This window comes from Variovorax sp. SRS16 (assembly GCF_901827165.1).
GTDB lineage: Bacteria > Pseudomonadota > Gammaproteobacteria > Burkholderiales > Burkholderiaceae_C > Variovorax.
Map to the genome: position 1 here is coordinate 1 of NZ_LR594667.1, position 56,697 is coordinate 56,697.

Below are 56,697 nucleotides of genomic sequence, written 5' to 3' on the forward strand. Positions count from 1 at the left end.
ATGGATAGCGCGATTGAGGATGGACTTGCCGACAAGTTGCCGGTGAGCCTGGTCAGTTCTCGAGTGACCATGGAGGACATAACGGCGCTGGGCGAGCGCTTGGAAATCCAGACAGCTCGGCTCAAAGAATATCTCTTTAGCGGAACCGCCAAGAAGGCGCCGGAGTTCAATGCGACGAAGCTGGCGGAACTATGCGGAAGGTCTCGCGACCAGATGTTGCGTCTACTCGACCGCGGGCTCGAACCTGGATTGAGCGATGGCATCAAGGGCAAAGCCGACGGCGGCAGTGAGCGCAATCGCCGCTTCACCCTGTCTGAGGCCCGCGCCTGGGTCAAGGCGACCCGCAAGCCAGGCCGTCCCCCCGGCTTGCCGGGCGCCACCATAACGGTGGCCAATTTCAAGGGCGGGGTCAGTAAAACTGTGACCGCCATGAGCACGGCTCAGGCCTTGAGCTTGAAGGGCTATGACGTCCTGTGCATTGACTACGACCCGCAAGGGTCAATGTCTGCCCTCTTCGGCCTGACGCCGGGGTTCATACCCGAGAGCGAAACAGTGCTGCCCTTAATGATGCACGCGACCTCCGAGATTGCACGGGACACACTGCAGGAGTCGATTCAAGCGACGTACTGGGACGGGATTGACTTGGTGCCGGCCTCACATGCGATTGCTCAGGGTGAGTTCTATTTGCCCTTGCGGCAGTTGGAAGCAAACAACCGGGGCGAGGAGTTCAAGTTCTGGGACGTGCTGAACAAGGCGCTTGATGCCGGGATTCGTGAACAGTACGACTACATCATCATCGACACCCCGCCGGCGCTGTCGTACATGAACATGACAACCATTTGGGCAGCCGACGCGCTGCTCCTGCCGCTTCCGCCCGAAGGCATCGACTTCGTCAGCTCTGCGCAATTCTGGACGATGCTGTCGGAGCTAAGCACTGGATTGGCGTTGGGCCAGAAGGATTTCGCGTGGGTGGCTGCAGTGCCGAGCAAGGTGAACCACCAACGCATGTATACGAAGGAGATTCTCAAGTGGATGCAAGGTTCCTACGGAGACATGTTGACGCAAACGGAAATTCCCGACACGGCCGCCGTGGGAATGGAAGGGGCCAAGTACTCCACTGTCTACGACGTCGAACGGTACGCGGGTTCTGCTAAGACGCTCTCGCGCGCACGCGACGCTTACGACAAGCTGGTCGATGAGATTGATTTCATGACTCGCCGGAAGGTGTGGCAGATTCCGGCGACCGAACAGGAGTAACAAGATGGCAACAAAAGGCAGAGAACAACTGAGCGCAATCAGCGATGCAGTCCTGTCAGGTCCGACGTCGCCGGCTATGGTGCGGCAACGGCCATTGCCTGCGCCGACTCAGCTGATGAACCTGACGGGCGGGCACCTTGAGAGCAAGGCGGAGATTGAACGGCTCAAGAAAGAACAAGGCAAGGCTCTGGTAATCAGGCTAGACCTGTGCGATGACGGGCCATTTCATTCAAGCCCTCTCGACCCCGTTCGCGTCGCGAACCTGAAAGCGAACCTAAAGGAGAACCCGCAAACGACACCGGCGCAGCTACGCCCGGCCGCCGCCGGACGGTTCCAGATTCTGGCCGGGCGTCATCGTAAGGCAGCTCTGCTTGAGCTGGGTCGGGAAGAGTGGCTTGTCACCATCCGTGAAGCGTCGGATGATGAGGCCGAACGAGTCACGTTTTATGACAATCTTCTTGCGCCTCAACTGACGGACTACGCGAAATACTTGGGCCTCGCGCAGCGGAAGGCTAGTCGCAGTTTTACAGTTCGGGAGCTCGAGACAGAGTCAGGGCTCAGCAAGTCGCAGGTCGCCAGGTTGCTTTCGTTCGAACGCTTGCCTGCCGCAGCCCGCCAGCTGGTTGCTTCTAAGCCGTCTGCCATAGGGGCAAACGTGGTCGAACTGCTCGCGGCGCTTGCAAAGGACCATGGCGACCGCGTTGTTCAGGCCGTCGAGTTGGTCGTGGAGGGTAAGCTGAAGGCAAGCAAGGCGCCTGCGTGGGTGACAGCCCCCCCAAAAGAGAAGAACGCGGAACGCCGGAGGCAGCCAAGTACGGACCTAGCGGTTGACGGTACGCGCTACGTCCGAATTAGACGCCGGGACGGCTTGTTGTCGATGGCTTTCACATCAGCGCAGGAAGCTGATGAACTTGAGAGAATCATTACTGAGCTCATCAAGGACCGCATCGCAAAACTAAAATCGCTCAGCTGAAGTAAGGGGCCCTCGGGCCCCTTTGCTTTTCTGGCGCCCCTCTGACCCACACGAGAACAATGAGCTGCATGCGCCGGCGAGGCTAACAAGGTCTGCTTCGCACGTTGTCCCTAGTAGGGACAAACTAGATTCCCTGGGACAGAGTTACCCCGCAGCGACGCATTTTCGACTTCCAGCAGCGGCGTGACGGCGTCTTGTCCCTAGTAGGGACAAACTAAATTCCCTGGGACAGAGTCACCCCGCAGCGGCGCATTTTCGAATTCCAGCAGCGGCGTGGAGGCGTTTTGTCCCTAGTAGGGACAAACTAAATTCCCCGGGACAGATTGCCACCACGCCTTCGACGTCCGCGAGCAGCGTGCAAGCGTCGAGCGACCGGCGAGTAGGACAGGTGAATTGAGTCCCTACCTGGACGGGGCGGGTTCGGCAGCAAGTCGTGTTGTCCCTACTAGGGACAACCAAAATACTTGGGGACAGCGGTGCCGCAGGCGGCCAGTCTAGGTGGTCCGCCCAGTGGGCTCATAACTGGATAAACGTACAGGACGCTTTTGGTCAAAGTCGAGTCGCGGAGGCACAACAACGTCGTCACTGCGCTTACCTTGCTCAGCTAGGCGACCCTGAAGCTGATGCACGAGGACCCGGAGGTCTTCAGCCTGCTGACGATAAGCCGATTCGCGGGCACCAGTCTTATCCCCCGTTTGGGCGAGTTGCTCCTGGAGCATTCGACTCTCGGCGCGGGCCGCCTCAATAGCGGTCATGGCGTACTTCTGGACGCCTTCGTAGCGCGCATTCGCCTTTGCGAGTTCGTCCCTCATCGCCTTCCGGTCGTCCTCGACGACTTGCGTGAGCGCTCTCACCTGCTCTGTAAGGGTGGCAACCAGGGCAGGGAAACTTGCAATCTCTGACGCTGCCAAGCGGACGCTGGCAACCGCAGCAGTCAGTGACTTCGAGGCGTCCGCAGCCTGAGCAATCAACTCTGCGGCTTGCTGAGCTCCCACCCTATCGAGGGCCTCAGCAGTGGGGTCTCGCTTGTTCGGCAGGGGGCGCTGGCGGTCAGCTTCCCACAGCTTCAACTCGCCGACGATTGTCTCGAAACTGCCCTTACCAAGCAGCTTCCGCACCAGAGTGGAGGTCGGGGCTGTACCGGCGGCGAGGAGCTGGTCGGCAATTTCCCGAACGCGCTTGCGGGTATCAGAGGGGGTTGCTGCCATTGTTGTGGTGGTGGTGGCTTAAGACTTGGCGTAAAGATTTACGGCCTGATTATCCCAGCTAAGCCGCAAACTGGTGCATTTCGTGAAACATCCACACACGTCAACTCGCCGTTCGACCGGTCCCAAGCCGCTAAGTCGTTGCCACACATCGATTATTCACAACTGCAAGCCACCTTGTGAAAATGCCGTGAAACATTGAATTTGCCATCGCCTGCGTAACAGGTGGCAAGCGTAACGGGTGTAAATAGCTGCGCCTGGGTCCAGGCGCAAGCAGCCGAGGGTAGGGCGGCTAGCACCTGAACCGCTTTCTCGGACCGGTGCGGCGAAGGCGTTTAAAGCCTCTTTCTACTCTGTCGCAAGGTTGGGCCTTCTCGGGCCCTGGTAACTATTGGACAGTATGGGACAGGTCATTCCAATCGCAAACGCAAGCCGCCTCGAATCATCCGACGCGGCTTTTACCTTCATCGACGAGTGCTACGAGCGGCTTGGCCAGCTCCCCGGCTTCATCGTCCGCGACGGTCAGGTTGAGTTGTCTCGGCAGGTTTGCCGTGCAATGGTGGCCGACGAGCCCATCGCTGCCGAGGCACCCACCGGCACCGGAAAGACCATCGCCTACTTGGTCGGCGCAATCGCTGCCTCGGAAAAGCTGCGGACCACAAAGGAGGTCCCGGTCGTCATCGCGACAGCGACGGTTGGCCTCCAAACCCAAATCATGCAGGGCGACCTTCCAACGCTGGTCAAGGCGCGCATTGTTCAAAGCGAGCGGGACGCGGTCGTGGCCAAAGGCCGCGGTCGCTATTTCTGCGTCAACTCGGCCGAGCGCATTTCCAACCAGGGCGACGCGGAAAACCAATTCGACTTCTTCGACCAGGGCTCCAACGAGAACGTCGATGTGTCCGTCGACGTGAAGTCAATGCTCGACCACTGGCGCGGCGGCGCCTGGAACGGGGACGTCGACAGCTACCCGGACAAGACACCGGGCAGTTGGAAGGAAGTGGCAGCCAAGTCCGAGACCTGTCTCGGTCATAAGTGCGAGTTCCACAGCGAGTGCCCCTTCCTGGCGTCGCGCCGGGTCCTGTCGGAAGCCAAAATCATCGTGGCCAACCACGACCTTGTCTTGGCTGACCTGGCCATGGCCAAGGAAAGCCCCACCGATGCTCTGTTCCCCGGCGGCCGCTATCTCCTCGTTTTTGACGAGGCCCATCATCTGCCTGACAAGGCAATCGACGTAGGCTCGGCAAACCTCGTGCTCGACGACTGCGTTGCCAACCTCGGTCGGATGGCCGGCTTCTCGAAGGGGTGGCAGCGCAAGGGGGAGCTGGTGCGCCTGTTCGAGAAGGCCAAGCTCAGCGCGCACGATTTCGACACCGGTGGCCTGGTGAACGGGCTCGCTGGCTTGAAGGACTCCCTGTCGACCATCACGGTGGAGCCGGAGACCAATCAGTATCGCTTCCCGGCCGGAAAGCTCGACACCTCCGTGCTGAAGGCCGCGACCCATGCGCTGGACCATGCGCGGCTCTTGCAAGAGAGCATCAAGGAGGCCAGCGCGGCCCTCAAGAAAACGAATCTTCCGGAGAAGAGCCCGGAATTGAAGGGGCCGATAGGCGAGCTCCTGTACCAGTGCGCCTTCTTCGGCTCGCAGCTGTCATCCATCGTCAAGGGGCTCGAGCTGTTCTCTGCGCCGGACCGGGCAGTTCGCTGGGTGTTCAAAGGCGGCACGCCGGAGGTGGCGAGCATTCACGTGTCGCCGCTCGAAGGCGCAGACGTCCTGCGTCGCCTGCTGTGGGACAGCGAGCGGGCCATCGTCGCGATGGTGTCGGCAACGCTTCAGGATTTCGACGGGTTTGACCGCTTCCGGGCACGCGTCGGTGTCGGTGACGTGCTGCGCACGATGAAGCTCGACCCCATCTTCCCTTACCGCAACAACACCATCGAGCTCATCGACATGAAGTACAGCCCGCGCCAAGATGAACGGGAGAAGTACATCGAGGAGCTGCAGCTGAACATGCCGGCAAATATCGATGCGTCCGAGGGAACTCTCATCCTGTTTCCATCGCGCTCGTTGATGAACGCGCTGCTGCCGACATTGAACAAGCACTTCGGAAACGCGGTTCTTGCTCAGGGCGACCTTGGCATCAAGGAACTGATTCATGAGCACAAGGACCGCATCGACCGGGGACGGGGCAGCATCCTGTGCGGCCTGGCAACAATGGCGGAGGGCCTCGACCTTCCCGGCGCCTACTGTGTGAACGTCATCATCTGCGCGATTCCTTTCGCAGTCCCGACCTCGCCTGTCGAGCAGGAGCTCGCCGAGGTCTTGGGCAAGGAGTACTTCGCCCAACGTGCGATGCCCGACGCACTGACCAAGCTCATCCAGATGGTGGGCCGCCTGATGCGCCGTGAATCGGACAGGGGCCGAATCGTGGTCTTCGACAAGCGGCTCATCTACACCCAGTGGGGCCGAAAGATGCTGGAGGCCCTGCCAGGCTTTCGCAAACGGTCGATGCCTGCTTTGCGGCTGCCGCGGCCTGTCGCCGTCAAGTAGCAAAGGAGCCGCGGCGAGCCGCCGCATAAAAGGGGCGCTCTATACGGGGCACTGTCTTGACTTGCCCGCAAGGGCTGCCCCTCATGCTTCACAAAGAATTCTTTGGCCTCATCTTCCTGGCGTTCGTCGCCTGGATTTTCTTGGCCGCATCGCCGGAGAAGCGCATCGAACGGGGCTGCGCTCCGATTGCCTGGGTCGGGAACGCAACCACGTCGTTGTCTTCGCTGGTGGTCCCCTCACAGCAGACGAAGGTTCAAGGGTGGTTCAACAACCTCGGCTACGGCTGCCGCTACGTGACCTGGCGCCTCATCTACCAGGACGCCTACAACGAGTGGCTCGCTACCCAGGGCCTCAGCCCTGACGCGAAGAAGCCGGCCGACGACGCTGCTGCTAACCCGGCGCAAAAGGCCGCCTCCGCGCCCGCTTCATCCACCCCCGCAGCGCCGGCCGCGCCCGCCGCCCCGGAGAAAAAATGACCAAGAAACGCCGCCATTTCCTTCAAGCCGTCGGGCTGGCCTGGGCTTGCGCACTCATGCTGCCCTCACTCGCCAGCGCCGCGCCTACGGTCGACGTCGTGAAAATCATGTCGTTCTCGTGCCCGGTCTGCCGCGCCGCAGAGGCCCAGGACGTTGCTATCGAAAGTGCGGTGAAGGCCGTCGGCGGGAGCTTCGTGCGCGGCCCGGTTCCGGTTGACCCGGCCGAGAGCGGCGCCAAAGAGCGCGTCTACTACGCCGCTCGAGGCGTTTCGCCGGCGGTGGCTGACACCATCAAAAACGCGATTTACCGTGGCGCGCAGGACCTCAGCATCCCGTTGGGCGAGGAAAACCAGGTGCTGGTTTGGCTCCAGCAGCAGCTGGGGGACATGCCGGAGAAGGACCTCACCGCTCTCTTCGAGGCCTCACGGGGCCCGCGCGGAAAGGGCGCACTTTCTCGTGCGGCAACCCTTGCCGTGTCAGTCGGTGTTGAGAGCCTTCCTGCCTACGTCATCGTCGTTGACGGAAGGCCCGTCTCCAGCGTCGACCCCACCTCCGTGCCTGGAGGCTCGCTGACGCGCCTTCGGGATGAAGTCATCTCCAAAGTGAAAACTCTCGCGAAGTAACAGCATGCCCATGATTGAAGTCCCCGCCCACGTCCAGCACGAGAACGTTCGGCAAAACCACATCGACGTCGTCGGCGGTACCAACTGGGACTTGTCCCGTTCTGCGGTCGAAACGCCCATCACGCCGCTGCCGGACCCGGTGCCGCTCCCACCCCTTGAGCCTACCAATGGGTACCAGGCCGCACACGCCATGCCGGTGGAGGGCGCCACAGTCATCGTCGACTTCGCCAAGAACTCTGTGCTCATCAGCAAACAGACTGCTGCGGAGCTGCGCGGCCTTCACAAGAAATCAACCGTCCTGGTCGCCGGCCACGCGGGCGCGGGCGAAAAGAATCCCGCCAAGCTGGCGCAGCGGCGTGCCCAGGCTGTCGCCGCGAACTTAAAGCGTCGCGGCCACAGGGTCGAGGCGGTGCGGTCGTTCTCGAGTGAGGTGCCCCGCAGCCACACGTCCGAGGGCGCCTCGCTGAACCAGCGGGTGGAAGTATTTGAGCGCTGAGTGCAAGGAAGACGCGCTCATATAAACGCATCTTCTATAGAAGGGGTGCCTTAAAAAGCCCCAGTAACCCCCGCTGAAAGCAGCGGACTCAGTACCCCCAGGAGACTCAATTGATTCACGACCTTTTCATCGTTGGTGAAATCCGCAAGATTACGGTGTCCACCCCCAAGGACCCCAAGAAGGGCGCCAGCGCTGTGCTTATGGTGCAGTGGGGCCCGGTGCGCGAACAAAGCGGCGGTGTCGTCGACTTCATCAACGCCGGCCAAGTTCGCATCCCCAACTACCGCTTCCCGAAGCTGCAGGACCGCCTCAAGGTCGGCCAGACCGTCAAAATCAACGGCCACATCCAAGGTGTCGTGAAGACCCTGGACGCCGACCAGTTCCTCTCGAACGAGCTGGTCGCCGACCGCGTGTTCATCCTGGACGAACCGAGCACGCCGGCGGAGGCCGCCGCAGCCGCCGCCGAGTAAACCCCGACCTGGGCCATGGACGCGATTCCGTCGCTGCCTCCGTACGCCCATGTCACGCGAGAGGCCGTGCAGTGCGCTGCACAGGCCTCTTTGCGTTACGACGTACCGGAGCTACTCCTGCACGCGATTCTTCGAAAGGAGAACGGGCGGGTCGGCGCGAGCAGCAAGAATCGCGACGGAAGCTTCGACCTCGGCCCCGCACAGGTCAACACGAAGTGGGTCGAGTACTTCGCCAAGTTCGGCCTGAGGAAGGAGCATCTGCGCGACGACTTCTGCACGAACATCAACGCGAGCGCCTACATCATTCGCGACAACTTCAACAAGAAGCGCGACTGGTTCAACGCCATCGTGGCCTACAACATCGGGCCCAACAACTGGACGCCGAACCGCTATCGCATCGGCCACAAGTACGCCAGCGACGTCATCGGCTTCTGGTGGGGCTTCCAGAACTATGTCGATGCGCAGCGCGGTATTCGCCGCACCGCGGATGGAACCCCCACCGCCGCCGCCACTTCGCCTATTCGTCAAGCGCAGGCCTCTCCGGCCAAGCCGAAACAACTCGTCTTTTCCCTATCGTCGGACGAGACGGGAAGCGAATAGCGCTAGCTCAGAAAAAACTTCCGGGTTGTATAAACCCATCGCTATACGGTAGGCACTCGCTGCCTGAACCAACGGCTCCGGCTCTCGAGCGCGTGTTTGCAAACACATCACCTCAACGAAGCAAGGAGCTTTAAATGACTTTTCTCCGTACCCTGAAGGGCAAGGCCCTCGCTGCGCTGGCTGTGGCCGGTGCCTCCCCGGCGGTGTTCGCTGGCCAGTTGGACCAGAACGACGCGTTCTACAGCTTCTGGAAGACCGTGGACGGTTGGACCACAGGCGCCCTGGGCGTTGGCCTGGCCACCACCATGCTGCTCATGGGCGGCGCCATCGGCGTTGCCAAGAACAGCCCCATGCCCGCGCTGACGGGTATCGCTGGCGGTGCTTTCCTGCACTGGGGCCCCAGCATCATCCAGCAAATCATGGTGGGTGGCGGCCTCATCTAAGCGCGGCCTGACGAGTAGGGGCGGGAGACCGCCCCTATCTCTCTTCTCTCTTTCCTTCCCCCGGAAGTAGCGCATGGACCAAGAGTCGCACGTCTTTCCCTTCGACCTCGAGTCGCCCATCCCAATCATGTTTTGGGACCCCTTGGAGTTCACGCTTTCACTGATTCTGATGGGTTTCGGAATCATCGCGCACATGTGGATTCTCGGTGTCTTGATGGGCGGCGGCGTACTCATTGGCGCCCGGTATCTCAAGCGTGGCTCCAAGCGCGGAGCGATGCAGCACTTTTTGTGGGCGCACGGGCTACAGCTGGACGCGCCGCTGAAGACCAGGTTTAAACCCGCGTGGCTTAACGACTTTACCGAGTAAGCCACCAGGCCTAACACATGTCAGACCCGAAACAAAACAACTACCTGGACAGCGTCGCAAACGCGTTCAAAACCGCGCAGGCCTGGAAGAGCGCCACCTACACCCTTGGTGTGGCTGTCATCTTCCTGGTCAGCGCGCTCATCTATCAGCAGCGCAACACGCCTGTGGTTCTCGTGCCGCACGACTTGGCCGCCTCCGGCACCCGTGTCACCGTGACCACCAACGGCGAGATTCGCGGCACGAGCTCCGAGTACATGGCGAACGCGGCCATGTCCGATGCCTCACTCATCCTGAATTTCATTCCGGACAACGTCGTTACGCAAACGACCCGGTTCCTGAACCGGCTCACGGAGGACCTGTATGGCGAACAACGCGAGCCACTGCTCGCGCAGGCCGAGGACTTCAAGCGTCGGGGGGTGACCCAGTCGTTCTATCCGTCCGAAGTCAAGGTCTCTCCGGACGGCAAGCGCGTCCAAATCGATGGCACCCAGTTGCGCTGGGTCGGCGGCAAGGAAACGCTGCGCGCCAAGCTGACTTACGTCATCACCTACAAGGTTTACAAGGGGTACTTGCATGTCGCCGACCTGCGTCAACAACAAGACAAATAAGCAGCCACTCGCCGTGGCTCTGGCACTCGTCGCTGGGCTTGCGCTCTCGGCTACGGCATTCGCTGCCCCCGCGAAGAAGCAAGTCGAGCCCGTCAAGGGTGCCACCATCGAACTGCCCGAGCCGGGCGTCGTGACGGTGTCCGACTACGAATTCAATACCTTCGTCTTCAGCGAACCTGCAAAGCGCTTCATCTTCCCGGCGGGCTCGCCTGTCTCCGGCGACCCAATCACGCTCTCGGGCGGTACCCAGGTACTGCTGCAGTTCACGCGTGGTGCCGACCGCCCGGTACAGATGGTGGTGGAGCTGCAAAGCGGCAAGGTAGAGAAGTTGCGCGTGGTGCCCAAGGCTGTGCCAGGCATCACTTACCCAGTGAATGGTGCTCGACTCAAGCCCCCGTCTGCCGCGCGCACCCAAGGCCCTCTCGTGAGCGACGGACAAAAGGGGTCCTCGCCGCGCGGCGCGGATATCGAGCTGCTGAAGACGCTGACGACTGGCGGCGAACCGCCGAGCGGCTTCGAGCCCGTGAGCCTCCCCCGGCCGACCCGTTTCGACAAGTTCACGGTCGTACCAATGGCGGGCTGGAGCGACGGCGCCAAGCGAATCTTGGTTTTCTCGCTGGTTGCTGCACAGGACCAGACCGCCGTGGTCAGCCCGAATCAGTTCTACCGTGAAGGCATCAACGCTGTGCTGCTGGACGGCGACACCGTGGACGCAAACAGCAGCCCGCAACTGTTCGTAGTGGAGGAGCTCGGCGATGAGTGACGACAAAAAGCCAGGACTGTTCATCAACAACAAGTCGAAGGCGGCACCCGCGTCCGCATCGGCCATCAAGGTCGGCGGCAAGCAAAAGAACGTCCAACGTCGCTGGCTCTATGTCGCCGTCGGCCTGGCGGGCGTCGCCGTCATCAGCACGGCCGCCTTCTCCGACAAGAAGTCGAACTTGCCCGATGGCCCGAAGAAAGAGGCGGCCATGATTAACGTGACCCCGCCCAACGCGGACAAGGTGGCGTTCGAGGCCAAGTTCGGCAAGGACTTGGAGGGCTTCAAGCAAATGCTGGAGCAGCTCAAGTCCGACAACCTCTCGCTGAAGGAGCGCGTCGCGCAGCAAGACCTTGCTGCCCGGAATGCGGCTGCCAACGGCGGCACCGGTGCAAGGTCGAATACGCCCCTGCCTGCCGGCGTCGTGCCCCCACCCAGCCAAGGCAACAGTGGCGGCATCGGCTCGCTCGCAGCACCAGAGGCTCCCCCGCCGCCTCCGGCTGCGCCCGCGCGGCCGGCAGGGGGGATTCCCATTCCCGCAGGCCCCGGTGCGTCTGGCGCTTCGCTGCCTCCCATTACGCCAACGATGCAATCCGCCCCGGTCGCACCGATGGTCTTCGAGGTGAAGGACACCAGCGCTGCAGTCGCACCCGCAGGAGGCCCCTCCGTCAACTCGAAGATTTCGTACAAGAAGAACGAGTCTGCCGGGCTCCTGCCGGCAGGCGGCTTCGCACCCGTCGTGCTGCTCAACGGCCTGGACGCGGGTACGTCGGTGACGACGCAATCGAATCCGATGCCTGTTCTGATGAACGTGACGGAGCAGGCCACGCTGCCTGGTGCCGCCAAGTACCGCCTCAAGAACTGCTTCGTGCTGGGCAACGGCTACGGCGACCTGTCTGCCGAGCGGGTGTACGTGCGGTTCAATCGCCTCTCGTGCGTGGATAAGGGCGACCGCCTGATTCTGTCGCAGGAAGTCGCAGGCTACGTGGTGGACAGTGACGGGAAGCTAGGGCTTCGCGGCAAAGTGATGGACCGTCAAGGCGCACGCCTTGGCAAGGCGCTCCTCGCTGGTTTTGCACAGGGTCTCTCCGGTGCACTGGGTCAGGCCCAGGGCACCGTGACGTCCAACCTGTCGACAGGCTCCACTATGAGCTCGTTGGGCGGTGCGGCGGCGTTGCGGGCGTCCGGCCTCTCTGGCGCTCAAACGGCAGCGCAGCAAATCGCGGAGTTCTACCTGAAAGAGGCGCAAGCCATCTTCCCGGTGGTGTCCATCGACACCGGACGAACCGGGACCATCGTCTTCACCAACAGCGTCTCGCTGAACTGGGGAACGGGTGAGTCGCAGTTCGTTCAAGAAGTCAAGCCGAACAACTGATGGCCACGGCGGCGCCACCACCCGCTGCAGCCGTGATGCCCGCCGCCGAAGTTGGCGGGCGTCTGACTCAGCTTGAAGCGGACGAGGTTCTCTCGCGCTTGCGCGGCACCCTGCGCGGCACCCGCTTCCTGAAGGCGTGGCCCGCCGCAGTGCCAGGGCTCGTCACGCTGCAACTAGAAAACGGAGAGGTTGCCTATGCGGATAAGTCCGCTCGCTACTTCTTGATGGGGGTGGTGTTCGACACCGCTACTGGCAAGGGCTTGGACCGCCAGATGGACCCCACCGACACGAATGAATGAAAGACCCGGAGTTCCTATGAAACGCCTCCTTATTGCTGCCTCCGTGACCGCCTTGCTGTCGGCCTGTGCTGGCTTGGGCCACGTCGAATACGAATGCGCGCTCGCCGATGTGCCCGCCGCGAAATGCGCCTCGATGGAGGATGCGTACAAGCTTTCGACTAAAGGGAAGGGCGCAGGCAATCACAAACAATCCGTCTTTGAAAGCCAGCCTCGCACCGCCAAGACGGGCGAGCAGTCGCCTGAGGCTGCGCAGCCATTCTTCCGCGGGGAAGCGTCGAACATGCCCGACGCGGCGCAGCAGGGGCTGCCGGTGTTCAAACAACCGAAAGTAATGCGCGTCTGGGTTGCGCCGTACGTCGATGCCGACGGAAACCTGCGGTCTGGCGAGTACACGTACTTCGCCACACCTGGCGCCTGGAACTACGGCAGCCTGACCAAGCCTGGCGCAGCGGCCGCAGGCGGGATGTTTGAGCCCACCAAGCCCAATCAGCTGGGATTCACCCCCAAGGAAGTGAACTCCACCAACCGTGCCACGACGCCGAGCGGTCCGTCAAAACCGCCCGAGTCAAAGGCGGCTACCGGAACGACAACTTCGTCAGCACCTGCACCTTCGACATCGAACGGCATTACGCAACCGTACCAGCGACTCAACTGAACGTCGGCAGCGCCACCACAGCCCACGTAGGAGATATCTTTGAAACAAGCAGGCAAGTTGCTCAAGCGCCTCACTGCGTTCGTAAAGCCGGACGCCCCCATGGCGGTCCCCGCCACGATGTCGGCGGCGGCAGCCATGACCGACCGGGAATCGTTCTCGTCGCTATTCACGTATCGGTTCTTCGATGACGAGACGAATTTCATGTACCTCGATGACGGGCACGGGCCGGCCATCGGCTTCCTGCTCGCCATCTCACCGCTCAATGTCGCCGGCGTGAACGCCGAAGGTGCTATCGAGGCCGCCATGGTGGGTCTCCCGCCCGAGTCGGTCTTGCAATTCGGCAAACTCGTGACCCCGCAGGTCGAGGGCTTCGTGAACACCTGGGCGAACGCGCGCCTCGCCAAAACGAACAACCCGCTACTGCGACAAATCGTTGAGCGCCGCCGCGACTTCCTGCTCACCACCGCCCTGGGCCCATCGATGCTGCCCCGCACGCGCATGCATCCGCGCATGATGCAGTGGTACGTCGCCGCGCGCGTTCCATTCACGGGTGACGTGAAAAGCGAAGTCGAAATGCGTGCCTTTCGCCAGACGATGCGTGATTGCCGCAACACGGTCGCCAGCGCGTTGTCGGCCGTGGGCATGCAATCGATGGAAATGGCTGAGGTCGACATCAAGTTCCTGCTCTGGGAGCTTCTGAATCCGCACCTCGAGCCCTCCGAACGTATTTTCGAGGCGACGCCTGGCCAACCGGTCTCGGCGGACCTCATGTCCCGCAATACCCGTGTCAGCGTTTTGCGCGACGGCCGCATCGGCTTCAGCAAGCACGCAGGGGATACGAACGCGGACGGCGAGCACGTGCCTGACGTTGTCGTGAGTTGCCTCACGGTCGATGCGGCGCCCCATACGCACTACCTGCCGAGCATGGCGCGCACCCTCGGGGACCCGATGTCCTGGGACGACCGTATCACGTGTCCATACTGGGCATACACGACGGTCCACATTCTCCATCCCGATGACTCGAAGGATGACCTGCTGGGCAAGTTCGGCATGCTGAACAAGCAGACGATGTCTGAGAGCCAGTGGTTCCGTTCGATGATGGGCCACCTCTACGAGCGTCGGGACCGCGCAGAAGCGTTGCTCAAGGAAACGAGCAAGGGGCACCGCTTGGTGCGCGCCTACACGGGCATCAACCTGTACACGCCGCCCGATGAGGCCCGACAGCAGACCGAGCGCGTGAAGGGCTTTTTCCGAGGCGCCGGATTCCGAATTTCTGACGAGCCCTACATCTCCCTGCCGGTGTTCATCGCGTCGCTGCCGTTGCAGTATGTCCCGGCGATGGACCCTCCGAACCGCGGGATGCAGCGGGCTTGGCTGATGAGTTCCATCAACGCGGCCTCCATGATGCAAGTCCAGGGTGACTGGCGCGGTACGGGTCCGGAGCACGCGGGCCTACTGCTGACTTCCCGTTCGGGCCAACTTGCAACTTTCGACCTGCTGTGGAAGGACTCCACGAACTACAACTTCGTCGTGGTAGCCGCCTCTGGCTCGGGCAAGTCATTCCTGACCAACGAGCTGGTCTGCGACTTCCTTTCCCGCGGCGGTATCGCGCGCATTATCGACGTGGGGCGGTCGTACCACCGCTTCTGTACCGTCATGGGCGGTGAGAACCTGGTCTTCGACGCGGAGAAGCCGCGGTCGATGAACCCCTTCACCGGCATCAACACCGTCGATGACCTGAACGAGCTCATGCCGATGCTCAAGGAGCTGCTGCGCCTGATGGCATTCCCCCTGACCAAGTCGGAGGATGTGCCTCAGTTCCAGTATCAGCTGCTCGAAATCGTGGTCGAAAAGGCATGGCGAAAGTTTGCTGCAGCTACCGAACTCAAGCACGTCGTCGAAGAGCTGGAAGTCTGGGACGGCGCGTCGCCGGAGCTGGCCCACCAGCTCGCGATGCAGCTCATGGCGTATTCCCATGGCCGCTACAGCGCGTGGTTCACCGGCCCGCGTGAGGTTTCCTTCAACAAGCCTCTGGTCGTGATTGAACTCGAAGAGCTCAAACAGGACCCACAGCTCCAGTCGGTCGTGCTGCAGCTGGTGATGTTCCAGTGCACGAAGGAGATGTACCTCTCCGACCGGGCCCTCCCGAAGCTGCTGGCAATCGACGAAGCCTGGGACTTGATGGGCGGCCTCAGCACCGGCAAGTTCATCGAAACCGCCTTCCGCCGGATGCGTAAGTACAACGGCGTCGCCGGGGTCATCACGCAGTCCTTCCAGGATTTTACGAAGTCCGAGGCAGCAATGGCTGCGGTGGAAAACGCCGCGTGGCAGTTCATTCTTCACCAGAAGAAGGAGTCCATCGACTACGCGGTCGACCACAAGCGAATTTCGGCGGACGAGGCCACCATCGAGCTCATCAAGTCCGTGAAATCCGGCGAGGGGTTTTCCGAGGTCTTCGTGCGCAATGACGCCGGCGCGGGCGTGTACCGCTTCGTGACGGATAAACACTCCTACTACACGTTCTCGTCGAGGGCGACCGACATCATCAGGCTGAACAAGCTCACCGAGTCAGGCATGACGCTGGAGGACGCCATCGACAAGCTGGCAATGGAGGATTACGCGCGAATGTGGGGTGGCCAAGACGCCGCCTGACGCGCGAGAGTCCATCAGAACGCCCGGCGATGCCGGGCGTTTGCTTTCAAGACGTGAACATGAACGACGACACCACTTCACAAGGCGAAATTTTCAAGCTGCTCGCTCCCTATCTCGGGGGTACGCTTTTGCTTGCCGTGATGGTCGTAGTGCTCCTGCTGCGCTTCTCTCCGTTGGGACAAGGCGGCGGCGGGACATCCACGGTGAACGCGGTGACCTTCGATGTGGTGAAGTTTGCCAATGCGCAGCGCGCAGTCGCCTCCGCGTTCCTCAAGCCCGGCAGCGCGGACGTCGCCGAGGCGAACGAAATCCTCCTGGGACTTACCGAACGCACCCGCAAGACCATTGAGGAGGTGGCAGGGGAGGGCACGCTGGTGCTCGTGAAGCAATCGGTGGCCCACGGCGTGTCGCGCGACATCACCGACGACGTGCTGAAGAAACTCGGCATGCCGACCAATGCCCCGACGCGAGACGCCGTGGCATACACGCTGGACGTTGCACCGACCATGCTGATGGGGCCGCTGACCAGCCGTCGCCCGCAGACGACGGTGGCCCCCAGCGGTGAAAGCGTTATCCCGTGATTTCGCGCGACGCCTTCGAGCGCTTCTTCATCATCCTCGCATGCTCTGTGCTGGCGATTCATGTGTACGTGAAGGTCGTCCCGTACTCGCTGTCCTGGAACGTCACCGCATCGATTCCACGGGGACTCTATTTGTCCACCGAGGCGACAACGACGCCCCTGGTGCGCGGTCAGATTGGCTGCTTCGCCTATTCGGCACCGACTTGGGCGGAGGCGCGCCACTACTTCCCCGATGGGTTTCAGCTGTGCAAGTACGCGCTGGGCTTGCCTGGTGACGTGGTCGAGGTCGATGCGTCCCTTCGCGTGTCCTCCGCTGCGGGGAAGCACGCCGACGTCGCCTTTGCATCGGCCGACAGCCGCGGACGCCCGATGCCGCGTGCAGAGGGCCTGGCCGGAGCGATTCCCCGCGGGGAGTACCTGCTGCTGGCACCCGCCCACACGAACAGCCTCGACTCGCGCTACCTGGGACGTATTGCCCACGAGCGCCTCACCCGCACCCTTGTTCCCCTCTTGACCTGGTAACCACATGGCCACCGCGAAAGCTGACGCAGCAGACGTCGAAAAAGATGAAAAGGCGCAGCGCCTGCCCTTCCTCGAGGACGGCGAGCTGGCGACCGTCGTTCGCGTTGAACTGAAGACCCGCAAAACGCGAGCCCCCAAGCCCTATACGGAGGGAACGCTGCTCGACGACATGAAGGGCGCCGCGAAGTTCGTGGAAGACGCGACTCTTCGCAAGGCCATCAGGACCAAGGAAGCCTCTGGCATCGGCACTGCCGCGACCCGTGCGGAAACCATCGAGAAGCTCAAGGCCGTCAAGTACATCAAGGCCTCGGGAAAGACCATCACCGCGACCCCGAAGGGTCTCGACTTCATCACCTGGCTTGAATCCATCATGCCCGAGCTCACGGACGTTGCGCTCACGGCACGCTGGCAAGCAGAACTTGATGGCGTTGCCGTTTCAGGTGGCGGCAAAGCCTTTGAAGCCGGCGTCGCAGACAACGTGCGACAGCTGGTTTCTATATTTCAAGTGGCGCCTTCAATGCGCCTCGCATCCACCTCCTCAACTGAAGGCTCATCAAGCATGACTGACACCCCCAAACGTGCGAACAAACCCAGCGACAAGATGCTGGAGTTCGCGAAGCGCATCGCCGACAAGGTCGGCAAGAAGGTCCCTGACGACGTCATGGCCGACTGGGACGCCTGCAAGGCGTTCATCGACGAGAACAAGGACGCGGCCATGCGTCCGAGCGAAAAGCAGATTGCGTTCGCCGGCCGCATCGCCAAGGAGAAGGGCCTGACTGTGCCTGATGACGCGCTGAAGGACGGCCGCGAACTGTCGCGCTGGATTGACGAGAACATCAGCAAGTAACTCGCCTGCCTCCGCATGCAAAGCCGGCCCCGTGCCGGCTTTCGCTTTTGGGTCGCTACACCGGGAGGACATCAACGCCCTGTGCAAGGGGGCAATCATCACAAGGACAAACATGACAACCGCGACCGAATCTCGACTGGAAGAGTTGCTCGACCTGAAAGACGTCGAACTAGAGGAAGCCGAAGAGCGCATCCGCACACTCGAGAGAGAAATCGACTTTGGCGTCGACTGGATGCGGCACGAACCGCTTCCGCGTGACGAGTCGGGGCTTCCGCTCCCCCGCATCGAACTCCGGGTGATACCGAACACCCACTACTGCTTCGAAGCCGAGGTCACCTTGGCGTTGGCGCAGCGCGATGGCAGCGTCAGGTTCGTTCCGCTCTCATACAGCAAGGTGTCAGGCAGAGCGGTCGACCTCGAGCAATTTCCGACCTCCGGAGTGCTTTCCGACCGGCAAATCTCTGACCTGCCCGGGCTGGTGAACGACGCCTGTTTTCACATGGACAAGACCGGCATCGGCGCTTTCGTAGTGCTGGACGACAGGCGGCGCTATCGAATAACGAGCTTGCGCCCCCTGGCGATGGAGGCCGTGGCCTAACCCCGTCATTCCTCGAAAGCCCCGCATCGCGGGGCTTTCTCTTGCTGGCAGCAGTTCACTCGTTGGGCCGGGCGCGCCTTAAACCGCACCGGATAAAGCCGTCGCTATACGACCCGCAACCTTTTGGAGGTCATATATGCGCCAAATCATCGGAATGCTGGGAGCACGGGGCTCCGGCAAAGATACATGCGCGGCGGTGCTGGTGAATGAGCTTGGCTTCATTCGCATTGGCTTCGCCGACACCCTCTACCAGGAGGCGGCTGATGCGTTCCGCACGACCGTCGAGTACCTGGGCAATCGCAAGTCCAAGGAGCTGCCGCAAACGCCGCTCGCGCTCAGCCGCTGCGTGAGCGTCCACTTTGTGGAAATTGCGCTCAAGTCTGCGACCCGCGACCGAAGCCTGCGCGACGCTGCATTGCACTACTTCAAGACCGGTGAGCTGACACCCCACGTTTCGGCACGCCGCACGAGGGGTGTCCTGAAAGCGGCTAGAAGCCCACGATGGACGCTGCAACTCTGGGGAACCGAGTTCCGCCGGAAGAGCAAGTATGGGTACGACTCGTACTGGCTCGACCAGGTGCGTGCGGCCGTCAACGCGCAGCCCGGAAAGTGCTTCGTCATCACGGACGTCCGCTTCAAGAACGAGGCGTTCTTCGTGGTGTCAATCGGTGGCGTGCTGCACCGCGTGCGCCGGCCCGCCCTGGAAGCCCGAGATGCGGCTGAGCGGAAGGTCACCGGCCTGGCCGCTCACCCGAGCGAGACGGAACTCCTGGACCACCCGGTGGACTTCGAATTCCTGAATGAGGAGGGCCAGCTCGCGCAGTTGCGCCTGGACGTGCTGCAGCAGGCTGGGTTCCTGGAGAAGAAGGCGGCCTGACGCCTCAACGCCTGATTTTGGGCCTGCCACTCTGGTGGCAGGCCTTTTCTTTTGTTTAAACGGCAGAGCTACACGGCTCAAGCTCACCCACCTCAGCCTAATGAAGCCTCTCCACGTCCTATTGCTGTCCGTCGCCCTTGCGCTGCCCGGGTTGACGCATGCCCAGTCCAGCTCGACCTTCAAGGAAAACGCGGCCGCGGACGCTCGCGCCAAGGCCGAGAAGGGCTGGTGGTACTTCGAGAAGAAGAAGGAGCCACCGAAGCTCGAGGAACCGGCTCCTCAACCCCAGCCTGAGCCCGTGGCGCAACCTTCAAAGGCTGAGAAGAGCAAGGAAGAGAAGTGCAAGGAGAAAGCGACCTGGTCGGCCGACTGTGGGTTCGTCCACCCAGGCCAAGATTTCGAGTTCCAGGCGAAGCAGCGCGACGCCCTGATGGAGCGTATGGTGGTCTCCAACAATGACCCGCAGGCTGTCGAAGCCTTCCAGTACTACATGCGCTGGGTGCTCGAGCGCACCAGTGAGGTGACGAACCTCTGGTGGTACAACATGGTCCAAAACCCCGAACTGGACCCGACGGCAGCGCAGCCCATCTCGGCGATGGGCTTGCGACTCATGACCGAGGTGCGCAAAGGCTCAGAGGCCGAAATCTTCGACGTGGCACGCGACGAAGGCGGAATGTTCGTCTTCTTCTCGCGCAGCGACTGCATCTTCTGCCATCAGATGGCCGAGCCGCTGCGGATTATGCAAGAGCGTACGAAGCTGCCCATCCGTAACGCCAGCCTCGACGGCCAATGCATCGCGCCATTTGTCGAGGGTTGCCTGACCGGCGAAGTCGCCATCCAGGCCGCGCAGGCCCTTCAGGTCGCTACCGTTCCCACCGTTTTCCTCTACATCAAGCCCAATACCTGGATTCGTATTGCCACCGGCATCACCGACGCTGACTCCATGGCAACCCGCGCAATGCAGTTTTTCACCGCATACCGCACGGCTTTGCTCAAGGGCGTGGAAAACGGGCAGGACGGCCGGCCCTCCGTGGATTTCGGGAAAGACGAAGGGCCGACGGGGAACCTCTCGACGGGCGTAGGCGCAGGCAAACGCCAGGAGGTGTCCGAGGAACTTATCCATGACCTGCTCGGGCGTAAAAACTGAACGCGTACCTATAAGACCAAATCACGGGGAATCTCCAATGCTGCGCAAACTCGTCATCCTCTTCCTGGCAGCCTCGATGCTGCTGCAGGCGCCGTTCGCATCCGCTCGCGACCTCACAGCCGCTTTTGGCAATCTGCTGTCCAAGGGCGGAGTTGCCGCCGTCAACAAAGGCGGCCGTTACGAATCCTCCGCTCGAAACACATTCATCGCGGGCGGTCTAGAAATGCGGATGCCCAAGCAGGACGTGTCGGCGCAGCTGTTTTCGTTCACGCCACCCAAGGTCACCGTCGGGTGCAACGGCGTATCGGCCTTCTTCGGCGGCTTTTCCTTCATCTCGAGCCAAGAGTTCGAACAGTTGGTCAAGAGCATCGCGTCGGGCGCTGCGCTAGGGTTCGTGACGATGTTGACCCTGAAATCCCTGTGCCCGCAGTGCGCCGATGTCGTGCAGCAGCTGAAGAATGCCGCCCAGGTCGCGGCACGACTCTCCATCGACGCGTGCAAGCTCGGCATGGAAGCCGCCAAGAAGTTCCAGGGGGAGCCGAACGATTTTGCCTCGGAGCTCTGTGGAGCAACAACGACCTCTGGCAGCGGTACCAGCGCTGACTTCCTGTCCTCCATCAGCAAGCAATGCAACACCATCGTGGGCTCGACCCAGGCGGTGAAGCAGGCCAACCCGGGCACGGCGGGGGGGTCCAAGGAGTCTAAAAGCCAAGAGTCCGAGCTTGAGTGCAAGCTCGGGGTGGGCAACGTTACCTGGGCAATGCTCGGCGGCGCCAAGTACAAGTTCAAGGGTACTGACGACGAAATCTACGCACGCAAGACCGTCATCATGAACATGATGGGAGTCGTCCTGCGCGTAGGGGACAAGGAGGCATCCTGCGAAACTCCGAACGGCACGTTGAAGCCAAGCGAGGCCGATGGCCAGATGATGGTTTTCTGCCCGCCTCAAGTTGAGGCTAAGGACATCACCGGCGCCTTCATGTGTGGTACCGACAAGAGCGCCTTCTCAAAGGTGGTCAACGGCTCGGCCGTCATCTCCTACTGCAAGGCCTTCTTCGATGGACTTGCGGGAGCCAAGCAGGACTCCGGAGCGTCGCTGGATAACCTGAAGCTGAAGCGGCTGATGGTGTGCGAGGAATCGGAATCCTGCAAGAAGCTGGTGCTGAAGGACTTCGCTGAAGCCAACGTTGTTAGTGGCGTGGGCTTCCTGCCCCAGGTCGCGAAGCAGTTGGCCACCGCCGTGGACAACGTACGGAATAACAAGCCGATGGACCAGGAAATCATCGACCTCATGGAAGCAGCCCCCTACCCGTTGTACCAGGCCGTCAACGCGGCCGCTGTGTACCCCGTCGCCGCAGCCGACTTGCTCGACTCGCTGAGCATCCTGGTGGCAGAAAGCGCAGCAGGCACGATGCTGGAAGAGTTCCTGCGTGTCGACGGCACCATGGGTGGCGGAAGCTGTACGAACGAGCAACAGGTTCGCCGTGTCATTGAAACACTGGCTTTTGCCAAGACCGAAGCGAAGGCCCGCAAGAACCTCATCGCATCGAACATGGCCGCGCAGCAAGGCATGCGCGAGCAAATTCGCCAAATCAACCTGGCAATCCAGCAGCAAGTCATGAGTGGCGAACTGCTGCAACAAAACAAGATGGCTGCCGGCCTCGCCAGCTCCCTCAGCCCGACCGGCGCCGGCAATCAGCCGACCGGCAACTAAAAGACGAGGCACCAATGCCCTTCCTCTACCTCATTCTCGCTGTGGCCGCGCTTCTTGCTCCGGGACTCGCGTTGGCCGCCCCGTCGACGCTGAACCCCATCGACGGCAACTCGTGGGACCTCATCGTCTTCGGAAATGGCCGGGTCATCTACGACATCATGATGGGCGTGAAAATGCTCATGGTGCCGGATGCCGGCGACTCTGGCTTCACACTCCTGCTGCTCCTGATGGCCACCCTTGGCTTCCTGGTGCTGGCGGTGAAGGCCGGATTCGACCCAGGCAAGAACCTGATGAAGATGTTTGGCTACATCTTCCTGGTTTGGATGGTGACACTGTTCACGACGAAGATTGTCGTGAACGTGCAGGTGCACGACATGGTCGTAAATCAAGCCGGCCAGCAGGATTCCTGGGTGGTCACCGGCGTCCCCGCACTGGTGGCGCTTCCCTCCGCGCTGACCTCACAGGTCGGGCAGTACTTCACCAAGTCTCTCGAGACTTACTTTTCGGTTCCGGCTGAGTTCAAGCTCACGGGCGGAGCTGCGGGTCAGTTCAACCTTTTTGCGAAGATGGTTGAGGAGTCGAACGAGTACGGCTTCAGCTACCCGGCCCTCAAGCAATCCTTGTCCGCGTATACGGCCGATTGCGTCGTGCCTGCAATGGCCCTGTTGAAGCTGAAGGGCCCCGGAAAGGATGGCGAGCTGACTGGCGTCGACGCGCTGCTGCGCACCAACGACCTCATGAAGACCTACAAGTCCGCCCAGCACAAGTCCATCATGACAACGTACTTCCCTATCCCCGACCAGGGCGGAGCGGCTACGCCCGGCGGAACGCTGGGCGGCATGGGCACCGTAGAGACTTGCGAGAAGGCGTACGACAATATCGAAAAGGACATGAACGCCCACGCTGCCGCAATGCTTGGACGCGGTGCAGAAGCCTGGAAAAAGGCAGGCATCATGGTTCCGTTTGAGACGGCGTTCCGTTCCATGCTGGCCCAAGCGGCCGCACCCGGCTCGGTGGCCTCCGGCTTCAGCAGCCCGAGCGGCTACATCCTGCAGCAGGGCTTTCTGAACTCCATGACTGGCTCGTTCCGTACTGCAGCCGCCCAAACCGGCAACAGCGAGTTGATGCAGGCAGCGAGCGCCTCGCAGGCTGAAGCGTCGCAGAAGTCCGCGTGGGTCGCATCATTTTCGACCTTCAACAACATGATGGGCTACGTCTTCACCGTGTTGCAGGCATTCATCTTTGCCATCACTCCCCTCATCATCGTCGCACTTCTAGTGCCCGGTCTTGGAGCGGGCATCTTCAAGAACTACGCCCAGATTCTCATTTGGCTCACGCTGTGGATGCCGTGCTTCGCCATCATCAACTTCGTCATCACATCTTTCGCGGCCGAGTCCTTCACCGGCGTGTTGAATGTCGACGGCGGCCTGTCCATGAACAGCAAGGGCGCGTTCAATGAGAAGACCAAGAACATGGTGATTGCCGCTCAGTTCCTCGGAACGATGGTGCCCATGATTACCTGGGGCATCGTGAAGGGCGCCATGGCGTTTACCGAATTCATCTCGAGCGGCGTGGGGTCCCAGTTCGCTAGCCAGGCGGGTGCGGCTGCAGCGTCAGGCAATCTCTCGATGAACAACATGTCGATGGACAACTATAGTGCCAACAAATTCAACACCGCGATGTCCTCGGCGGTCGGGTTCCAGGCCACGAACGCATTTGCCAACGCGGGTGCGTTGGACGTCGTGCAGGCAGCGGGCGGCTCTAGTGCCTCGATGCACGGAGCGACGGTGGACGCGAAGCAGCAGCTGAGCGAGTCAATTGGCCAGAAGCTGGCGGAGCAGCGGTCCGTCTCGCACAACCTCTCATCGATGAAGGAGAACACGGCTTCGACTGTCGACGCGATGAGCCGCTACCAAAAGGGCGACCATAGCGTGATGACGGCGGACGCATACAACCAGGCGATGCAAATGGCTCGACAGGTTACCAAGAGCAACTCAGCCGGAGAAAACACTTCGGCCAGCAGCAGCAGCACGAACAGTTCAAGCGGGCAGCGGGGACAGGGCATGGGCACGACGGCGAGCACTGAATTCGGAGTTGGCATGCCTGGAGGCATCTCGCCTATCAAGGCCGGCGCCTCGGCCGGCATGAACGGGAATACGAAAACGGAGCAGCAAGAGGCCTATAACAAGGCGGACCAAGCAGCCCACGGCACGAGCACGGCGAGCAGTGTTTCGAAGCAGGAATCCGGGACGGCGTCTTCGGGGAATACCCATACGGTGACTCGCAGCGACGCAGAAGTCATCGGGATGATGCGCAGCCATGACAACCAGGTTGCCTTCCGTCAGGCCGCCAGCGAAGCGCTACAGCGCAGCGAGAGCGTCACCGCCGGGCTTGAGCACATGCAGTCCCTGACCAGTACCGCTTCGTTCAGCAGCGGCATGACCCTCGACGGCGTAAATCAGTTGATGTCGCAAGTCGAAGCCGCGCGGGGCATGGGCTCTGCAGCAGAGATTAGGGAGAGGTTCAACGAGCTCAGTTCACGAAGCGCTGAGCACTTCAATACGACCTCTGCGGCCGTAGGCGGCAGTGGCGGCGCATTCGGTGGCAGTGGCGGCAGCGCCTTTGGTACCGGCGGAGGGACCGGCCTCGATTTCGGTGTCGGAGGCGGAGGTGCTCCCGCTGGTGGCGGTGGCGCTGGTGGCGGCGGCGGCGGCGGCGGCGGCGGCGGTGGTGGCGGTGGCGGCGGTGGCGGCGGTGGCGGCGGTGGCGGCGGTGGCGGCGGTGCATTTGGCCCCGGCTCGAGCAGCGCTGCTGGCGACATGCCGAACGTCGCACCGACCTATAACCAGTTCGTAAACGACACCGGTGCGGAACTCGATAACCGGACCCAGGAGACGAACCGCACAGCCCAGCGAACGGCCGAGGCCAATCAGACGGGTCGGGACGAAACGAAGGTTTCCAACACTGCGGTAGGCGCACTTGCACAGAACGCCGGCAGGAACATGAGAATGGAAAAAATCGACAAGGGATTCTTGGACTGACCGAACAACGGCCCCAGGTTTGGCGGGCACGAAGAAAAGGGGTACCTGCAGGGTGCCCCATTTTTTGCTTTAGGCCGACGCGCGGCGAATATAAACCGGCGCTCCCTATACGGGGTCTACTGCAAACTCTTGAGACCCTGCATGACCCGTCCTGTGCACGCCTTCGTGCTAGGGGCCGCCCTTACCCTGTTTGGCCAAACAGGGGTTGCTTCAAGCTTGGAGCAATCGGGGCAGCCCGAGCAAAGCGTATCCGTGATGAAGACCTATGGCGTTGGCGTTGCCACGTCCAAGGGGCTCCGTACGGTCGTTCCCGCCGGCTGGCGGACCTATGTCCAGCCACCCGCCGCCTTGCCTGAGTCGATGTCGTGGAAGGTGGGCCAGGAATGGACCTCCGTCCTGGCCGACCTGGCCAAAGATTCCAACATCAACGTGCTCGTCGACTGGTCGTCGAAGTCTGTCTACCTCCGTACCACCGAAGCGGCACTGGATGACGGCGCAAAGCGTGCGGAAGTCCTGCAAGCAGCCACCACGCCACTGCCGCGCTTTGAACCCAAGCCGCTCGCCGTCGGCGTCATTGAAAAGGTGGCAAGCACCGCCGCTTCGTCCCAAAACCACCTGAAGACGGAACCTCTCGCGGCAGGGGCACCCGCCGCTACGGCCGCAGATGCTGCTTCGAAGGCCAGCTTTGCGTCCTCCGCTGCCTTGGCGACTCCTCTTGCGGGAGAGCCAGCCGGTGGCAAATTCGCAGTGCGCAAGAAAACTTCCAATACCACGTTCGACGCGCCGCTTGCAACGGTGACGTTGGGGCCGTCTGACGTGACCGGCAGGGCTGTCGAAACGCGTGGCACGGCTTCCCTGGGAGCCGCACCGGTCGCTCAGGGCCCTTCCACCTCGAGCGCCGTGAGCGATGCGCCCGAGCCCGCGGAAAAAGTCCTTGCCAAGGCCGAGCCCGCTCAGGTCGTCGGCGCGTCCCCAACGACAGGCACCGGGACCGCCCCGGTCGGGGCCGTGACGTCCGGCCCTTTGTCCGTGCTGGAAGACAAGCTCGTCCTCAAGCCCGCTCTCGGCCTTGACCTGGTTGCGGCGCCCTCCGCTGGGCCGTCACAGCAGCATGACCTGCTGACTGCGCCTATTGAGCGGCCCTCCGCTGAGAAGCGAATGGCCACTTCGGCGGCGGTTCGTGCCGCTCTTGCGCCTGTGACTGCGGAGCCTGGTCCGTTCAACGCTACCGTGCCAGCCCCGGTACTCGCGGCTCCAACCTCCGTTGTCGGGCATTTGGCCGCGCCTGCCGTTGTTGCGGCTGCCCGCTCCCCCGAGGCGCCGGTCGCCGTCGCCCAAGCAGAGCCCCCCGTGAACATCGCGCTTGCCGCCCAGATGACCGAAGCATTGAATGCCGCTCCGACCACACTTCTGCCGTCTCCCGGAGCCCGCATCGGTGACACGGAAGATTTCGTCTACACGCAGGCCGTCGCGCTGAACAAGCCTTCGGCGCGCTCCGTCGCGCAAAGCATCGCGAACCGCTTCCACCTTCGCCTGGTCTGGGCAGCGCCGGAGATGACCCTACGCGGTCCTGTCACGTTGCTCGGCAACTCGGCCGAAGAAGACATGACGCTCCTCAAGAAGGCCATGGGCGTCTATTCGCCTGTGTCGCTTGACATCCCGACAGGACAAGGCGTCCTGATGGCAGTCGCCCAATCGGGTAGCGATTATCCGAACCTCGCAGCCAAGGCTATCTTGCCTGCGGCGCCCGGGAATACAGACCCCGCCGGGACTCACGTCGTTGCTGGCGGCAGCGTGGTCGGTCAGGTCCTCGGAGGTACAGGCGCGCAGCCGGTTGCAGCTGGCGCGCCGAGCGCCACGGATGCACCGGTTGCCGCAGTCGCCGCACTTGAACTCGTGGTCAACGAAGGTGAACCGCTGGAGGTCGCCATCGTCCGGTTCGCCCGTACCAACGGCTACACCATGGAATGGAAGGTCGACGGCGGCTTTGAGGCCAAGCGGTCGCTTACCTACAAGGGTGCCTCGGTTCGCGAGGTCCTCGCCAACATCCTGCCGCCGCTTGGCGTGTCGGCAGACATCTACAAACAAGAGTCACACATCGTCGTTCGGCCTGCTGACGCGGCACTCGACTTCTAAGGAGCACCATTCATGTCGAAACGACTTCTCATCGCTGCTGCAGTTGCCACCCTCATCTCGGGCTGCGCAACGCCCTTCGCTACGCAGCAGCAGGCCAAGGACATCACGGACGCACGCGCTGCCGCCGCCGTGAAGGACTTCGTGAAGCAGGGGGCCAGCGGAAGCGTGCGCGAAATCACCGAGCCGCTGAACGATTTCCGTCGCACGGAAGCCCCTGCCAAGCGTGGCGACGTCTACGTGAAGGCGGCCAGCACGCCGTTCGCGCCTCTGGTGAGCGAGCTGTCGAAGAAGCTCGGCTACTCCGTCGCCTACGGCGAGGGCGTCGACCCCATGCGCAAGGTGACCGTGGACTTCAACGGCTCCTTCAGCGAAGACGCCATCCGCACCACCGCGTTCCTTGCGGGTTACGCCGCAGTCTTCGACCGCGACAACCGTACGCTGTACATCGCGGAGAACGCCACCTACAACTTCCGCCTTCCTTCGGCCGTCTTCAAGAGCCTGCAGGCCCAGTACAACGTGGGCGGTGACCCCGCGAATTCCTCCGCCTCGACGAGCGGTGGCTCGGGCGGCAGCGGCGGTGGCGGCAGCGCCGGCGGAACTTCGCTGAAGGCCGAATTCACCATCGCCGGCAAGGAAGGAACCGACGGCAAGGCGCTGATTAAGTTCATGTCCGACATGGCCGGCAAGAATGCCGAGGTGCTGGTGACGGACCAGGGCGTGGTGTCCGTGAAGGGCAACGCCCAGGCGCTACGCCGCATGAGCGACTTCATCAAGAACTTCGCGCGCGACGCCATGACCCAGGTGGAAATCGAAGCCTCGGTCATCGAGGTCTCACTCACCAAGGACTTCAGCCTCGGCATCCAGTGGGGCCGCGTGCTGAACGGCGCCAGCCGCGGCATGTTTGCCGGGGGCAGCTCCGACCTCGCCTCCGCTGCGGTCAAGGCCGCCGGCGGCGACATGAGCTCGCTCATTGGCTCCGCCGCGTCGGCCGCAGCCCAGGGAAGCCTCGGCGGCTACCGCACGACCGCCAGCTCGGCTGCCATCATCAATTCGCTGATGCAGTTCACCGATGTCAACATCGTGTCGCAGCCGAAGCTCGTGTCGCTGAACAACAACCCGGCGACGTACTTCGACGGTACGCAGATTCCTTACTTGGGCAGCGTCCAGCAGACGAACAACACCACGACGGGCGGCTCCGCCGGCGCGCCGACGGTGTCTGGCTCCGTCTCGTTCGCCATCGACGGCGTGAGCTTCTCGGCGGTGCCTTCGGTCGTGAACAAGAGCTCGGTGCAAATCACCTTGCTGCCGGTGCTGTCGTCGGTCGGTTCGTTTTCGAACTTCCTGAACGGCACGCTGACGGCCCCGACGCAGTCAAACAAGCAGACCTACATGCGCGTTGTGGCCGAAAGCGGCAAGACGCTGATTCTGGGCGGTATTCGCTACAACAAGGACGTGAAGGACACGAGCATCGCGTCTACGACCGGCCAGAAGAGCACCTCGAAGGAGGTCGTCATCCTGCTGCGCGCCAACGTGATTCCTCCGACCGACAACGACATCATCATGAGCGAATCGCTCTAACAGGGGCGCCGCATGCTTCTTAACATCAGGAAGAAAACGCCGGAGGGGCTGAAGGCGGTCCGTCCGCCGGACAAGGACTTCTCGCTCTTCGTCGCCAAGTCGAAGACCGCCGACGGTGCGGAGAGCGTTTCTGAGGTGCTCGTGCCGCTGCGCGGCTCGGACGACGGCAGCCGGGGGCTCTTCATTCGCAACCCGAAGGAGGTGGTGGACGCCTCCGTGCGCGTCGAGCCTGCGCTGGATGTGCCGTTCACGGACACCAAGCCGACGAGCTCGCCTGGCCCGGCCTTTGAGGAGCCCACGAAGCCTGCGGGCCTAGGCCTGAAGTTGAAGGCCGCAGCGGCTCGGAAGCCCGTCGACGAAACGTTCGAAGCAGAACCGCCGGTGGTGGCCGAGGAGGCGCGTCAACCGGACGCTGCGCCTCAGGCACCCGCGGCTCCCTCGGAAAGGGGCGCAGACCGAACTGATTCTGAGGTGGCGCAATCCGCTGCGCGTACGAGCCTTCAGGCGCGCTTCGCCAACAAGAAGGAACCGGCGACGGTGGCCGCGGCTCTACCAGGCGCAACTAAAAAGTCGTTTTTTGGTTTCGGCGGCAAGAAGGCCGGCGGGGCCAAGCCTCCAAAGGCCTCCTCGAGCTCTGAGGGTGGCGCCCCTGCGAAAGCCGAAAGGTCGGCAGAGAAGGGCGACAGCGCCGGCAAGCCGGCAAAGCCCGCCAAACAGCCCCAAGCGCCCCGAAAGGTCCGCCAATCAAGGGGCGCCTTCCACCTGGTACTCGCACGTGAGGACGGCACCCGCGCGTGCTTCCATGTCTCGGCGCAAGGCCTGCTCGATGTGCCTGAAGGCGACGTGAAGGAAGCGGCAAGCCTCACCGCACAGGACGTCCGCTTCGCGGTGGGCCCGAAGACGACCTACCGGCAGGGCAGCGACCTGGCGCTCTCCGAAGGCGTTGGCGAGTCGGTGCGCATCATTAACGCTGCCAAGCAACTGGGGGCCATCTACGCGACATCGGTGGAGCGGCTGGAAGAGCTGTCCATGCGCGTCGGCCCAGGCCTGCTGCTGGTGGAGCGTGCGATGGTTCGCCGCGAGGTGCCGAAGGGCGCCCACATCGTCTTCATCCTGCTGGAAGATGCGGAGAGCGGCCGCAAGGTTGCAATCCTCTACTACCGCAGCGTGGACGGCGAGTTCAGCGCGCCTCAGGTCACGTTCAATCCTACGAACCTGGCCTTCACCCTGGCGCAGTTCCAGTCGGCACGCGGCCTGAGCCCGGATTCGCAGACGGTCCAGCTCTCCAATGCGGACCTGGTCGCGCAGTCTGGCGAGCTCCAGCTCTACCCGGCTGAGGCCGAGTGGAACGGCATCTCTGTCAGTTCGCTCTTGAATGGCGCCGTCATGGTCGCTGCCGCTGCGGCCATCGGTACCGCCGGTTATGCCGCGGTGCTCAAGACCGGCTTGGCCAGTACGAAGTCGTCCATTTCGTTTTCTCAGAAGAAGGCAGATGCCTTCGACCGAAAGAACCAGACGCTGATTGCAAGCTCACTGGTCAGTTTTGGCAAAAGCCAGTCGCTAGATATTGCTCGTCTCTCAGAACGTGCAGCTGCGATTTGGGCTCCTCGCTCCACCTTGGTGGTCGATGCGACCGCTGCGCGCGAAACCTATGTGGTGTCGATGCCCCTGACCACTGGCGGCTTCGTGAACAACAAGCCCAGCGCGCTCAGCGAACTGCGAAACGAAGAGATTCAACAGCTTCTGAAGCTCACCCCTCCAGAAGAGTGCACGAAAACAATGCCCGGGGTGAGCGGAGGTGTCAATGTCATCCAAGTCACAGTCAACTGCGAAACTCCTGTTGGTAGCGCTGGTCGCTATCGCAGCGACTAGCGGCTACTACGTCAAGCAGTGGTCGCAGGAGGCCGAGTCCGCAAAAACGCGCCTCGCATCCGTGCAACGCGCCGCGAAGGAAGCCGAGCGCGCCCATCAGGAGCTCAGCAGTCAACTCACGCCCGACACGTCTTCTAAGTCGCTCCAGGACGCGGTCACCGCGGTGATGCTTGACGTCTACAACCGTCGGCTGCCTCACGCAGTCACTGTGGCGTCCGTCGCGCCGGGCAAGTTTGCCGCGAGCGGCAGCATGTCGCCGCTGGACACGCTCACCGAAGTCATTCCTGGCACCAAGGTGCAGAGCATGCGGGTCAATATTCGCGGCACCTACTCGGACTACCTGGGCCTGCTGCGCTACATCAAGGACATGCAGGCACATCCGCTGAGCGTCGTGCACCTGAAGGTCCAGGACCAGGCCTACGAACTCGGGCTTCGCGTCTACGGCGACCTGACCCCCGCTCCCTGAGCCGAAACCAGAAACCATGGCAAAACCCTCTCCCTTCGACTTCCTCTCCGGCTCGCGCAGCAAGACGTCCGTACTCTCCCCCGCCAGGCCGGCGCACGCCGCCTCGCGCCCCCGGGAGCCCGAGCACGTCGTGCCTCCGGCCTCGTCGCGCGAGGAGGCTCCCGCGCGCACGGTTCTCTCCGCTGAACCCGTGGTCGTGAACACCGCACAAGTGCTGCCCCTACCGGCGCTCGAGACTGGCCGTGCGGTGGCATTGCGCCCCCAACATGCGCCACGCACGGACGAAATCTTCTCCAAGAAGTCGCTGGAGAAGATTCTGCTGGGCATGGGTGTCAAGCAGTCGCACGTCGACATCGCGCTCAACCGCGCGAGCGAAACCAAGGAGTCCCTAGCGCAAATCATGCGCGACTTCGGCTTTCTCACCGGGGAGCGCGTGGCCGAGGCCGTGAGCCTGCAGACAGGCTTCGAGTACTTCGGTGCCGAGAAGGTCGACGACATCAAGGCAGAGGACCTCGCTGGCCTCGAATTGACGGACTTCAAGAAGTTCGTCCCGGTCGGTCGCCGGCCGGACGGTACGCTGATGGTCGCTGTCCCCGACGCCGACACTGTCAACGCTGCACTGAACTCCTTCTACCAGGAGTCTCGCGCAGAGGTGGTGGTGGCCAGCGAGCACACCATCCAGAACGTCTATCTGAAGTTCTTCGCAAACACGGCTGAGGCCTTCGACCTGGCGGTCAAGGAGTACACAGAGAAGAGCGCCCTCTCGCGGCGTCAGGACGAAGACGACTCGACCCTTGGGTTGATTCGCACCATCTACTTCTCGTTGCTGCGCCATGCGTGCTATTCCGGTGCCTCCGACCTCTACCTGTACCAGTCGGAACACGTGGGCATCGTGCGCCTGAAGGTGAACGGTGTCGGCCAAATATTTCGCACCATCGACATCTCGATGTACAAGCGGTTGCTGACCAAGATGGTCCAGGACAACACCAAGGCGGAAGAGCTGCGGCTGCGTCCGAAGGAAACCGTCGTCGAGTTCACCGACGAGGACAAGAAGGAACACCACGACATCGCATCGCGCTTCGGCTTCCGCCTGGAGCTTGCCCAGTCCCGCGGCATCAACAGTGCCGTCATCCGGATTCTTGACAAGAACTCCGCCGCCACGGACCTGTCTCGGCTGCCCTTCGACGACCAAACCCGCAAGGCGCTGTCTCGCGTGTCCCGCACAGCCACAGGATTCTTCCTGGTGACGGGCCCGACCGGCTCAGGGAAGACCACCTCCCTCTACGCGCTGCTAAAGGACATCGATGCCGTCGAGCGCAGCATCCAGTCCATCGAAAACCCAATTGAGTACAAGCACGGGCTCTGGCTGCAATTCGAAGTGCGCAAGGACGCATCGAACGAAGGGGACGAGTACAACGTCTGGCTCAAGGCGCTCCTTCGGAACGCGCCCGACGTGATTCTGGTGGGCGAAGTCCGGGACAAGGAAGTCGCATCCATCTGTATGGATGCGGCCAATACTGGCCACTTGGTGTTCGCCACGCTGCACACGAACAGCGCGGTGTCGGCTCTGGCGCGCCTGAAGGCACTGCAGGTCGACTCGAATCTGCTGGGCGCCTCCTTGCTGGGCATCCTGGCGCAGCGGCTGGTCCAGACGCTGTGCGACGCCTGCGCCGTGCCCGACGACACGGTCGAAACGCACGAACTGCTGGCAGACGCGAGCTACCTCGGGAACATGGCGAAGAATCCTCGCCGCGCCGGCCGGGGCTGCCCTCACTGCAACTTCACCGGATTCCGTGGGCGCCGGATGGTCTATGAGCTTCTCGAAATGTCCCCAGCGGTGCGTGAGCTGGTAGAGCAGGGCGCAACGCCCACCGCTGTGGCGCGGGCGGGCCTTCCTGAGAGCAAGTCGATGTGGGCCTGCGGCCTGGGGCTCGTTGCCCAGGGCATCACCAGTCGCGAGGAACTCGAACGCGTTGCCAACAAGAGCGTTTAAGCCACAGCGCTAGACGTCAACCAACACATCGGCTTTCGACTCAATGGAACGCGCATACAACTACACGGCTAAGAACGGGCGGGGGATGGTCCTCAACGGGATGGTGCACGCAGCCAGCAAGCCGCTCGCTTACGCTCGTCTCAAGCGGGCTGGCTTCAAGCCACTGCGCGTGACGCTCAACGCTGGAGGCACCATCAAGGGCGTCTTCAGCAAAGAGTTCGACACCCAGGAGCTTGCCCGCTTCTACATCACGCTGGGCCGCCGCATCCAGAACGGCAAATCGTTGGGCGATGGCCTTGAGTCGGCCATCGACTATGTGAGCGACCCGCGCCTGCGTCAGGCCGTGATGATTATGCGGCAGGCGATGATTGACGGTCAGTCCGAGCACCAGGCAATGCTGGCCGCCGGGTTTCCCCGCCGGGATTGCCTTTCCATCAAGTCGACCGCCGAGGCGGGCAAGGCGGCCACGTCCTTCATCTCGCTAGGCGAGGAAATCCAGCGCACGGATGCCATCCGTCGCTCGGTGAGCTCGACGTTCCGCATCCCGAAGGTGATGGCGGTCTTCATGGTTCTCTTCATCTGGGCTGCCATCGTATTCATGGCCCCGATGACGTTGACCTTCCTGAAGCAGACCGGACTGCGGTTGAGCTTCTCGCCCTTCATCGCCAACTACTTTGAATTCGTGAAGTTGTTCAATGGTGGGCTGCCCCGACACACGACCACGACGGTTATCTCGTCGTGCTTGTACTTCGGCGCCTTCGCAGGCATCGCATACTTCCTGAGGTCGCAGACCTTCAAGGACATGCTCGACCGCATCGAGTCGCTGCGTACGCTATCCGTGAAGTCGGACCACGCCGCACTTTGGAACAGCTTCGTGCTGCTCTATGACGCGGCGATTCCTGCGAAAGAGGCGGCGGTCATCGTTGGCGACTCGGCAAAGCGTCTGGACTCCAAGCGCGCCTTTCACAAGATGGGCAAGCTCATCGACGCGGGCCGGCCGCTGGACGACGCCGTGACCAATGCGGGGTTCCCGCCGGTCGTCATGAACGGTATCAAGGCCGCAGTGTCCTCGGGCTCCATCGTGCAGGGCATGACAGAGATGGCCAAGAACCTCGAGGAAGACGTTCGAGTGATGACCGACCTGCTGCAAGAAAACGTCAAGTTGCTGTCGGTGTTGTTCGTCGGCTTGGGCCTGCTGCTGGTCTTTGTGATGACCTACTATCCCATGATGGCCTCGGTAATGTCGAACCTATAACGCCATAGGTTTCAGCCTAATAGCACTGTCAAGTAGACATCCCGCGCCTTATCGTGAGCTTTGTCAAGGCCCCTCGTTGGGGCCTTTGTCCGTGCGCTGCGCATGAGGGCGTGTTTCGAGCAGCTATTGCAAAAAAGCGGCCAGCTTGCCCTGATTTCTGAGGCGTGGTTGCTAGACGTCAGGTGCGAGTCCTGCGTGAGAGCGCGAGGCGAGTGCAAAGGTGCTCCAGCGTGCGGGCCTGATAGCCCGTGATTGCGGATGCATAAAAGTTCTTCCCTACACCACAGGCCTACATCGGTCTAAGGATTACCCTCCATGAAAACCCCCCGCAATCGTTCGCTGCGCCAGCGCGGCTTCTCCCTCATCGAAGCGCTGGTCGTGCTTACGATTCTCACCATCATGGCCTTGCTTGCGGCCAGCGCATTCGACGGCGCGCGCACGAAGGCACAGGCCATGCTGAACCTGGGCAAGCAGATTGGCGAAGCCAACATCAAGCTGAAGCTCGACACCGGCTGCTACGTCAAGAACGCAAAGGCTCTGTTCGACCCCGTCGCCGCCGCGGTTCCCGCGAACAACTACTGCGCGCGCACCTTCGGTACCAACTGGACGAGTGCCTACATGGCCAAGTACCCGACGGATACCACCACGGGCGCCATCAAGTTCGACAAGCTTGGCTCTGAAGTCACTGCATCGTTCCCTGATGCGCCCGAATCGGTCGTCATCAGCGGGACCACGTGGAAGCGCTACTACGTGCGCTTCTCGAACGTTCCGGTCGACGTCGTGCGCCAAGGCCTGAACGAGTGCAACGGCAACCCGGAATCGAAGGGCGACTTTTCCACGGACAAGTGCCGCACCGACGTGAACCTGTCCTCGGACACCCCGGGCACGTTCGACATCCTGTTCGACGAAACCCGCTAATCCAAGCCGGGAAGGACGCCATCATGAGCAGGCTGCGGCCCGTGCGCCAAGAGGGCTTCGGCCTGCTCGTGTTCGTCTTGATGGCGAGCGTGGTGGCCCTGTCCATCGTTCTGGGCTACTCCGGCCTGCTTACTCGCGAGGAAGCCAATCGACGCCCCGCCAAGATGCAGGCCCTGCTCGAGCAGTACAAGACCCAGGTCATGGGCCTGTACCAGCAGCACGCGACCGAGCTGGACAATCCGTCGGCCGGAAACGGCGTCACGTTCGGAGACATCTTCGCAGGCGCCAACATCCCCGTACGGCACGGGCTGAGTGGCGCCATGTCGAACCTACTGCCTGGCGAGTCGGGGTTGCTCTACCGGCGTATTGTGCTCTTCTATCCAAGCGAGACGGACGAGACGAATCCTCCCGACCTGGCGAGCTTCGCCGCGACTGGCGAATTCAAGTCATGCACAGACGAGTCGCTGCCGTGCAGCCCCCGGCAGTTCATCACGATGGACTCCCGCGACATCCATCGGGCGGCCCTACTGGAGACGCAGCGCCGCCTGGAGCGTGTGGCCCTGAAGGCGCAGGCCTTCTTCAAGGCACGCATGCTGCAGGACGCCGAGAAGAACATCTCGGTCAACTACTTCCGCACGCCTTTCGGTCCGTCGGGCCCGGGCGTGGCCGGAAATCCCTGCCTGACCGACGAGAGCATTGACCTTGCGAACCCGAGCTTGCGAGCAATCAACGAGCTTCAGTGCCTCGACACGTACCGCCCGCTGGTGTCCCTGGTCGGCAGCACGTGGGTGCCCCAGACCAATCTCCCTCTGGTCCTCGGCTTGGCCTCAGATGAGCTCGTGTCCGGATGGGGAGCACCCATCGAAGCCTCGAGTTGGCAGGACAGCGAGACCAGCGAACCGCCTTTCACGATGGTGTTCCGCGCGCCCAACCCCTTTGGGGGCTACGTGACCATGCGTGCCATCCAGCAAATCTAAACCACCCCTCTGATGCTCTCCGAACTCATTCAGCAAGCCGCCGCCGAGCCGCAGGTTACCGACATCATCCTGAAGGAAGGAGACCCCATGTGGGTTCGTCTCCAGGGCGAGGTGGTGCGCTCCGAATCGTCCAAGGTGACGCGGGACCAGATGCAGACGCTGCTGAAGAAGCACCAGCAGCATATCGGCGTTCCCGCCGAAAACATCCAGAGTGTTTTGGAGGAGAAAGCAGGGGACCTCGACTTCGCCATCAAGGTTGGCCAGTTCCGCTTCCGATGCAACCTGTATCTGACCAACGGTCGCCGCCTGGCGGTCGCAATGCGACGCCTGCCGGACAAGGCACCGCCGTTGGCGCAGCTTGGCCTGCCCGACGGCTACATGAAGCGCCTGCTTACGCAATCGAAGGGGCTGCTGCTCGTGACGGGCGCCACCGGCTCGGGCAAGACCACCACGCTCGCATCGACCGTCGACTTCCTGAACGAGTCAAAGTCCGCCCACATCATCACGCTGGAAGACCCGGTGGAGTACCTTCTCACCTCGGAGTCCTGCCTCGTCGACCAGCGCCAGATTGGCCGCGACACCAATTCGTTCTCCAACGGCTTGCGCGCTGCCCTGCGCGAAGACCCCGACATTCTGCTCATCGGTGAGCTGCGTGACTTTGAGACCATCAAGACCGCGCTGGCGGCAGCGACCACGGGCCACCTGGTGCTCGGCTCGCTTCACACCAACTCGGCACGCCAAAGTGTGGAGCGGCTCACCAGTGAGTTCGGCGCCGAGCGCCGCGACTGGGCCCACATGGTGCTCTCCCAGGCGTTGCTTGGCTGCGTGACCCAGACCCTCGTTCCCCGTGCGGACGGGAAGGGCCGTGTGCTTGCCGCCGAGCTGATGATTTGCACGCCCGACATCAAGACTGCCATCCGAGATGGCAAGACGTCCGCCATCTTCAACCACATGGACACCGGCTCCTCGTTCGGCCAGGTGCTCCTGAACACGACGCTGCGCAACTTCGTTCGGTCGGGGGTCATCACGGCAGATGAGGCGCTATACGCCTCCTACGACCCCGCAAACCTTCGAAAGGAGCTTGGCCTTGCTTAAGTCAACCCTCGGCGCCCGTCGCCAGCGAGGCTTCTCGCTCCCCGAGGTGCTCATCGCGCTTTCGGTCATCACCATCGTCTCGTTCATGGTCATCGGAGCCGTGGGCCCCTGGCTCGGCTTGAAGCAGAACATCGACAACGACCGCCGTATGCAGGACATTCGACAGGGCCTTCAGGCCGTGTACGAGACGCGTGCGTACGAAGCCGAGACGCTCCCGGCCGGCCAGTTCTTCGGCCTGGTGACCAGCACCATCGACGGCGCCGGCAACTGTAATCTGCAATCAAGCGCATTCCGCCAGCTCAATACGCTCATCAGCGACGCAGGGGCCCAGGCCGCGAAAGACGGCTACGGAAACGCATGGTGCGTATTCGTCTCCGGACAACTCCAGAAGCCCGTGGATGGCACAACGCTCTACTACCGCAACATCTCCATCGTCTCCGCGGGCTCGGACAGCCTTTTGGCGCCGGGCACGCGGATGGCTGCGGATGGTTTGATGAACTACAGCGGCGACGATGTCGGCATCACCGTCTCTGGCTACGACGTGCAGTACCCGAAGCTGAAAGAAACGCTGCGCCGGATGTCTCGCGTCGCCACATCTTATGAAGCGTACTTCAGCATGCGCTTCCTGTCCTATGCGGACCGCGACATCACGCGCGACTACTTCAGCCAGCGGTATGACGCCTCGAGCGCTGTCGCCAGCACGGAAGGCGGCTGGGCGAACGCGGACGCGCTACTGGCAAACATCGGCGTGAGCGCCAGTGACGCCTTCACCGCGTGGGAGCGCAACAACAACATCATCGTCGCGAACTACGACGAGCAGCTCGGCAGCCAGCGCGTTCGCTCACCCGCCACGACAGGTACGGGCATCTTGCCTTACACGGCAATCCTGGCGGCCCGGGTCCCTGCGCCGGCTGGCGTAGACCTCTACGTGACCCGCGTGGCAGTCGGCAATTACTAAACCCATTCGCTATAGCTGCGAGCAAACGGAAAATCTCATGACCAAACCTCTCATCCTCGCCCTGGCCCTGGCTGGCTTGTCCTCGGTAGCGTTCGCTCAGGCGCCTGCGAAGGCCCCCGATGCGCCCGCCGCCATCGCGGCGCCCGCTGCAACCCCTGCTTCGGCAGTTGCGGTGGCGCCAGCAGCCCCGACCCTGTCCTCGTTGACCGCGGGCGCGGTGGCCACGTTGGGTGCAGTGCCTTCGCAAGCCCCCGTGGCATTGCCGGGCACCTCCTCGGACCAAGCTGGCAGCTTCGTCAATCCGTTCAACGGCAAGCCGCTGTCGACCGAGCAGCTGCAGCGTGAGCTCGAGGTAGCGCGCTACCGCTCCCAGCTGCTGGAAGAGCGGTTGAAGCAGACGAGCACGGAAGCAGAAATCAAAAACGTCCCGATTCGCAAGGGTGTGGAAGCCGCTCAGGCATTGACGCAGACCAAAAAGGAAGAACTCCAGCTGCGGGATGTCGAGCAGTCCATGAAGCCGCAGCCCAAGCCTTCGGCACAGGAGCAATCTGGCGAGCCAAAGCCGGTCAAGAAGTCGGCAAAGGCGCTCGCCAAGGAAAAGGCAGAGGCCGAAGCTGCTGCGCGTCGCGCAGCGGAGATTCAAGCCGCCCAGGCCGCGGCGATTCCTCCGGCAACCTTGCTGTCGGTCATCTCGGTCGGTGGCAAGAACTCGGTCGTGCTCGACATCCGCGGGAACGTGGCTACCATCGCTGACGGCGAGATGAGCCCCGCAGGCCCGGTGAAGGTCATCAACACGCAGAGCGCCAACGTCGGCGGCCGCACGCTCAAGGTTCACGACCAGACCATCGGCCGCTTCGTGGTGTCCGACGCCAAGAAGGACCCCGTGCTACTGGGTGCGGGCATGCCGGTGGGCGGTGCTTCCTTCAATCCCGGGTCCAACGTGACCGCGCTGCCGCCGTCCATTCCGGCCAACAAGGCCGCGACGCTGCCGCCGCCCCCGCTGCCGGCCGGCTTGATGAACACGACGAACGCCAACAAGACCATGCCGTCGGTCGCCCTCCAGTAAGCGCTCGTACATCGCTCGCCGACACTGCTCTCGCCCGTTGCGAAAACCCTAACGGGCGTTGTCTTATGAGTGCGGCGTCGCTGATTCCTACACGGGGCACCCAAAGCCCGTCAGACACTCGAAGGAATCATGGAACTCTGCCTCATCTGGGCGCAAGCCCGAAGTCGAGCCATCGGTAAAGCCGGCACGCTGCCGTGGCGCGCGCCGGCCGACCTCAAGCACTTCAAGGACCTGACCGGCGGATACCCGGTCATCATGGGGCGCAAGACGTGGGAGTCGCTGCCGATGCACCCCTTGCCAGGCCGGCTGAACATCGTGGTCACCAGCAAACCGCTCCAGCACGAAGGCGGCTTCGCCTGCAGCAGCCTCGAAGACGCGCTTGCGCTGGCGGGTACCTCCCGCCCCGCCAAGGTCTTCGTCATCGGTGGCCAGGCGTTGTACGAGCGAGCGATTCGGGTTGCGGATACGCTTTACGTCACACAAGTCGACACAAACGTTATAGATGCCGATGCATTCGGCCCTCCTATAGACGCGAGTGTGTTTCAGCTCGATGCTCAAGTCGCGGTCAAGGACGGCAGCTTGAACCTGGTCTTCGAGACCTATCGACGGCAGCGCAACCCCCGCTGACCCTGCTTAAGCGCCCGGATTGACGTCCGGGTGCTTTTTTGCGTCCTGGAAATGCAAAACGCCGCCCGAGGGCGGCGTTCGAGGCGGGAGCTAGAGCTCAGGCGGCCACGGCGTTCATGGCATCGTTGGCGACTCGATTGGAGCGGCGTTCGACCAGCGCCACTTCGACAGCAGCGGTCAACTGCTTGCTCACGTACCCGGAGCAGTTCTTGTACATGCCGGTTTCGAAGCGGGCGGCAGCCTCGCGCACCAGCTTGTTCACGGAAGGCAAACCACCAGGAACCGCACGGCAGGCCTGGGTGACCAGGAGGGGGTTCAGGGAAACCGTGGTCACGCGGCCGTCGCTGCGCTTGACGCGGAACAGTTTGTAGAAGTACGTGGTTTTCGGCTGTTGCTTGGTGGTGGCTGCTGCAGTCATGTGATTCCTTCGGCGGTTGGGGTTGGGCCTAAAACGAGTGACAGTCGAATTCTGTCAGTGTTACGAATTATACGAGCACTGTCAGTATCAGTCAAGCGGCTAGTGGTATCGCTCGGACGTGTAGGCACCGCTGCACATAAACGATTCAGCTATACGGTGATGCCGCCTTTAAGCCCCGACACCACCTATGCGCCCCAAGCTCCTTAAAAGTTTCATCGTCGTCCTGCTGTTCTGGTTCCTCTTCTCCACCGTCTGGTGGACCCTGGCCTCGCCAGAGACGAACTACAAGGCCTTGGTCGCCCTGCAGAAGCTCCTGCCCTTCATCAACCTGAAGGTCCCGGCGGAAATCTCCATCATGGGGGCCTGGCGGGTGCAAATCTCGGTGCTCGCATACTGGACCGCTCCCATCCTGTTGGGGTCTGCCATGTTCGGAGCTGTTGGCCTGGGCCTGGTATGGACGCAGGCGGCGCGCCAGAGCAAGGAACGGGCAGAGCGGGAAGCGGGTTCGGGCTCCTTCCGCGAGGTCACTATCACCCGCGGCGAGCTCCCGCTGCCCAAGACCTGGCCGCGCGATGAATTGGACTTGGGCGCCGACGACGACTCGGCGCTGTCGCGCATGACGGAAAAAGAGCGTGTGCTGCTCGGCGACGTCCTCGGGACGCTTTCGGCGCACCCTGACGCATACCCCGGAGAAGGCGTGAGGGTCAGCCTTCTCGAGCACGCCCTCAACCTTGCCTCCAAGGCATTGACCCATCGCCGGTACCCTGGCCTGTCGGCAGTGGTCGCAGCAGCCCACGAGCTCGGGAAAATTGAGGCGTACGTGAAGCGTGGCGATACCTGGACGGCCATCAAGGACCATGACCGCGAGGCCTCCCGCATCCTCGGTACGCTGACCTCGTGGTGGGCCCTGCCGGAAGCTGACCGCAATGCGGTGATGATGGCCGTCAAGTTCCACAGCCGCCCGCGCCAGATTCCTGATGTCAACGGCGACCCTGCCATCTACCGGCAAGCGCGCGAAATCCTGGATGCAGCCGATGGCGCCCAGGCTGAAGCCCTGACCGAGCAGAAGACCCAGACCCTGGAGAAGCTCGAGTTGCCGGACCTCATCCTGGAGGGCTTCCTCCAGGCGCTTCCGCAACTCTCGTTCCAGAGCCGCGGCTTGCCCAAGGGCGTGCAGGCCGTCGCCTGGAAAGTGAAGAACCGCGTCTACATGCTTGAAATCAAGCTGCGCGACACCGTGCTCGCGAAGCTGCCACAGGAAGTGCGCGGCGCACTTGCCCCCAATCCGAAGGAGCGCAGCCGCCTCCAGCCATTCACCCTGGCACTCTTGAAGGCCCTGGACGAAAAGGGTTGGCTCGTGCGCAAGCACGAGAGTACGAAGCTTGAGGTCAAGGAGGCGCTGTGGAACGTCAAGGCAGGCAAGCTGGAGTTCAAGGGCGTCATCATCATCGACGTGCCTGAGGAGTACATGACGCAGCTCCCGAAGGAGGACAGCATGTACGACGTTGCCATCTCCGGGACGCTCTTCACGCCATCGGCTTCTACAAACGCCGCGACCGTCGCAGGGACCGCCATCTCGAAGGGGGACCTGCTGGGCAGCGTGCTCAAGCCAGCTACGCCGAGAGAAAAGCCGCCTGCGCCGCCGGCCGAGGTTTAAACGCCTGTGCCTAGAACTATGAACCTCGCCCCTCTCTACCGATGAAAAAACTTCACCTTGCCGTCGCGGCGCTGCTGGCCACCGCCTCCGGCGTTGCGCTCGCACAGTCCGCACCAAATCCCTTCGCGCGCCCCGTGGAGCCCGCGCAGCCGGCCCCCGTGGTGGAGCAGTCGCAACCGGGAATGCCGCTGGCCACGCCGGGCGTCGTTCAGGCACCCGTACCGGCTGCGCCGGCAATGCCCATCGTGCTTTCCAAACCCACCATTGAAGAAGAAGTGGACGCAAGTCGAGTCGGCACGGTAAACGGCCTGCGCATCTACCGCGGCACCAACACGTACGTGTTCGAGAAGGCCGCTGACAAGGAACTCATCCGCAGAGTCTCCAACCCGGCCGCGCAGGTTGGCGCTCCCGCCGCGACCGTCGGGGCTCCGGTTCCGATGCCCGCGGCGCCCACTCCGCGCGACCTGCCGTCCAGCGTCGGCAAGCCTGCCCCGAAGAAATAAGGAACCCTTGAAAATGAACAAGACCCTGCGACTCGTCGCCGTGGCCGCAGCCGTCATGCTGGCGGGCTGCTCCACCATCACCCCCAAGGATTTTCCTGAGGACCTTCCGAATACCTCGCTGAAGGCGGAGCAGGCCATGTCCATCTCGGAGGGCTGGGACGCGGCACCGGTGGTGAAGGAGGGGAAGGCGTCCATCGTCATCATGACGCCGTTCTCCCTCCCGCCTGAAGTCAAGAACCGCAAGGTGCAGCTGAGCCTCGAGCCGGGTGCAACCGTCAAGGACGTGGTCGCCGTGCTGGGCGAGATGGGCGTTCCCATTCTGATTTCGGATGAACAGGCCGCCGGCAAGAGCTTCTACATGCCGCGCTTCAACGGCACCCTCGGCCAGCTGCTGAGCGCCATCGGTCGCGCAACGGATGTCTGGTTCACCTGGAACGAAGGCGCCGTCCTTGTCTCGAGCACCGAGCGCATCGCCGTGAGCGTCCCCCAGGACAACACCTTCGGTGAGGTGCTGGTCAAAGGCCTGGACGCCATTGGCATCAAGGAGCGTGCGGTTACGTGGCAAGCCGGCATGGCCTCGCTGGACGTCACCCCTTCGCAGTACCGCAAGGTTCGCCACTACCTCGGCCGCATGACGGACAACTCGGCCTTCGTGACGCTGCAGGTGGCGGTGGTGAACGTGACCCTGAACCAGAACGCCAAGCAGGGCGTGGACTGGGAGAAGCTCCAGCTGGCGGCACTGACTGGCGGCAACGTCCAGGATATCCAGGCCTGGCAGAAAGCGCTCAACCTGAACCAGCCCACGACCGGCACCGGCATCAACGGACAAACCGGCACAACCGGGACCAACGGCACGACCGGAGCGACCGGCACGACGGGCACGACGGGCACGACCGGCAACGCCGTCGCCGATGCAGCCAACGCTGTGGGCAGCATCGCAGGCGCAGTGTCCCAGGCAGGCTTCGCTGGCGGCGCTCTGCAAGGCCTCATCTTCACGCAGCGCTTCAACTTCTCCGGGATGTTCAACTTCCTGCAAACGTACGGCAACGCCGAGACCAAGCAGAACGTCCTGCTGAAGACGGTGGCCGGCAACAAGGTCGAGTTCAAGTCGCTCACCCAGATTCCCTACGTGAAGGAAATCGGCGTGACGCAATCGACCGGCGCGAACAACAACACCGCGCTGGGCTCGACGCAGACGGAGAAGGCTGACGACGGCATCACCGTCGAAATGACGCCGACCTATGACTCGGCTGCCAACACGGTGACGGTGGACATGAAGCTTGCCATCAAGGCCGTGATTGCCTTCAACGAGCTGTCCGCGGGCAACCAGCTCGGCAAGCTGACCCAGCCGACGACGGCGGAACGCAGCTTCAACGATATCCTGCGCATGCGCCCCGGCCAGACCGTGGTCGTCGGCGGCCTGGCCTACGACTCTATTTCGAACAGCTTCGGCTCACCCCTGTTCCTGCAGGGCACCAAGGCTGAATCGCAGACCCTGAAGCTGGACCGCCAGAGCATGTTCATCGTCGTGCGCTCGAGCGTGGTTCGCATCGGCCAGCTCGTCGAGGAGTCGGAGCCTGGCATGGAGGACTACCTCGAGCTCGCGCCCGGCAAGGCCAACCCGACCGCCGCCGAGAAGCGCAAGGCCGGCGGCCGCCTGAACGCGGGCAAGGCGGAGTAAGGACGCAGATGAACAACCTCCAAGAATCCCCCGCCCCGAAGCAACCTTCGGAGCCTTCGTTCGATGAGGAGTGGCGCGAGAGCGACTTCCTCCCCACGGGAGAGCAGCCGGTGAGCCAGGCCCTGGAGCCCATCGCAGAGGAGGCGACCGCCCAGGCCGCAGACGCGCTGCCGGTCATGAAGCCGAGGAAGCGCTTCTTCGGCAGCCGCATGAAGTCCGCCGTGAGCGAAGACCCGACCGCCGCGTCCCCGGGCGAGCCAACGACCGTGCTGCGCTCGGCTCCCATTCGAATCCTCATCGGCTACCTGCCGGAGGTCCGCGAGCGTGACGCCCGCGAGTACGCGCTCGGCGTGGCGGAAAAGCACTTCGACCAGCCGGCCATGGCTTTCTACGACGCCTTCAAGCTCGGGGACGGCTACGCCTACGAAGTGCACGAAGGCGGCGACGGCGTCGCCTACCTGCCGCAAATCATCAAGTACTTCGACAGCCTCGGCCCCTATCGCGCGGACGAGCCGGCGAAGGTGACCATCCGCACGGGCACGCGCCTCGTCGAAGTGGAGCGCCAGGCCACGGGACTGTCGGCCATTCTTCTGCCGGAATCGTCCACGAAGGAACCGACCGCCTGGCTGGCGCCGCGCGAGCGCATGTCGCCTGCCCTGAACCAGCGAACTCGTTTTCTGGTGCTGGGCGCCGTGTTCTTCGTGACCGGCTTCTTTGCCCTGGTGGGCTCCATGGTGACGCGATACCAGCCGTACGACGCACCGGTAGCCTCCGCCGTGAGCCGCGTGAACTATGACGACCTGCCAATCTCGCGCTGGCCGCGCCTGCAGTCCTTGCAGCCGAACTCGTACGTTGCAAAGGTGGAGTACGCCGACAAGCGATGGAAGGCGCTTGATATTCGGGACGCCCGGATGACGCAGGCTGCGCCCGTCGGTGCGCCGCCCCCGCCGCAGGTGGCGCCGCCAGCTCCAGACCTTACGCCGCCTCCCGCTCCCCCTACGACTCCCGCCGGGCAATAAGGACCGATACATGTCTCCAGAACAAAAACGCAAGTTCAACACCGCGGCTGGCTCGACGTTCATCGCCATCGGCGTGTTCGCATGGGCGCTGACCTCCTATTTTGCGGTGACCCCGAGCCAGGCACGCCCCGCGCCGACCTATAGCGGAGCAGTCGTCGACCTACAGTCGTGCGCGGGCACTCTACGCAGCCTGGGCTACAGGGATGTCGCCATGAAAGGCGATGACATCATCATCTTCGAAGAACTCTCCGACGCCCCGAAGGAGCAGTTGGAGCGCGCCACGCTGGCAGCCACCGTGTGCAAGCTCGAGATGAAGTCGTTCTGCATGGGAGAGGCCTGTGCGCGCCCTGGGATGAGCTTGACCGTGGCCCGTCCGCAGGCCATGAGAGAAGCGGCAAAGGCGAAGCCTGACGCGGCTGCAGCGGCCGCGAACCCGGGACCCGCGGCCTCCGGGTCGAAGTTGATGCCTCCAAAGGCGTTGCCCAAATCTTAAGACAACGGCCCGCACTAGCGGGCCTTTTCAATCCGATTGGGGCTGTACGCAAATAGGCCTCAACCATATAAAAACTGATATTCGTTTCTTAGTCGACTTTCTATACGGAGTATCAGCAGGCTGCGAGTGACGCATGTGCGTCAACCGACCGGCTGGTGAATTTTCCACTCCATCAAGGATTCGACACCATGTTCTCCCTCATCATCACCATCATCTCCATCGCTCTGGTCGCTGCTCTGGCTCTCGCCACCATCTACTACGGCGGTACCGCCTTTAACAAGGGTGCCGCTGAAGCCAAGGCCTCGCAGTTCATCAACGAAGGCCAGCAGCTGAATGGCGCTTCGCAACTGGCCAAGACCGACGTCGAAGCCGGCACGCTCGTGGCTGCCCCGGCCACCATCGACGACCTAGCACCGGCATACCTGGCGCAAGTCCCCGGCACCTGGGCGTCGGCCGACATGACTCTCGCAACCTCGGTCGTGCCCAGCAAGAAGGTGTGCGACGCCATCAACGTGAAGGCAGGCCTGCCGGAAGCCGGCCCGGCCGACGCAGCCGAAGAAGCAGCCAAGGCCTTCTTCTGCAAGGGCGACGGCGCTGCAACTCCGGTGTACACCATCACCTACAAGCTGTAATCGCATGCGGGGCATGCCCCGCACACGTACAGCGCACAGAAGCGGCCCCTTGGGCCGCTTTCTCGTTTGCGTCCTCCTGACACACCACCTGACGTCCCGGGAACCCTGCAGACTCTCGTCGGTCACTAGCAGGCCAGCTAGGCCGCATTCTCCTATGCATGTCCATAGTGCTGGTCGCGCGGGTCGTTTACCGGCCCGGTAGCGCGCCGGTCGCCGCAGTTCGCGGCCAAGCCCAGCGTTGAGGAAGAACAATACAACTCAGAAGGCCTCTGGCTTATGCCCCCCCGACGTTGCCATGCAAAGGGGTGTTTCAAGCCTTGCGACAGCGGCACGAGCGCAAAGAGAAAGCGGCACGCGATGCGTGCCGCTTTGCAGTTGGTAGCGGAAGTAGGATTCGAACCTACGGTCTCCTGGTAATGAGCCAGGCGAGATGGCCAGCCTTCTCCATTCCGCGGTAAGCTTTGATGGGACTGCGCTTCAGTCGATAGCACAGCAGACAGACTTGGCCTCATAGGCCGTATCGCTGCACTGCGGGACGCCTTCAATCCCGAGCTTTTTGTTGACGGCTGCGCAAGCTTCGCTGGACACCTCGGCACGGAAGGCGTAGTCGGTCGAGAACCTCCACGACTCCTGCGGCCATGCCTTCAGGTACTTGCCGTCTTGAAGCAGTGTGTCCTTGATTTGCTGCTCATCGCCGGTGGGCATCTGGCCATCGTTGTGAAGCTTGTAGAGTTCGAGTGCGCCGACCAATTGGCTGCCCTCTTGAAGGTACCGCGCACTTTGGGCGGCTGCCGAGCTACCTTTGCCCGCATCCTTCAGATAGAGGAGGGTGGCAACGGCAAGCACTGCCACTAGAGCAATGGCTAGGATTGTGACGATGAGCGAGAACATATTGAAGACTCCAAACCTGGTTCGGTTGCTTGTGTTGCTTGAGGGTTGATGCTGCTTGCACGTATAGGAACGCGTTTAGCCGAATACTCCGCCGGAGGCCATAAGCATTGGAAGGATTGCTTGGCCGAACAGAATGCCTCCGGCAATACACATGAAGAGGGCAGCGATGAGGTTCAGCATTGGCACGAACGACGCTAGCCGCTGTGCGTATAGCTCACGATACTGATTTGCTAGCGTGCCCAGTGTTCCGGCCACTTGTTCTCGGTCCGATGCGCTCATTAGGGATGCCTTGTCGGTCGGATGAAATGTGGTCATCACCTGGGGCCAACTGCGCCCCGTTTTTACCGCGGTAGTCGCGTTCATCAGGTCGGTGCGCAAAGCGCCCTTAGGAGCACCTACAGCAGAGAGGCGCAGCGCTTCTTCGGTGCGTACCCCGGACTTCACGAGCAAGCTCAGCCCGTACAGAACTATGAAGTTGTTCTTGGCAAGGATAAGGTCCTTGTAGTACGGAATCTTAAGGATGAAGCGGTCTGCGTGGACGGGACTGATTTGCCGGCCCACGGCTGCAAGCAGAAAGAAGAACAATCCTATGACCATCAGCACGGCCATGATGCAGCCGACCACAAAGGCCGTGGTGTTGATGAAGTCGATGTTCACGGAATCACCCGCGGCCTTGATTAGGTCGGACCCCATGATTTTTGGCCCGACGTAGAGCGTACTCACGACCGTGATGACGCCCGCGAAGACGAATGAGAAGATGCCGGTCGCCAGGCCCTTGGCCGCACCCTTCTTGACCTTCACGAGCTCGCGCTCAAACTCGGCAGCGTCGCGCAGCGCGCGCCAGGTCTCGCCTGAGCGAGCGCCAGCCTTGATGAGCGCCACAGTAGCTTCTGGGAAATCTGGTGCGCCGACAGCTTCCATGGCGTCCGAGAGGTCCTTGCCGGCTTCCACCTGGGCAAGCAGGCGGGCAGAGACCTCCTGAATGCGGCCCTTGAACGTATCGCGAAGCAGGGCCAGCGCTGCGGAGGTACCCACGCGCGAACTCAGCATGGCTGCCAGGCGGCTAAAGAAGATTTGGCGGTCAGCGACCGTGAGGCCGCGGCCGAGGTCCATGCCGACCTTCTTCTTGACCGTGACAATGCGACCCATCTTGCCCAGATGGTGCCGCGCCTCCTCGGCCGTACGGGCCTGGAGCTCAACCCGCTTGACTGAGTTGTTCTTGAGCTTTACGCGCCCTTCGAAGACTGGCATTTATGCTTCTCCCTTGTCCAGCTTCTCGAAGAGCATCAGCGCTTCTTCACCGAAAACGCGGATTACTTCCTTGCGGGTCGTGATGCCTTGCTGGCACTTCAGGATGGCATCTTCGAGCATCGTCGGCCATGAGCGCTCGCCGGCGAGCAGCTTCTTCACGTCTTCTTCAGTCGAGAAGTAGGCACTCTCAGAAATCACGGTCCGGCCGCCATACCCACTGTGGTAGCAGGCAGGGCACCCGTCGCCCTTGCAGTGCACGCAGGTAGTCCGAATGAGGCGCTGCACAAGGATGGAGCGCAGCAGGTACAGCAGTTCGTGCTGAGGCACCTCCAGGTCCCGTAGACGCGCGACCACGCCGAAGATGGAGCCCGTGTGCAGGGTGCCCAGCACCAGGTGGCCCGTTTCGCCGGCCTTGATGGCATTCCGGGCGGTTTCCGCGTCCCGGATTTCACCTACCACGATGACGTCCGGGTCAGACCGCATGAAGGCGCGGATACCGCGCGAGAAGTCCAGGCCGAGGGTTTCGTTCTTGTTGACCTGGCCAACGTACGGGATACGGTACTCGACAGGGTCTTCCATGGTGAAGATGGAGCTGCCAAAACGGTCCATCTCGCGGATGGAGGCGTTCAGTGTCGAGGTCTTGCCCGAGCCCGTGGGGCCGGCGATGAGGCACAGGCCGTCCGGGCGGGACACGCCCTTGCGCCATTCCGAAATGCGGGTGACACCCAGGCCGTCCAGCGAAGGCTGCACGCGGTCAGGGTCCAGCAACCGGATGACGATGTACTCGCTGTTGCCGGTCGGGATTGCCGAGACCCGGAGGTCGACCAGCTTCCCGTTGTATTCCATCTGAAAGCCCCCATCCTGCGGGACGCGCCGCTCGGCCAAGTCCATGCGGGAAAGGTCCTTGATTCGCGCAGAGAGGGTGTTGTACTCGTCGAGCGTGCCCTCGTGGGTGTGCGCCCGGCGACCGAGGTACCGGCTGAAGATGGTGTAGGAGTCATACCGCGGCACGATGTGCAAGTCGGAGACGCCGTCAGCGAAGGCGCGCCGCAGAATCTTGTCAACAAGAGAGTCGTCGTCCTGCTCCATGGCGCGCACCTGCTCGAGGTAGGAGTCGACCTTCTCGAAGTCCGCCGCAACGAAGACGAGCTCAGCTTCGGGGTAGTAGGGCTTTATTTCTGCCGCCGCCTGGCGCTCGGACTCGAGAGTAGCCAGGTAGACCTTGCCCGCCGCTTCAGCGACCACCATTGTGCGCGTGCCCATCAGCACGTCGGCCGGGATTCGCGCGGTAAAGAGCGACTCCCCGTGAATCATGTCGGGATTGGTGGCAAGAATCGTCTCGAGGAGCGTGGCTCGCGAAATGAAGCCACCCCGGCACAGGATGAGCCCCAGGCGCTCCTGCGTGATTGCTTGCTCTGCTTTGGCGGCATGCAGAACCTGCTGGGTGATGTACCCCTTCTGAATCAGGTATTCACCGAAGCCGGTTCGTTTCGCGGGTGCTGGGGCAGGGGGCGTGTCGTTCATTGATGATGCGCTCGTATCCATGTGGAGCGTATAAGTCCAGCGTTTAAATCTTTAAACGGGACCGCGTTTAAAACCCAAAGGCTAAAAAGAACACACACCACACTGAATTTGAGGCGCAGCCCCATGGAAAACGTAGAGCTCGACAACCTTGGCATCCTTCGCCAGACCAAGGTTCCGCATGAGCTGGACTGGATGACTGACGACGAGAAGCGCTTCATGCTCGTCCTGTTGGACGCAGGGGAGTTCGGCCTGCTGAAGCGACAGGTGCTGAAGGAGCTGAAAACTCAGCCGGACCTCGCGATGCGCCTGTCTGCCCACGGCCTGGCCGACTGGGGTACCGACCGTCATGGCAAGGAGAGCTTCTTCGCCCTGTCGAACAAGGGGGAGGAGGTCGCCGGGATGCTCCTACGCATTGCTCGCAACGCCAGCCACGCGTCCATTCGTGAGCTCAAAGCGCAGGATGCCGCCGAAGTGCACGCCGGCTAAACCCGTAGGCTAAAGGTTCGAACGACCTCAATCGAACCAGAAGGACTCACCGTGCAAGACAAGACCTGCAACATCGTTGCTCAGTACGTACAGGCGCTGTATGCGACCGCGCACGTTCGCCCCTATGAGAACAAGAGCCAGGTGAGCAACGCCGTCAGTGTCGAGCTCACCTCGGAGGCGCTGGAGCACCCGGGTCACCATCGCGTGGAGTTGTCGGTGACGGTCGAGGCCACCAATGAAGAAGGCGTTCTTTGCTTCGAGGCCGGCGCCGCCCTGGAAGCCATCGTTGCGCACGCAAACCTCACCGACGAAGAGCTCGCTGCCATGCTCGAGCGGCAGATTCCAGGCCTGCTCATCGGAAACATCCGCGCCGCCATCTCCACTGCCACCATGCAGACAGGTTACGGCCCCATCACCCTGCCGCCCCTGTCGGGCGACCAACTGCTGGCGCTTGCCCGCAAGAAAACCGGCGAATGAACGCAATACTCTGGATTTTCGTCGCGCTGGCCTTCGGCTTGATGGCCTTCGTCAGCATTCAGGATAAAGTTCCGGAGGAGCTGGCGTTCCTCAAGAGCGGGGGCGACATCGTAGAGGGTCCGCTCCCGGAGCAGCTCAAGGAAGAGCAGCTCGATGGCTGGACAATTCGCCAGCAAGGCCCCGTGTTGGAGGCTACACGCCGAGCAACGGGCGACATGGTCGTCAACGGAACCTCGTACGACGTTCCCTCGTTCGGCTTGCTCTGCAACGCCGGCGCACCCGATGCCCGCATCGACTCGCGTATGGCTACGACTGGTGTCAAGACGACTCCGGTGGAAGTCGACGGCAAGGCCGCCGAATGGCAGAAGGGGAGCGGCCTGAACATCTTCCCGCCGAATCCGGTCGAGTTCACGCGCTACCTTGCCAGCAAGCCGAGCGTTTCATTGACGCTTTCCTTCCGGGACCTTGGGAAGCAGACCGTGGTGTTCGACACCCACCAGCTGAAGCAACTGCTCCGCGGGTTCCCGGCGTCCTGCCGCTGACTGCGGACCAAGCACGCGCGTCGAAGCGGTTGTTGGAGCGCCTGCTGTGTAACCGCTTTTCTGCCTGCCGCTGACGGCGCACAATCCCACCCGAGGGGGTCTGTATGGGCATTGACGACGTCCGACATTTCTTAGAAGACTGGAGCGGGCCTGCGCAGGGAGTGGAGGCAGTTGTCGCCGTAGTTGTAGTCGCCATCGCGGCCCGCAGGTGGTTTGTGCCCTGGTGGAAGCGCCGAGCCGAGCATGCTGAAGAACTCAAGCGGTCAAGCCGAGAGCAGCTCAAGGCCCGGGCAGCCGAGCTGTTGGCGTTCGACGCAGAGTCATCAGAGGAGTTGCGTCTTGGCAAGCTTGAAGAGGCTATGGAGCTGCTCCGGCGACTCAACGATACGGTAGGTCTGGCAAACGCTTGGGTTGCGGCGGCGGAAGTGCTGTGCGTGCCGGGTTCACCGGTCAGAGACGACGAGCGGTCTATTGAATACGCGCTGAAGGCCGGCGACTACTTCGAGAGTGCGGGTGAAGCCTATCGAGCGGCGCGTGCGTACCGGGTAGCCGCCCGAGGCGTTGAGTGGCGAGACGACAGCACCGCGTCTTTGGTGGAGGCAGCCACGTTGCGCAGCAAGGTGGCGAGACTTTATGAGTCGCTCGACTACGGCGACGCGGCTGAAGAGGAATGGAAAAGGGTGCGGGACCTCTACAGCGTGGCCAGAGAAAAAGATAGAGCAAAAGCCAATCTCATCGGCGAATAGTCCAGCCAGCGCTAGGCAAGCGAAGGGGTCCTCCGCGGTTGGATGCTGTGTTGCTTTCCGCCTTTGTGCAACACGGGGTTGCGGCGCGGCGGTCAATAAAAAGGGGCCGAAGCCCCCTTGCTGATGCCCGGCGAGTCGGTCAGGCATCGAGCGCGCTGGTGGCCTCGTCGTTCGCAGACACGGCGCCCGGCTTCGGCATCACCAGGGCGCGCACCTTGCCTTCGATTTCTGCCAGCAGGGTGGGGTTGTCGCGCAGGAAGTCGCAAGTGTTGTCACGGCCTTGGCCAATCTTCTCGCCCTTGTAGCTGTACCATGCGCCCGACTTCTCCGCCAGCTTGTGGGTCACGGCCAGGTCGAGCACCTCACCGGCCCGTCGCACGCCCTGCCCGAAGAGGATGTCGAACTCTGCAGTCTTGAACGGGGGCGAGACCTTGTTCTTCACGACCTTGACCTTCGTCTCGTTGCCGATGGCCTCGTCACCCTTCTTGATGGTGCCGATGCGGCGGATGTCCAGGCGCACCGAGGCGTAGAACTTCAGTGCATTGCCACCGGTGGTCGTCTCGGGCGAGCCGAACATGACGCCTATCTTCATACGGAGTTGGTTGATGAAGATGACGAGGCAGTTGTTTTGTTTGACCACAGCGGTCAGCTTCCGCAGCGCCTGGCTCATCAGGCGGGCTTGCAGACCGGGCAGGGAGTCACCCATCTCGCCCTCGATTTCAGCCTTGGGCGTCAGCGCGGCTACCGAGTCGACGACGATGATGTCGACTGCGCCGGAGCGGACCAGGGAGTCAACGATTTCCAGGGCTTGTTCGCCGGTGTCCGGCTGGCTGATGAGCAGGTCAGAGAGGTTGACGCCGAGCTTTTGGGCGTACTGCACGTCCAGCGCGTGTTCTGCGTCCACGAAAGCGCACTGCAGGCCCTGTAGCTGGCCTTCGGCGATGGTCTGCAGGGTGAGGGTGGTCTTGCCCGAGCTTTCCGGACCATAAATCTCAACCACGCGGCCGCGGGGCAGGCCGCCGATGCCAAGCGCGATGTCCACACCCAACGAGCCCGTCGACACCACCTCAATAGCCACCGGCGGTGCGTCGTCGGAGAACTTCATGATGCTCCCCTTGCCGAACTGCTTTTCGATGTGTTGGAGGGCGGCGGCGAGGGCTTTTTGCTTGGCTTCGTTCATGGGGGGTGCGTACGGTAGGAAAAATGGAGGAGGGACCCAGTAGGCAGGGCCTTCGGGCAGAGAAGCATTATAGCTCCCAAGCGTTTTAAAGTCCAGCAAAGTTGCGTTTTAGATGAGTCGCCTTGAGGGCGCCGGTGCCGCGTCCCTACACCTTGCAGGACATATTTCTCAAGGAGCAACAAATGCAAGTCATCAACATTCCCGCAGGTAGCCTGGCCGTTCTGTCCGGGCTGCCCGGGGCAGGAAAATCGCACCTGTTGCAAAACAGTCGTTTGCCGCACGGCATCGTGCAGTCGAGTGACGCTCTGCGTCGCGCGTTCGGTGGTGAATCGGTCTTCATCGCGGCCGATGGCCACGTGGTTTCCGAGCCGCTTCAATCGGTAAGCCTCCTTGTGTGGGAGACCATCGAAAAGGTGGTTGAGGAGCGCCTGAAGCAGGGGCTCACGACCATCGTCGACGCCACGCTCGTGGCGGACGAAATCCCCGGAAGCTTCGACCGCGCTCGCTTCGCCAAGATGGCCCAGCAAGCCGGCGTGCCGTTCAAGGTCATCATCGTCGATACTCCGATGGAGCGGGTGCTCGCCCAGAACGCGAGCCGAAGCGCTCGTGTGCCTGAGCGCGCCATCCAAGAGTTCCTCGAAGGTGTCACGGTGCCAGCGCAGGGCAAGGCCCCCGCGTACGTGCTTGGCGGCTATCAGCGCACCTCTCGCTTTCCTCACGAAGTCGTGACGTCCGACGCGGTAGTCCGCGTGGTGGCGCCTCTTCAGCTGGAGGGCGAAAACTGGGACATTGTCGGCGACATTCATGGCCTGCTGCGCGAACTGCGTGCCCTGCTCGAGAAGCTGGGGTACGAGGAGTGCCCAGACGGACTCCATCGCCATCGCGACGGGCGCCGGCTCCTTTTCCTGGGCGACCTGGTCGACCGGGGTCCGGAGAGCATCGAGACGCTGCGTTTCGTGATGCGTATGTGCGCGGCTGGGCTGGCAAAGGTGGTCATGGGTAACCATGACGCAAAGCTCGTCGCGTTCTGGGACACGGCCAAGCAGGAGAAGCTGGACTTCTGGCGCTCCTTCAGCAATGCCCAGACCGGCATGGAGCTGCTGCGCCTGCCTGAGGACGAGGGGGAGCGCATCATCGCGTTCCTGCGCTCGTTGCCGCACTTCGCAATGTACGAGAACGACACCCAGCGGGTGGTGTTCGCCCATGCCGACGCCAAGGCGTTCAATCTGATGCGAACCCCGCGCGACGAAGTGCTTCACGGCGCATCGAACTGGGGCCGATTCGACTCAGACGCGGCCATGCAGCGCTACCTCGACACGTACGACTTCTGCTCTGCCGAGCTGGTGCCGCCAACCAAACGCCAGTACTACATCCGCGGGCACATCCCGGGTACGAGCTGGCAGGTGAAGGTGGTGAGCCTGGACGCACACGCGTTTCAGAACGGCTCGTTGCTCGCAATGCGGCTGGATGACTACCTGAAGGGCAAGAGCTCGGTCGTGCCTCTGCCCACGACGTACGACTTTAATGCAGTGCAAGCTGCCCGGGTTGCACCCTACGTTGGCCTGCAGGAACTGGTGACAAACAAGCTGGCAACAGTGTCGACTGACACCCGCTACGGCTTGCGCCTCTTCAAGTACGCAAAGTCGGTGTTTTACGAGCACCTGTGGGGTACGAACAGTGCACTTCTGCGGGCGCGCGGCCATGTCTACGACGTGGCGGGCAACGTCGTCTCGCAGCCGTTCGACAAGGTTTTCAACTACAAGGAGGAGGGGGCGGGTCTCGACCTGGCGCCCGAGACTCGGGTGCGCGCGGTGGTGAAACTCAACGGATTCCTCGGAGTCGTGAGCCCCCACCCTGTGATGCGGTCCGACCTGCTGGTGCACACGACCGGTAGCTTCGAAAGCGATTTCGTCGGCTACATCAAGGACTTCATTACCGGCCCGGTTCGCGGGAAGATGCTAAAGCTGTTCAGCAAGCGTCCCTTGACGCTGATGTTCGAAGTTCTGCACGAAAAGGACCCACATATCGTTCCCTACGAGAAGGAAGACCACGGCTTGCACCTCATCGGCGCGCGCGAAATCCGACAAGGGTCGTCGCTGCTGACAGAAGGTGAGCTGGACGACCTGGCCGCAGAGCTGGGCTTCCGCCGGCCGGAGCACTTTGAGACGACGTTCGGTGAGCTGCTGAAGCTCAACGCCGCTTGTCACCACGAAGGCCACATGGTGCGGTTGCTCGACGACCAAGAGACGATGGTTTTGAAGCTTAAGGGCCCCGTGTACCTGACTTCAAAATTTCTCGCTCGCATGTCTGACGGCAAATGGAAGCACCTGTTCGCAAATCCCGCTTCCTTCAAGCTGCGAATCGATGAGGAGTTTTACTCTCTCGTCGATACTTTGACGACAAAGTTTTCGCTGGAGGCCATCCTTCAGCGCGACGAGCAAGAGAAGCTCGCGTTAATTCGCGAACTCGTTCTGTAGCATTCTTCCGCGCCGCCCAGTCTGTCTGGGCGGCGCATTTTTCGCGTTGGAGATTCCTTGCCCCCGGTGCCGGCCGGACTTGGATGCTGTTCAGGCCGCCGCGTGCAAACGGAGGGACGGAGTTCCACAGCTCGTAGGTGCAGCACTCGAAGCGGTCCAGGCTAACCCGCCTTTCAGATGGTTCGGCGCGGCGTTTAACGCACGTTACTACACGTGCAAACATGTTCCTCCCGGATGCCACAATGAAATCCCTCAACCGTTCCCTATTTGCCCTTTTGCTTGGAGCTTCTGTCCTTGCCCCGGCCTTTGCCCAGACAAGGTATACGCTTCGCGTCCCTACCCGCGGCATGGCGGTCGCGTCGCCGACCACGCCCGCCAGCCTCAGAGCGAGCCTGGCCGCTATTGATTTCGGCATCGAGGTCGGCGGCACCGGCCCATACACGCGGACCGTGACGCTGTCAAACACAGGCGATAGCCCCGTAACGGGCCTCTCCGTCAATGGTGGAGGTGAGTTCGGGCTGTCCGGCTGCGCTGGGGGAGCCCTCGCAGCGAAGAGTTCCTGTGACGTGTCGGTGAGCTATACCCCCGTCGCGACCCTTACCGGTCCGCGCTCCGGTACGTTGTCGGTCGCTGCGGAGGACCCGGC

At 62.2% G+C, this 56,697-nt stretch carries 54 protein-coding genes and 1 tRNA gene (1 of these 55 only partly in view); 48 read left to right on the plus strand and 7 right to left on the minus strand.

Features of this window, described 5'->3' with window-relative positions:
* Window positions 1–1,257, plus strand: a 1,257-nt coding sequence (locus tag E5P2_RS27740) for a ParA family protein (protein WP_162487200.1), incomplete at its 5' end; no start/stop codon positions are given.
* Between the two features lie 4 nt (window positions 1,258–1,261).
* Window positions 1,262–2,230 carry a ParB/RepB/Spo0J family partition protein gene (locus tag E5P2_RS27745; protein WP_162570700.1) on the plus strand — a complete coding sequence of 323 codons (969 nt, stop codon included), beginning with the start codon at window positions 1,262–1,264 and terminating at the stop codon, window positions 2,228–2,230.
* A 494-nt stretch (window positions 2,231–2,724) separates the two neighbouring features.
* On the opposite strand, the gene E5P2_RS27750 is transcribed toward E5P2_RS27745, so the two are convergent.
* Complete coding sequence (locus E5P2_RS27750; RefSeq protein ID WP_068673586.1) at window positions 2,725–3,438, minus strand: DNA-binding protein; 714 nt, start codon at window positions 3,436–3,438, stop codon at window positions 2,725–2,727.
* A 397-nt stretch (window positions 3,439–3,835) separates the two neighbouring features.
* On the opposite strand from E5P2_RS27750, the gene E5P2_RS27755 reads away from it, so the two are divergent.
* The 34 genes from E5P2_RS27755 (at window position 3,836) to E5P2_RS27920 (ending at window position 40,074) form a co-directional block, all read left to right on the plus strand.
* Window positions 3,836–5,983: a helicase C-terminal domain-containing protein gene (locus tag E5P2_RS27755; RefSeq protein WP_068673584.1), complete on the plus strand. Its 2,148-nt coding sequence runs from the start codon at window positions 3,836–3,838 to the stop codon at window positions 5,981–5,983.
* An 83-nt stretch (window positions 5,984–6,066) separates the two neighbouring features.
* Window positions 6,067–6,459: a hypothetical protein gene (locus E5P2_RS27760; protein ID WP_068673582.1), complete on the plus strand. Its 393-nt coding sequence runs from the start codon at window positions 6,067–6,069 to the stop codon at window positions 6,457–6,459.
* Window positions 6,456–7,082: a hypothetical protein gene (locus E5P2_RS27765; RefSeq protein ID WP_068673580.1), complete on the plus strand. Its 627-nt coding sequence runs from the start codon at window positions 6,456–6,458 to the stop codon at window positions 7,080–7,082. Before E5P2_RS27760 ends, E5P2_RS27765 begins: the two co-directional genes overlap by 4 nt.
* Window positions 7,083–7,092: 10 nt before the next feature.
* Window positions 7,093–7,578, plus strand: a complete 486-nt coding sequence (locus E5P2_RS27770; protein WP_102906932.1) for an OmpA family protein — start codon at window positions 7,093–7,095, stop codon at window positions 7,576–7,578.
* A gap of 110 nt (window positions 7,579–7,688) precedes the next feature.
* Entirely contained in the window at window positions 7,689–8,048 is a 360-nt protein-coding gene (locus tag E5P2_RS27775; RefSeq protein WP_068673576.1) for a hypothetical protein, read from the plus strand.
* Window positions 8,049–8,063: 15 nt separating this feature from the next.
* The gene (locus E5P2_RS27780) at window positions 8,064–8,648 is read left to right on the plus strand and encodes a lytic transglycosylase domain-containing protein (protein WP_162570701.1); all 585 of its coding nucleotides are present in this window, start codon (window positions 8,064–8,066) and stop codon (window positions 8,646–8,648) included.
* A gap of 134 nt (window positions 8,649–8,782) precedes the next feature.
* Complete coding sequence (traA, locus tag E5P2_RS27785; RefSeq protein WP_068673572.1) at window positions 8,783–9,091, plus strand: TraA family conjugative transfer protein; 309 nt, start codon at window positions 8,783–8,785, stop codon at window positions 9,089–9,091.
* A gap of 73 nt (window positions 9,092–9,164) precedes the next feature.
* Entirely contained in the window at window positions 9,165–9,458 is a 294-nt protein-coding gene (locus E5P2_RS27790; RefSeq protein ID WP_068673570.1) for a type IV conjugative transfer system protein TraL, read from the plus strand.
* Window positions 9,459–9,475: 17 nt separating this feature from the next.
* Window positions 9,476–10,066, plus strand: a complete 591-nt coding sequence (locus E5P2_RS27795; RefSeq protein ID WP_068673568.1) for a TraE/TraK family type IV conjugative transfer system protein — start codon at window positions 9,476–9,478, stop codon at window positions 10,064–10,066.
* Window positions 10,032–10,829, plus strand: coding sequence for a type-F conjugative transfer system secretin TraK (locus E5P2_RS27800; protein WP_083944120.1), 798 nt, complete (start codon window positions 10,032–10,034; stop codon window positions 10,827–10,829). Before E5P2_RS27795 ends, E5P2_RS27800 begins: the two co-directional genes overlap by 35 nt.
* Entirely contained in the window at window positions 10,822–12,201 is a 1,380-nt protein-coding gene (locus E5P2_RS27805) for a TraB/VirB10 family protein (RefSeq protein ID WP_068673564.1), read from the plus strand. Before E5P2_RS27800 ends, E5P2_RS27805 begins: the two co-directional genes overlap by 8 nt.
* A 35-nt stretch (window positions 12,202–12,236) precedes the next feature.
* A complete protein-coding gene (locus E5P2_RS27810; protein ID WP_068673562.1) occupies window positions 12,237–12,500 on the plus strand; it encodes a disulfide isomerase DsbC N-terminal domain-containing protein in 264 nt (87 codons plus the stop codon).
* Between the two features lie 16 nt (window positions 12,501–12,516).
* Entirely contained in the window at window positions 12,517–13,155 is a 639-nt protein-coding gene (gene traV, locus E5P2_RS27815) for a type IV conjugative transfer system lipoprotein TraV (RefSeq protein ID WP_068673560.1), read from the plus strand.
* A 39-nt stretch (window positions 13,156–13,194) separates the two neighbouring features.
* A complete protein-coding gene (locus E5P2_RS27820) occupies window positions 13,195–15,807 on the plus strand; it encodes a TraC family protein (protein ID WP_102905903.1) in 2,613 nt (870 codons plus the stop codon).
* 59 nt (window positions 15,808–15,866) lie between these two features.
* Window positions 15,867–16,388, plus strand: coding sequence for a hypothetical protein (locus E5P2_RS27825; protein ID WP_146039478.1), 522 nt, complete (start codon window positions 15,867–15,869; stop codon window positions 16,386–16,388).
* A complete protein-coding gene (locus tag E5P2_RS27830) occupies window positions 16,385–16,909 on the plus strand; it encodes a S26 family signal peptidase (RefSeq protein WP_068673556.1) in 525 nt (174 codons plus the stop codon). The genes E5P2_RS27825 and E5P2_RS27830 overlap by 4 nt, the downstream gene beginning before the upstream one ends.
* Window positions 16,910–16,913: 4 nt before the next feature.
* On the plus strand, window positions 16,914–17,756 hold the full coding sequence (locus E5P2_RS27835; RefSeq protein WP_068673554.1) for a DNA topoisomerase: 843 nt from the start codon (window positions 16,914–16,916) through the stop codon (window positions 17,754–17,756).
* 112 nt (window positions 17,757–17,868) lie between these two features.
* A complete protein-coding gene (locus E5P2_RS27840) occupies window positions 17,869–18,354 on the plus strand; it encodes a hypothetical protein (RefSeq protein WP_162570702.1) in 486 nt (161 codons plus the stop codon).
* Window positions 18,355–18,490: 136 nt separating this feature from the next.
* Window positions 18,491–19,231 carry a hypothetical protein gene (locus E5P2_RS27845; protein ID WP_162570703.1) on the plus strand — a complete coding sequence of 247 codons (741 nt, stop codon included), beginning with the start codon at window positions 18,491–18,493 and terminating at the stop codon, window positions 19,229–19,231.
* A gap of 100 nt (window positions 19,232–19,331) precedes the next feature.
* Complete coding sequence (gene traF / locus E5P2_RS27850) at window positions 19,332–20,378, plus strand: conjugal transfer protein TraF (RefSeq protein ID WP_162570704.1); 1,047 nt, start codon at window positions 19,332–19,334, stop codon at window positions 20,376–20,378.
* Between the two features lie 37 nt (window positions 20,379–20,415).
* On the plus strand, window positions 20,416–22,092 hold the full coding sequence (locus E5P2_RS27855) for a conjugal transfer protein TraH (protein WP_068673546.1): 1,677 nt from the start codon (window positions 20,416–20,418) through the stop codon (window positions 22,090–22,092).
* Window positions 22,093–22,106: 14 nt separating this feature from the next.
* Window positions 22,107–25,133: a conjugal transfer protein TraG N-terminal domain-containing protein gene (locus E5P2_RS27860; protein WP_197893624.1), complete on the plus strand. Its 3,027-nt coding sequence runs from the start codon at window positions 22,107–22,109 to the stop codon at window positions 25,131–25,133.
* A gap of 255 nt (window positions 25,134–25,388) precedes the next feature.
* Window positions 25,389–27,269, plus strand: coding sequence for a hypothetical protein (locus tag E5P2_RS27865; RefSeq protein WP_162570705.1), 1,881 nt, complete (start codon window positions 25,389–25,391; stop codon window positions 27,267–27,269).
* Window positions 27,270–27,281: 12 nt separating this feature from the next.
* The gene (locus E5P2_RS27870) at window positions 27,282–28,847 is read left to right on the plus strand and encodes a type II secretion system protein GspD (protein ID WP_162570706.1); all 1,566 of its coding nucleotides are present in this window, start codon (window positions 27,282–27,284) and stop codon (window positions 28,845–28,847) included.
* Window positions 28,848–28,859: 12 nt separating this feature from the next.
* Complete coding sequence (locus E5P2_RS27875) at window positions 28,860–30,719, plus strand: hypothetical protein (RefSeq protein ID WP_162570707.1); 1,860 nt, start codon at window positions 28,860–28,862, stop codon at window positions 30,717–30,719.
* A 61-nt stretch (window positions 30,720–30,780) separates the two neighbouring features.
* Window positions 30,781–31,185, plus strand: coding sequence for a hypothetical protein (locus tag E5P2_RS27880; protein WP_068673538.1), 405 nt, complete (start codon window positions 30,781–30,783; stop codon window positions 31,183–31,185).
* 16 nt (window positions 31,186–31,201) lie between these two features.
* Window positions 31,202–33,178 carry a GspE/PulE family protein gene (locus E5P2_RS27885; protein WP_162570708.1) on the plus strand — a complete coding sequence of 659 codons (1,977 nt, stop codon included), beginning with the start codon at window positions 31,202–31,204 and terminating at the stop codon, window positions 33,176–33,178.
* Window positions 33,179–33,221: 43 nt separating this feature from the next.
* Complete coding sequence (locus E5P2_RS27890; protein ID WP_083944114.1) at window positions 33,222–34,433, plus strand: type II secretion system F family protein; 1,212 nt, start codon at window positions 33,222–33,224, stop codon at window positions 34,431–34,433.
* Between the two features lie 315 nt (window positions 34,434–34,748).
* Window positions 34,749–35,351, plus strand: a complete 603-nt coding sequence (locus E5P2_RS27895; RefSeq protein ID WP_068673532.1) for a type II secretion system protein — start codon at window positions 34,749–34,751, stop codon at window positions 35,349–35,351.
* 23 nt (window positions 35,352–35,374) lie between these two features.
* Window positions 35,375–36,328 carry a hypothetical protein gene (locus tag E5P2_RS27900; RefSeq protein ID WP_068673530.1) on the plus strand — a complete coding sequence of 318 codons (954 nt, stop codon included), beginning with the start codon at window positions 35,375–35,377 and terminating at the stop codon, window positions 36,326–36,328.
* A gap of 12 nt (window positions 36,329–36,340) precedes the next feature.
* Window positions 36,341–37,423 carry a type IV pilus twitching motility protein PilT gene (locus E5P2_RS27905; RefSeq protein WP_068673528.1) on the plus strand — a complete coding sequence of 361 codons (1,083 nt, stop codon included), beginning with the start codon at window positions 36,341–36,343 and terminating at the stop codon, window positions 37,421–37,423.
* Window positions 37,416–38,381, plus strand: a complete 966-nt coding sequence (locus tag E5P2_RS27910) for a type II secretion system protein (RefSeq protein ID WP_232076910.1) — start codon at window positions 37,416–37,418, stop codon at window positions 38,379–38,381. Before E5P2_RS27905 ends, E5P2_RS27910 begins: the two co-directional genes overlap by 8 nt.
* A 253-nt stretch (window positions 38,382–38,634) precedes the next feature.
* On the plus strand, window positions 38,635–39,447 hold the full coding sequence (locus E5P2_RS27915) for a hypothetical protein (RefSeq protein WP_162570710.1): 813 nt from the start codon (window positions 38,635–38,637) through the stop codon (window positions 39,445–39,447).
* Window positions 39,448–39,576: 129 nt separating this feature from the next.
* On the plus strand, window positions 39,577–40,074 hold the full coding sequence (locus E5P2_RS27920; RefSeq protein WP_068673521.1) for a dihydrofolate reductase: 498 nt from the start codon (window positions 39,577–39,579) through the stop codon (window positions 40,072–40,074).
* Between the two features lie 97 nt (window positions 40,075–40,171).
* Here the strand turns inward: E5P2_RS27920 and E5P2_RS27925 are convergent, their stop codons facing one another.
* A complete protein-coding gene (locus E5P2_RS27925) occupies window positions 40,172–40,492 on the minus strand; it encodes a hypothetical protein (RefSeq protein WP_068673519.1) in 321 nt (106 codons plus the stop codon).
* Window positions 40,493–40,679: 187 nt separating this feature from the next.
* Between E5P2_RS27925 and E5P2_RS27930 the strand changes: the two genes are divergently transcribed.
* From E5P2_RS27930 to E5P2_RS27955, 6 genes are all read left to right on the plus strand, one after another.
* Window positions 40,680–42,149 carry a hypothetical protein gene (locus tag E5P2_RS27930; protein ID WP_068673517.1) on the plus strand — a complete coding sequence of 490 codons (1,470 nt, stop codon included), beginning with the start codon at window positions 40,680–40,682 and terminating at the stop codon, window positions 42,147–42,149.
* A gap of 41 nt (window positions 42,150–42,190) precedes the next feature.
* Window positions 42,191–42,652 (plus strand): hypothetical protein, encoded by a 462-nt coding sequence (locus E5P2_RS27935; RefSeq protein ID WP_068673515.1) that lies wholly within the window; start codon window positions 42,191–42,193, stop codon window positions 42,650–42,652.
* 13 nt (window positions 42,653–42,665) lie between these two features.
* On the plus strand, window positions 42,666–44,333 hold the full coding sequence (locus tag E5P2_RS27940) for a hypothetical protein (RefSeq protein ID WP_068673513.1): 1,668 nt from the start codon (window positions 42,666–42,668) through the stop codon (window positions 44,331–44,333).
* 8 nt (window positions 44,334–44,341) lie between these two features.
* Window positions 44,342–45,352, plus strand: a complete 1,011-nt coding sequence (locus E5P2_RS27945; protein ID WP_068673511.1) for a hypothetical protein — start codon at window positions 44,342–44,344, stop codon at window positions 45,350–45,352.
* 10 nt (window positions 45,353–45,362) lie between these two features.
* On the plus strand, window positions 45,363–45,845 hold the full coding sequence (locus tag E5P2_RS27950; RefSeq protein ID WP_068673509.1) for a hypothetical protein: 483 nt from the start codon (window positions 45,363–45,365) through the stop codon (window positions 45,843–45,845).
* A gap of 188 nt (window positions 45,846–46,033) precedes the next feature.
* Entirely contained in the window at window positions 46,034–46,477 is a 444-nt protein-coding gene (locus tag E5P2_RS27955) for a hypothetical protein (protein ID WP_068673507.1), read from the plus strand.
* A gap of 376 nt (window positions 46,478–46,853) precedes the next feature.
* On the opposite strand, the gene E5P2_RS27960 is transcribed toward E5P2_RS27955, so the two are convergent.
* The 4 genes from E5P2_RS27960 to E5P2_RS27975 form a co-directional block, all read right to left on the minus strand.
* Window positions 46,854–46,931, minus strand: a tRNA-Met gene (locus E5P2_RS27960).
* A 23-nt stretch (window positions 46,932–46,954) separates the two neighbouring features.
* Complete coding sequence (locus E5P2_RS27965) at window positions 46,955–47,368, minus strand: hypothetical protein (RefSeq protein ID WP_068673504.1); 414 nt, start codon at window positions 47,366–47,368, stop codon at window positions 46,955–46,957.
* A 75-nt stretch (window positions 47,369–47,443) separates the two neighbouring features.
* Entirely contained in the window at window positions 47,444–48,619 is a 1,176-nt protein-coding gene (locus E5P2_RS27970; RefSeq protein WP_068673502.1) for a type II secretion system F family protein, read from the minus strand.
* The gene (locus tag E5P2_RS27975; RefSeq protein ID WP_162570711.1) at window positions 48,620–50,143 is read right to left on the minus strand and encodes a GspE/PulE family protein; all 1,524 of its coding nucleotides are present in this window, start codon (window positions 50,141–50,143) and stop codon (window positions 48,620–48,622) included. It abuts the gene before it with no gap.
* A 123-nt stretch (window positions 50,144–50,266) separates the two neighbouring features.
* Between E5P2_RS27975 and E5P2_RS27980 the strand changes: the two genes are divergently transcribed.
* From E5P2_RS27980 to E5P2_RS27995, 4 genes are all read left to right on the plus strand, one after another.
* Window positions 50,267–50,629 carry a hypothetical protein gene (locus E5P2_RS27980; protein ID WP_162570712.1) on the plus strand — a complete coding sequence of 121 codons (363 nt, stop codon included), beginning with the start codon at window positions 50,267–50,269 and terminating at the stop codon, window positions 50,627–50,629.
* Window positions 50,630–50,680: 51 nt separating this feature from the next.
* On the plus strand, window positions 50,681–51,106 hold the full coding sequence (locus E5P2_RS27985; protein WP_162570713.1) for a protein-export chaperone SecB: 426 nt from the start codon (window positions 50,681–50,683) through the stop codon (window positions 51,104–51,106).
* Entirely contained in the window at window positions 51,103–51,648 is a 546-nt protein-coding gene (locus E5P2_RS27990) for a hypothetical protein (protein WP_162570714.1), read from the plus strand. The genes E5P2_RS27985 and E5P2_RS27990 overlap by 4 nt, the downstream gene beginning before the upstream one ends.
* A 104-nt stretch (window positions 51,649–51,752) precedes the next feature.
* Window positions 51,753–52,394 carry a hypothetical protein gene (locus E5P2_RS27995; protein WP_162570715.1) on the plus strand — a complete coding sequence of 214 codons (642 nt, stop codon included), beginning with the start codon at window positions 51,753–51,755 and terminating at the stop codon, window positions 52,392–52,394.
* Between the two features lie 139 nt (window positions 52,395–52,533).
* Here E5P2_RS27995 and recA read toward each other — a convergent pair whose 3' ends face one another.
* A complete protein-coding gene (recA, locus tag E5P2_RS28000; protein WP_068673491.1) occupies window positions 52,534–53,574 on the minus strand; it encodes a recombinase RecA in 1,041 nt (346 codons plus the stop codon).
* A 182-nt stretch (window positions 53,575–53,756) separates the two neighbouring features.
* On the opposite strand from recA, the gene E5P2_RS28005 reads away from it, so the two are divergent.
* Both E5P2_RS28005 and E5P2_RS28010 read left to right on the plus strand, forming a co-directional pair.
* Complete coding sequence (locus E5P2_RS28005; RefSeq protein WP_162570716.1) at window positions 53,757–56,051, plus strand: AAA family ATPase; 2,295 nt, start codon at window positions 53,757–53,759, stop codon at window positions 56,049–56,051.
* A 242-nt stretch (window positions 56,052–56,293) separates the two neighbouring features.
* Window positions 56,294–56,697 carry the start of a choice-of-anchor D domain-containing protein gene (locus E5P2_RS28010; protein ID WP_162570717.1) on the plus strand. It continues 658 nt past the right edge of the window, so 404 of the gene's 1,062 nt are visible here — the first part of the coding sequence; the start codon lies at window positions 56,294–56,296; the stop codon falls past the right edge of the window.

What these genes read in the sequence shown, in the direction of transcription:
- E5P2_RS27745 (WP_162570700.1), top strand. Translation starts at nt 1,262, where the DNA reads ATGGCAACAAAAGGCAGAGAACAACTGAGCGCAATCAGCGATGCAGTC.
- E5P2_RS27750 (WP_068673586.1), bottom strand. Translation starts at nt 3,438, where the DNA reads ATGGCAGCAACCCCCTCTGATACCCGCAAGCGCGTTCGGGAAATTGCC.
- E5P2_RS27755 (WP_068673584.1), top strand. Translation starts at nt 3,836, where the DNA reads ATGGGACAGGTCATTCCAATCGCAAACGCAAGCCGCCTCGAATCATCC.
- E5P2_RS27760 (WP_068673582.1), top strand. Translation starts at nt 6,067, where the DNA reads ATGCTTCACAAAGAATTCTTTGGCCTCATCTTCCTGGCGTTCGTCGCC.
- E5P2_RS27765 (WP_068673580.1), top strand. Translation starts at nt 6,456, where the DNA reads ATGACCAAGAAACGCCGCCATTTCCTTCAAGCCGTCGGGCTGGCCTGG.
- E5P2_RS27770 (WP_102906932.1), top strand. Translation starts at nt 7,093, where the DNA reads ATGATTGAAGTCCCCGCCCACGTCCAGCACGAGAACGTTCGGCAAAAC.
- E5P2_RS27780 (WP_162570701.1), top strand. Translation starts at nt 8,064, where the DNA reads ATGGACGCGATTCCGTCGCTGCCTCCGTACGCCCATGTCACGCGAGAG.
- traA (WP_068673572.1), top strand. Translation starts at nt 8,783, where the DNA reads ATGACTTTTCTCCGTACCCTGAAGGGCAAGGCCCTCGCTGCGCTGGCT.
- E5P2_RS27790 (WP_068673570.1), top strand. Translation starts at nt 9,165, where the DNA reads ATGGACCAAGAGTCGCACGTCTTTCCCTTCGACCTCGAGTCGCCCATC.
- E5P2_RS27795 (WP_068673568.1), top strand. Translation starts at nt 9,476, where the DNA reads ATGTCAGACCCGAAACAAAACAACTACCTGGACAGCGTCGCAAACGCG.
- E5P2_RS27800 (WP_083944120.1), top strand. Translation starts at nt 10,032, where the DNA reads ATGTCGCCGACCTGCGTCAACAACAAGACAAATAAGCAGCCACTCGCC.
- E5P2_RS27805 (WP_068673564.1), top strand. Translation starts at nt 10,822, where the DNA reads ATGAGTGACGACAAAAAGCCAGGACTGTTCATCAACAACAAGTCGAAG.
- E5P2_RS27810 (WP_068673562.1), top strand. Translation starts at nt 12,237, where the DNA reads ATGCCCGCCGCCGAAGTTGGCGGGCGTCTGACTCAGCTTGAAGCGGAC.
- traV (WP_068673560.1), top strand. Translation starts at nt 12,517, where the DNA reads ATGAAACGCCTCCTTATTGCTGCCTCCGTGACCGCCTTGCTGTCGGCC.
- E5P2_RS27825 (WP_146039478.1), top strand. Translation starts at nt 15,867, where the DNA reads ATGAACGACGACACCACTTCACAAGGCGAAATTTTCAAGCTGCTCGCT.
- E5P2_RS27835 (WP_068673554.1), top strand. Translation starts at nt 16,914, where the DNA reads ATGGCCACCGCGAAAGCTGACGCAGCAGACGTCGAAAAAGATGAAAAG.
- E5P2_RS27840 (WP_162570702.1), top strand. Translation starts at nt 17,869, where the DNA reads ATGACAACCGCGACCGAATCTCGACTGGAAGAGTTGCTCGACCTGAAA.
- E5P2_RS27845 (WP_162570703.1), top strand. Translation starts at nt 18,491, where the DNA reads ATGCGCCAAATCATCGGAATGCTGGGAGCACGGGGCTCCGGCAAAGAT.
- traF (WP_162570704.1), top strand. Translation starts at nt 19,332, where the DNA reads ATGAAGCCTCTCCACGTCCTATTGCTGTCCGTCGCCCTTGCGCTGCCC.
- E5P2_RS27855 (WP_068673546.1), top strand. Translation starts at nt 20,416, where the DNA reads ATGCTGCGCAAACTCGTCATCCTCTTCCTGGCAGCCTCGATGCTGCTG.
- E5P2_RS27860 (WP_197893624.1), top strand. Translation starts at nt 22,107, where the DNA reads ATGCCCTTCCTCTACCTCATTCTCGCTGTGGCCGCGCTTCTTGCTCCG.
- E5P2_RS27865 (WP_162570705.1), top strand. Translation starts at nt 25,389, where the DNA reads ATGAAGACCTATGGCGTTGGCGTTGCCACGTCCAAGGGGCTCCGTACG.
- E5P2_RS27870 (WP_162570706.1), top strand. Translation starts at nt 27,282, where the DNA reads ATGTCGAAACGACTTCTCATCGCTGCTGCAGTTGCCACCCTCATCTCG.
- E5P2_RS27875 (WP_162570707.1), top strand. Translation starts at nt 28,860, where the DNA reads ATGCTTCTTAACATCAGGAAGAAAACGCCGGAGGGGCTGAAGGCGGTC.
- E5P2_RS27885 (WP_162570708.1), top strand. Translation starts at nt 31,202, where the DNA reads ATGGCAAAACCCTCTCCCTTCGACTTCCTCTCCGGCTCGCGCAGCAAG.
- E5P2_RS27890 (WP_083944114.1), top strand. Translation starts at nt 33,222, where the DNA reads ATGGAACGCGCATACAACTACACGGCTAAGAACGGGCGGGGGATGGTC.
- E5P2_RS27895 (WP_068673532.1), top strand. Translation starts at nt 34,749, where the DNA reads ATGAAAACCCCCCGCAATCGTTCGCTGCGCCAGCGCGGCTTCTCCCTC.
- E5P2_RS27900 (WP_068673530.1), top strand. Translation starts at nt 35,375, where the DNA reads ATGAGCAGGCTGCGGCCCGTGCGCCAAGAGGGCTTCGGCCTGCTCGTG.
- E5P2_RS27905 (WP_068673528.1), top strand. Translation starts at nt 36,341, where the DNA reads ATGCTCTCCGAACTCATTCAGCAAGCCGCCGCCGAGCCGCAGGTTACC.
- E5P2_RS27920 (WP_068673521.1), top strand. Translation starts at nt 39,577, where the DNA reads ATGGAACTCTGCCTCATCTGGGCGCAAGCCCGAAGTCGAGCCATCGGT.
- E5P2_RS27925 (WP_068673519.1), bottom strand. Translation starts at nt 40,492, where the DNA reads ATGACTGCAGCAGCCACCACCAAGCAACAGCCGAAAACCACGTACTTC.
- E5P2_RS27930 (WP_068673517.1), top strand. Translation starts at nt 40,680, where the DNA reads ATGCGCCCCAAGCTCCTTAAAAGTTTCATCGTCGTCCTGCTGTTCTGG.
- E5P2_RS27935 (WP_068673515.1), top strand. Translation starts at nt 42,191, where the DNA reads ATGAAAAAACTTCACCTTGCCGTCGCGGCGCTGCTGGCCACCGCCTCC.
- E5P2_RS27940 (WP_068673513.1), top strand. Translation starts at nt 42,666, where the DNA reads ATGAACAAGACCCTGCGACTCGTCGCCGTGGCCGCAGCCGTCATGCTG.
- E5P2_RS27945 (WP_068673511.1), top strand. Translation starts at nt 44,342, where the DNA reads ATGAACAACCTCCAAGAATCCCCCGCCCCGAAGCAACCTTCGGAGCCT.
- E5P2_RS27950 (WP_068673509.1), top strand. Translation starts at nt 45,363, where the DNA reads ATGTCTCCAGAACAAAAACGCAAGTTCAACACCGCGGCTGGCTCGACG.
- E5P2_RS27955 (WP_068673507.1), top strand. Translation starts at nt 46,034, where the DNA reads ATGTTCTCCCTCATCATCACCATCATCTCCATCGCTCTGGTCGCTGCT.
- E5P2_RS27965 (WP_068673504.1), bottom strand. Translation starts at nt 47,368, where the DNA reads ATGTTCTCGCTCATCGTCACAATCCTAGCCATTGCTCTAGTGGCAGTG.
- E5P2_RS27970 (WP_068673502.1), bottom strand. Translation starts at nt 48,619, where the DNA reads ATGCCAGTCTTCGAAGGGCGCGTAAAGCTCAAGAACAACTCAGTCAAG.
- E5P2_RS27975 (WP_162570711.1), bottom strand. Translation starts at nt 50,143, where the DNA reads ATGAACGACACGCCCCCTGCCCCAGCACCCGCGAAACGAACCGGCTTC.
- E5P2_RS27980 (WP_162570712.1), top strand. Translation starts at nt 50,267, where the DNA reads ATGGAAAACGTAGAGCTCGACAACCTTGGCATCCTTCGCCAGACCAAG.
- E5P2_RS27990 (WP_162570714.1), top strand. Translation starts at nt 51,103, where the DNA reads ATGAACGCAATACTCTGGATTTTCGTCGCGCTGGCCTTCGGCTTGATG.
- E5P2_RS27995 (WP_162570715.1), top strand. Translation starts at nt 51,753, where the DNA reads ATGGGCATTGACGACGTCCGACATTTCTTAGAAGACTGGAGCGGGCCT.
- recA (WP_068673491.1), bottom strand. Translation starts at nt 53,574, where the DNA reads ATGAACGAAGCCAAGCAAAAAGCCCTCGCCGCCGCCCTCCAACACATC.
- E5P2_RS28005 (WP_162570716.1), top strand. Translation starts at nt 53,757, where the DNA reads ATGCAAGTCATCAACATTCCCGCAGGTAGCCTGGCCGTTCTGTCCGGG.